The sequence below is a fragment of the Nostoc sp. JL34 genome (assembly GCF_017114945.1).
Lineage (GTDB): Bacteria > Cyanobacteriota > Cyanobacteriia > Cyanobacteriales > Nostocaceae > Nostoc.
Genome location: NZ_JABXKQ010000139.1, coordinates 1 through 57,671, shown reverse-complemented (window position 1 = coordinate 57,671; position 57,671 = coordinate 1). Strand labels below are relative to the sequence as shown.

At 42.6% G+C, this 57,671-nt stretch carries 48 protein-coding genes (1 of these 48 running past the window's edge); 24 read left to right on the top strand and 24 right to left on the bottom strand.

Annotated features, from left to right (window positions below; all coding sequences use genetic code 11):
* Both HWQ44_RS25560 and ribD read left to right on the top strand, forming a co-directional pair.
* Window positions 1–175 carry the 3' portion of an SDR family oxidoreductase gene (locus tag HWQ44_RS25560; RefSeq protein WP_292724550.1) on the top strand. The gene continues 599 nt to the left of window position 1, outside the view, so 175 of the gene's 774 nt are visible here — the last part of the coding sequence; its start codon lies beyond the left edge, outside the window; the stop codon is at window positions 173–175.
* Between the two features lie 219 nt (window positions 176–394).
* Window positions 395–1,621, top strand: a complete 1,227-nt coding sequence (ribD, locus tag HWQ44_RS25555; RefSeq protein WP_292724548.1) for a bifunctional diaminohydroxyphosphoribosylaminopyrimidine deaminase/5-amino-6-(5-phosphoribosylamino)uracil reductase RibD — start codon at window positions 395–397, stop codon at window positions 1,619–1,621.
* A gap of 27 nt (window positions 1,622–1,648) precedes the next feature.
* On the opposite strand, the gene HWQ44_RS25550 is transcribed toward ribD, so the two are convergent.
* Window positions 1,649–1,867 carry a hypothetical protein gene (locus HWQ44_RS25550; protein ID WP_109012126.1) on the bottom strand — a complete coding sequence of 73 codons (219 nt, stop codon included), beginning with the start codon at window positions 1,865–1,867 and terminating at the stop codon, window positions 1,649–1,651.
* 386 nt (window positions 1,868–2,253) lie between these two features.
* Window positions 2,254–4,068 (bottom strand): serine/threonine protein kinase, encoded by a 1,815-nt coding sequence (locus tag HWQ44_RS25545; RefSeq protein WP_292724544.1) that lies wholly within the window; start codon window positions 4,066–4,068, stop codon window positions 2,254–2,256.
* Between the two features lie 323 nt (window positions 4,069–4,391).
* Here HWQ44_RS25545 and HWQ44_RS25540 point away from each other — a divergent pair, with 323 nt between their 5' ends.
* A complete protein-coding gene (locus tag HWQ44_RS25540) occupies window positions 4,392–4,601 on the top strand; it encodes a hypothetical protein (RefSeq protein WP_292724542.1) in 210 nt (69 codons plus the stop codon).
* Window positions 4,602–4,610: 9 nt separating this feature from the next.
* On the opposite strand, the gene HWQ44_RS25535 is transcribed toward HWQ44_RS25540, so the two are convergent.
* Together HWQ44_RS25535 and HWQ44_RS25530 are read right to left on the bottom strand one after the other, a co-directional pair.
* Entirely contained in the window at window positions 4,611–5,663 is a 1,053-nt protein-coding gene (locus tag HWQ44_RS25535) for a hypothetical protein (RefSeq protein ID WP_292724541.1), read from the bottom strand.
* 470 nt (window positions 5,664–6,133) lie between these two features.
* Entirely contained in the window at window positions 6,134–6,325 is a 192-nt protein-coding gene (locus tag HWQ44_RS25530) for a hypothetical protein (RefSeq protein ID WP_292724539.1), read from the bottom strand.
* Between the two features lie 253 nt (window positions 6,326–6,578).
* On the opposite strand from HWQ44_RS25530, the gene HWQ44_RS25525 reads away from it, so the two are divergent.
* Entirely contained in the window at window positions 6,579–8,507 is a 1,929-nt protein-coding gene (locus HWQ44_RS25525) for an alpha-amylase family glycosyl hydrolase (RefSeq protein WP_292724537.1), read from the top strand.
* Window positions 8,508–8,995: 488 nt separating this feature from the next.
* Here HWQ44_RS25525 and HWQ44_RS25520 read toward each other — a convergent pair whose 3' ends face one another.
* Entirely contained in the window at window positions 8,996–9,400 is a 405-nt protein-coding gene (locus HWQ44_RS25520) for a hypothetical protein (protein ID WP_292724536.1), read from the bottom strand.
* 192 nt (window positions 9,401–9,592) lie between these two features.
* On the opposite strand from HWQ44_RS25520, the gene ppsA reads away from it, so the two are divergent.
* The 3 genes from ppsA to HWQ44_RS25505 all read left to right on the top strand — a co-directional run bounded on the left by ppsA (window position 9,593) and on the right by HWQ44_RS25505 (window position 14,410).
* Complete coding sequence (gene ppsA / locus HWQ44_RS25515; RefSeq protein WP_292724535.1) at window positions 9,593–12,094, top strand: phosphoenolpyruvate synthase; 2,502 nt, start codon at window positions 9,593–9,595, stop codon at window positions 12,092–12,094.
* A gap of 110 nt (window positions 12,095–12,204) precedes the next feature.
* Window positions 12,205–12,816, top strand: a complete 612-nt coding sequence (locus HWQ44_RS25510) for a GNAT family N-acetyltransferase (RefSeq protein WP_292724534.1) — start codon at window positions 12,205–12,207, stop codon at window positions 12,814–12,816.
* 34 nt (window positions 12,817–12,850) lie between these two features.
* The gene (locus HWQ44_RS25505) at window positions 12,851–14,410 is read left to right on the top strand and encodes a phospholipid carrier-dependent glycosyltransferase (RefSeq protein ID WP_292724532.1); all 1,560 of its coding nucleotides are present in this window, start codon (window positions 12,851–12,853) and stop codon (window positions 14,408–14,410) included.
* Window positions 14,411–14,727: 317 nt separating this feature from the next.
* On the opposite strand, the gene trmB is transcribed toward HWQ44_RS25505, so the two are convergent.
* Window positions 14,728–15,375, bottom strand: coding sequence for a tRNA (guanosine(46)-N7)-methyltransferase TrmB (gene trmB / locus HWQ44_RS25500; protein WP_292724531.1), 648 nt, complete (start codon window positions 15,373–15,375; stop codon window positions 14,728–14,730).
* A gap of 262 nt (window positions 15,376–15,637) precedes the next feature.
* Between trmB and HWQ44_RS25495 the strand changes: the two genes are divergently transcribed.
* Both HWQ44_RS25495 and HWQ44_RS25490 read left to right on the top strand, forming a co-directional pair.
* Window positions 15,638–16,366, top strand: a complete 729-nt coding sequence (locus HWQ44_RS25495) for a MotA/TolQ/ExbB proton channel family protein (RefSeq protein WP_292724530.1) — start codon at window positions 15,638–15,640, stop codon at window positions 16,364–16,366.
* A 42-nt stretch (window positions 16,367–16,408) separates the two neighbouring features.
* The gene (locus HWQ44_RS25490) at window positions 16,409–17,092 is read left to right on the top strand and encodes a biopolymer transporter ExbD (protein ID WP_292724529.1); all 684 of its coding nucleotides are present in this window, start codon (window positions 16,409–16,411) and stop codon (window positions 17,090–17,092) included.
* Here the strand turns inward: HWQ44_RS25490 and HWQ44_RS25485 are convergent.
* Window positions 17,082–17,351: a hypothetical protein gene (locus HWQ44_RS25485; RefSeq protein ID WP_292724528.1), complete on the bottom strand. Its 270-nt coding sequence runs from the start codon at window positions 17,349–17,351 to the stop codon at window positions 17,082–17,084. The two genes, HWQ44_RS25490 and HWQ44_RS25485, sit on opposite strands and share 11 nt — an antisense overlap.
* A 21-nt stretch (window positions 17,352–17,372) precedes the next feature.
* On the opposite strand from HWQ44_RS25485, the gene HWQ44_RS25480 reads away from it, so the two are divergent.
* Window positions 17,373–17,735: a phage holin family protein gene (locus tag HWQ44_RS25480; protein ID WP_292724526.1), complete on the top strand. Its 363-nt coding sequence runs from the start codon at window positions 17,373–17,375 to the stop codon at window positions 17,733–17,735.
* Between the two features lie 117 nt (window positions 17,736–17,852).
* Here the strand turns inward: HWQ44_RS25480 and psb29 are convergent, their stop codons facing one another.
* Window positions 17,853–18,560, bottom strand: a complete 708-nt coding sequence (gene psb29, locus HWQ44_RS25475; protein ID WP_292724524.1) for a photosystem II biogenesis protein Psp29 — start codon at window positions 18,558–18,560, stop codon at window positions 17,853–17,855.
* A gap of 209 nt (window positions 18,561–18,769) precedes the next feature.
* On the opposite strand from psb29, the gene HWQ44_RS25470 reads away from it, so the two are divergent.
* On the top strand, window positions 18,770–19,375 hold the full coding sequence (locus HWQ44_RS25470) for a chromophore lyase CpcT/CpeT (RefSeq protein ID WP_292724523.1): 606 nt from the start codon (window positions 18,770–18,772) through the stop codon (window positions 19,373–19,375).
* 48 nt (window positions 19,376–19,423) lie between these two features.
* On the opposite strand, the gene HWQ44_RS25465 is transcribed toward HWQ44_RS25470, so the two are convergent.
* Window positions 19,424–19,792: an STAS domain-containing protein gene (locus HWQ44_RS25465; RefSeq protein ID WP_292724521.1), complete on the bottom strand. Its 369-nt coding sequence runs from the start codon at window positions 19,790–19,792 to the stop codon at window positions 19,424–19,426.
* A gap of 261 nt (window positions 19,793–20,053) precedes the next feature.
* Entirely contained in the window at window positions 20,054–21,094 is a 1,041-nt protein-coding gene (gene hemF / locus HWQ44_RS25460; protein WP_292724518.1) for an oxygen-dependent coproporphyrinogen oxidase, read from the bottom strand.
* Window positions 21,095–21,543: 449 nt separating this feature from the next.
* Here hemF and HWQ44_RS25455 point away from each other — a divergent pair, with 449 nt between their 5' ends.
* From HWQ44_RS25455 to HWQ44_RS25415, 9 genes are all read left to right on the top strand, one after another.
* The gene (locus tag HWQ44_RS25455; RefSeq protein WP_292724516.1) at window positions 21,544–22,068 is read left to right on the top strand and encodes an SRPBCC family protein; all 525 of its coding nucleotides are present in this window, start codon (window positions 21,544–21,546) and stop codon (window positions 22,066–22,068) included.
* Window positions 22,069–22,280: 212 nt separating this feature from the next.
* Window positions 22,281–23,351, top strand: a complete 1,071-nt coding sequence (locus HWQ44_RS25450) for an Mrp/NBP35 family ATP-binding protein (RefSeq protein WP_292724514.1) — start codon at window positions 22,281–22,283, stop codon at window positions 23,349–23,351.
* A 170-nt stretch (window positions 23,352–23,521) separates the two neighbouring features.
* Window positions 23,522–24,835 (top strand): rod shape-determining protein RodA, encoded by a 1,314-nt coding sequence (gene rodA, locus HWQ44_RS25445; RefSeq protein ID WP_292724512.1) that lies wholly within the window; start codon window positions 23,522–23,524, stop codon window positions 24,833–24,835.
* A 101-nt stretch (window positions 24,836–24,936) separates the two neighbouring features.
* Window positions 24,937–25,134 carry an NAD(P)H dehydrogenase subunit NdhS gene (locus HWQ44_RS25440; protein ID WP_100898602.1) on the top strand — a complete coding sequence of 66 codons (198 nt, stop codon included), beginning with the start codon at window positions 24,937–24,939 and terminating at the stop codon, window positions 25,132–25,134.
* A 51-nt stretch (window positions 25,135–25,185) separates the two neighbouring features.
* A complete protein-coding gene (locus HWQ44_RS25435; protein ID WP_292724510.1) occupies window positions 25,186–25,341 on the top strand; it encodes a hypothetical protein in 156 nt (51 codons plus the stop codon).
* A 6-nt stretch (window positions 25,342–25,347) separates the two neighbouring features.
* On the top strand, window positions 25,348–26,004 hold the full coding sequence (locus HWQ44_RS25430; protein WP_179066959.1) for an HAS-barrel domain-containing protein: 657 nt from the start codon (window positions 25,348–25,350) through the stop codon (window positions 26,002–26,004).
* A 144-nt stretch (window positions 26,005–26,148) separates the two neighbouring features.
* Window positions 26,149–28,284 carry a cation:proton antiporter gene (locus HWQ44_RS25425; RefSeq protein WP_292724509.1) on the top strand — a complete coding sequence of 712 codons (2,136 nt, stop codon included), beginning with the start codon at window positions 26,149–26,151 and terminating at the stop codon, window positions 28,282–28,284.
* Window positions 28,285–28,841: 557 nt separating this feature from the next.
* The gene (locus HWQ44_RS25420; RefSeq protein WP_292724508.1) at window positions 28,842–29,792 is read left to right on the top strand and encodes a UDP-glucuronic acid decarboxylase family protein; all 951 of its coding nucleotides are present in this window, start codon (window positions 28,842–28,844) and stop codon (window positions 29,790–29,792) included.
* 148 nt (window positions 29,793–29,940) lie between these two features.
* Window positions 29,941–31,332, top strand: a complete 1,392-nt coding sequence (locus HWQ44_RS25415) for a UDP-glucose/GDP-mannose dehydrogenase family protein (RefSeq protein WP_292724507.1) — start codon at window positions 29,941–29,943, stop codon at window positions 31,330–31,332.
* A 369-nt stretch (window positions 31,333–31,701) separates the two neighbouring features.
* On the opposite strand, the gene HWQ44_RS25410 is transcribed toward HWQ44_RS25415, so the two are convergent.
* From HWQ44_RS25410 to HWQ44_RS25380, 7 genes are all read right to left on the bottom strand, one after another.
* Window positions 31,702–32,496, bottom strand: a complete 795-nt coding sequence (locus HWQ44_RS25410) for a DUF2993 domain-containing protein (RefSeq protein WP_292724505.1) — start codon at window positions 32,494–32,496, stop codon at window positions 31,702–31,704.
* A gap of 821 nt (window positions 32,497–33,317) precedes the next feature.
* Entirely contained in the window at window positions 33,318–34,568 is a 1,251-nt protein-coding gene (locus HWQ44_RS25405) for a competence/damage-inducible protein A (RefSeq protein WP_292724503.1), read from the bottom strand.
* A 116-nt stretch (window positions 34,569–34,684) separates the two neighbouring features.
* The gene (gene glyA, locus HWQ44_RS25400) at window positions 34,685–35,968 is read right to left on the bottom strand and encodes a serine hydroxymethyltransferase (RefSeq protein ID WP_292724502.1); all 1,284 of its coding nucleotides are present in this window, start codon (window positions 35,966–35,968) and stop codon (window positions 34,685–34,687) included.
* 443 nt (window positions 35,969–36,411) lie between these two features.
* Window positions 36,412–36,663, bottom strand: coding sequence for a hypothetical protein (locus HWQ44_RS25395; protein WP_292724501.1), 252 nt, complete (start codon window positions 36,661–36,663; stop codon window positions 36,412–36,414).
* Window positions 36,664–36,665: 2 nt separating this feature from the next.
* A complete protein-coding gene (locus HWQ44_RS25390) occupies window positions 36,666–37,517 on the bottom strand; it encodes a hypothetical protein (RefSeq protein WP_292724499.1) in 852 nt (283 codons plus the stop codon).
* A gap of 162 nt (window positions 37,518–37,679) precedes the next feature.
* The gene (locus tag HWQ44_RS25385) at window positions 37,680–38,456 is read right to left on the bottom strand and encodes an RNA polymerase sigma factor SigF (RefSeq protein ID WP_292724498.1); all 777 of its coding nucleotides are present in this window, start codon (window positions 38,454–38,456) and stop codon (window positions 37,680–37,682) included.
* Between the two features lie 859 nt (window positions 38,457–39,315).
* Entirely contained in the window at window positions 39,316–40,152 is an 837-nt protein-coding gene (locus HWQ44_RS25380) for a photosystem II manganese-stabilizing polypeptide (RefSeq protein ID WP_292724496.1), read from the bottom strand.
* Between the two features lie 865 nt (window positions 40,153–41,017).
* Between HWQ44_RS25380 and HWQ44_RS25375 the strand changes: the two genes are divergently transcribed.
* Window positions 41,018–41,365, top strand: coding sequence for a hypothetical protein (locus tag HWQ44_RS25375; RefSeq protein ID WP_292724494.1), 348 nt, complete (start codon window positions 41,018–41,020; stop codon window positions 41,363–41,365).
* Window positions 41,366–41,513: 148 nt separating this feature from the next.
* Here HWQ44_RS25375 and HWQ44_RS25370 read toward each other — a convergent pair whose 3' ends face one another.
* Window positions 41,514–46,562 carry a hypothetical protein gene (locus tag HWQ44_RS25370; RefSeq protein ID WP_292724492.1) on the bottom strand — a complete coding sequence of 1,683 codons (5,049 nt, stop codon included), beginning with the start codon at window positions 46,560–46,562 and terminating at the stop codon, window positions 41,514–41,516.
* A gap of 116 nt (window positions 46,563–46,678) precedes the next feature.
* Window positions 46,679–48,010: a P-loop NTPase fold protein gene (locus HWQ44_RS25365; RefSeq protein WP_292724491.1), complete on the bottom strand. Its 1,332-nt coding sequence runs from the start codon at window positions 48,008–48,010 to the stop codon at window positions 46,679–46,681.
* A 689-nt stretch (window positions 48,011–48,699) separates the two neighbouring features.
* Between HWQ44_RS25365 and HWQ44_RS25360 the strand changes: the two genes are divergently transcribed.
* From HWQ44_RS25360 to ftsZ, 3 genes are all read left to right on the top strand, one after another.
* Window positions 48,700–49,533: an FtsQ-type POTRA domain-containing protein gene (locus HWQ44_RS25360; protein ID WP_292724490.1), complete on the top strand. Its 834-nt coding sequence runs from the start codon at window positions 48,700–48,702 to the stop codon at window positions 49,531–49,533.
* A gap of 728 nt (window positions 49,534–50,261) precedes the next feature.
* Window positions 50,262–50,549, top strand: coding sequence for a hypothetical protein (locus HWQ44_RS25355; RefSeq protein WP_292724489.1), 288 nt, complete (start codon window positions 50,262–50,264; stop codon window positions 50,547–50,549).
* A 60-nt stretch (window positions 50,550–50,609) separates the two neighbouring features.
* The gene (gene ftsZ / locus HWQ44_RS25350) at window positions 50,610–51,926 is read left to right on the top strand and encodes a cell division protein FtsZ (protein WP_292724488.1); all 1,317 of its coding nucleotides are present in this window, start codon (window positions 50,610–50,612) and stop codon (window positions 51,924–51,926) included.
* Window positions 51,927–52,352: 426 nt separating this feature from the next.
* On the opposite strand, the gene gshB is transcribed toward ftsZ, so the two are convergent.
* From gshB to HWQ44_RS25325, 5 genes are all read right to left on the bottom strand, one after another.
* Complete coding sequence (gene gshB, locus HWQ44_RS25345) at window positions 52,353–53,327, bottom strand: glutathione synthase (protein ID WP_292724486.1); 975 nt, start codon at window positions 53,325–53,327, stop codon at window positions 52,353–52,355.
* Between the two features lie 244 nt (window positions 53,328–53,571).
* Window positions 53,572–53,844, bottom strand: a complete 273-nt coding sequence (gene grxC, locus HWQ44_RS25340; protein ID WP_190893995.1) for a glutaredoxin 3 — start codon at window positions 53,842–53,844, stop codon at window positions 53,572–53,574.
* A gap of 261 nt (window positions 53,845–54,105) precedes the next feature.
* Window positions 54,106–54,939, bottom strand: a complete 834-nt coding sequence (locus HWQ44_RS25335) for an XDD4 family exosortase-dependent surface protein (RefSeq protein ID WP_292724484.1) — start codon at window positions 54,937–54,939, stop codon at window positions 54,106–54,108.
* 456 nt (window positions 54,940–55,395) lie between these two features.
* Complete coding sequence (gene hflX, locus HWQ44_RS25330) at window positions 55,396–57,141, bottom strand: GTPase HflX (RefSeq protein ID WP_292724559.1); 1,746 nt, start codon at window positions 57,139–57,141, stop codon at window positions 55,396–55,398.
* A 232-nt stretch (window positions 57,142–57,373) separates the two neighbouring features.
* Window positions 57,374–57,628, bottom strand: coding sequence for a PemK-like protein (locus tag HWQ44_RS25325; protein ID WP_292724482.1), 255 nt, complete (start codon window positions 57,626–57,628; stop codon window positions 57,374–57,376).
* Between the last annotated feature and the right edge of the window lie 43 nt (window positions 57,629–57,671).

The following is a 57,671-nucleotide window of genomic DNA, read 5'->3' as shown; positions in this document are numbered from 1 at the left end:
CGGAGATACTGAACGCGCCAGTAAAGTCTACCAGGGAGTTACACCCCTAACAGCAGATGATGTGGCTGATGTGATATTTTTCTGCGTGACGCGATCGCCCCATGTCAATATTAATGAAGTTGTGCTGATGCCTGTTGACCAAGCCAGCGCTACCCTAGTTAATCGGCGAACATAAAATTAACCCATATATCGCGTAGCGTGTCGGAGACAAAAGTTTGTAGCAAGATCCCGCAGAGGGCGGCAGCTACCCGGCGATAGCGCAACGTTTCGTAGAGATATCTGCTCCGCTTTCCCGTACTCCTGCCATTACTGTTTACATTAGGATCAAAGCGCGATTCTCCTGTGGAAAGGCTGCGCGATCGCGTACAGAATATTTACAGTATTGCTAAAAATTATGGATAATTTCCCAGTGGTCGCTCAAGCAGATGCATCCTTACCAAATTACACTCAGGAAAATATACTTCTAGTGCAGTCAGCAGTTGGCTCGAATTCACCACCGCAGGAAAAGGTAGGAACTGACTTTGACTCTCGCATGATGCTGCGGTGTTTGGAACTTGCTCGCCGTGCTTTAGGGCGCACTTCGCCAAATCCGTTAGTGGGAGCGGTGATTGTCCAGGATGGTGAGATTGTCGGGGAAGGGTTTCATCCTCGTGCAGGTGAGCCTCATGCAGAAGTGTTTGCCTTAAAAGCAGCAGGCGATCGCTCTCGTGGTGCAACAATCTATGTCAGCCTCGAACCTTGCAATCACTACGGACGGACTCCCCCTTGTTCGGAAGGATTGATCCAAGCAGGGGTGGCAAAAGTGGTGGTGGGTATGGTTGATCCCAATCCACTGGTAGCTGGAGGTGGTATTGCCCGTTTACGTGCAGCGGGGATCGAAGTGTTGGTAGGAGTAGAAGAGTCAGCTTGCCGTCAGCTAAATGAAGCTTTTGTGCATCGCATTCTCTACAAGCGGCCTTTGGGAATTTTAAAATATGCCATGACTTTAGATGGCAAAATCGCTACTAGCTCTGGTCATAGCGCCTGGGTGACAAGCCAAGATGCCCGCAGTGAAGTACATCAGCTGCGAGCGGCTTGTGATGCCATAATTGTCGGTGGTAATACAGTCCGACAGGATAATCCTTACTTAACCAGCCATCAGGTGGGGGTACATAATCCCCTGCGGGTGGTGATGAGTCGCCATCTCAACTTACCGGAAAGTGCCCATCTCTGGCAAACTGCGGATGCTCCAACTTTGGTGTTGACAGAAGAGGGTGCTAACCCCGATTTCCAAGAACTGTTGCGAAAACTTGGGGTAGAGGTAGTGAAATTAACATCACTTACACCAGATAAGGCGATGGCGTACTTATATGAGCGGGGTTTTTGTAGCGTATTGTGGGAGTGTGGTGGTACTTTAGCTGCTAGTGCGATCGCTCAAGGAGCAGTGCAAAAAGTTCTGGCATTTATCGCCCCCAAAATTATTGGTGGTAGCATTGCTCCCACACCAGTGGGTGATTTAGGTTTTACTACCATGACTGAGGCATTGTCTCTAGAACGTGTTCGTTGGCGTGTAGTAGGCTCTGACTGCTTAGTAGAAGGTTATTTTCCCCAAAAGCCAATAGCCAATAGTAATAACACTTGACCATCAATCAATTCATCGTGATATCGCTCATGAACACTGGCGTTCATGAGCGATATCACGTATAAGGGCTAGCCGAGATTGAATATAGTGGCACAGATAATCAGTTTCGTTAGAATCTAACAACACTTGCGTTTCTGTTTGTTTCACTAACCACTGCACCAAGCTAGCATCATCCAGTTGTAAAAGGAGTTTGGCTTGAGCGGTTTCAACCACTGACCAAAGCTGACGCATAATTGTAGGAGTCATCAGACCTCAATTGAATAATTTAGCTTTGCTGTCTTCAGATTACACAATTTTGATCGCAATTTACGACATGAATGTAGAAGCTGAGACAAGTATTATTAAAAACTTAATAATGGGATTTATAACTTTATGAAGATTAAGAATTTGAAACTCAGTTTGAAAATGGGCATGGGGAATTGGGCATGGGAAAGACCGATTTTCATGGGTTTAGATTGTAAAACCTAGAAAACAAATGCACTGATTCTAAAAATTGAGTTTTTGTGCTTGGGAAGACTGAAATTGTCTTGATTGTAGCCCAACAAAGTCAGTTTCATAAGCACTATATTGAATACTGAATCTGTCTTGTATGATACAAAAATTTAAATTTTGAGAATGATGTTTCTCAGGGGTTAACACTGTTTGGCTGTAGATGGACTCACAAAATCATGTAAATCTACATCCCAGATGCTGATGTAGATAAAATCACATTCTTGGCGGATAATCTGACCTTTAACTGAGCCATTCTTAAAACTAAAATTATCAGATTGGCGCTGTTGTACTTGTTTGAGTCCCTGCTTAATTTCTTCAGTAGCTTGCCCACTTAACATTCCATTCAAGGTAGCCTCCATTACCTGCGGATCTACCGATTGAGCAAAAGATACCTCAGTTTGACGCAACACTTTAGAATTACGATCAAATAAATAGCCAAGGTCAATTTTGTTTGGCACTAGTTTGTAAACGACAGCACGAGTTTTGCCCCATGCGCCTCTTAAATCTTGATTTGGTTTGCCGAGGGTAGCTTCTACGGCGCTTCTTGATGTACCTGTAGGAAATGCGGGAACGCTTTGCCTGCTGGTTGTGGCAGCTAATTTACTGGGCGGCTGATCGTTGTTTTGTGGAGTGGGAACTGCACTCGTCTCATTCTTTGGTTCTGGCTGTGGTGTGGATAGTGCTACTGGTGCTGGAGTATCTGAAGTTAAAGGCTCTTGTTTTGGCCGTGGGATCAATACAACTGGGGGATTAGAGGTTGGTAAAGGATCGGGAATTACTGGCTGTCGTCTAGGAATAACTGGGACTGGAGAAGTTTGGGAAGAAACGGGCGGTTCGCTAGATGCAGGAGTTGGAAAAGATTCTGGCGATTGCGTGGGATTTGTAGCAATGGTTGTTTCTGGTTGTTGCTGACGAATGATGCTAGGAATTGCTACTGCCCCAATCAAGCCGCCTATGAGCAAACTACCAACAATCACAGCAGGTTTTTGCCAGTTTCCAGGAGGGGAATACCCAGGAATCGCAGAATTTTTTTGTGGGGAATATAATGGCTGGGTTTGTCGAGTCGATGTAGCAGTGGAAGAAAAAATGACTGTGGAAGTATTTGCAACTGACTCAGGAGGTATATTACTAGCAGACTGCAAGGCATGTAGCATTTTACTGGCAGTGCTGTAGCGATCGCCAGCATGAGGCTTAATTGCCTGATTAAGTACCCCTGCCAATTGGGAAGAGACGTGAGAGGCGTGATTTTGCCAAAGTATTTCCCCAGTTTTCAGATCAGTTACTAGTTCTTGCGGGTGTTTGCCAGTCAGCAGATAAATTGCTGTTAAACCTAAGCTGTAGATATCAGTGGCGTAAACTGGGCGGCCAACGGCTTGTTCGCTAGGCATATATCCAGGCGTACCAATGACGAGCGATCGCGTGGGGTATCCTGGAGAATTCACCACTGAACGGATTGTTTCTTTGACTGCACCAAAATCAATCAAAACTGGCTTGCTATCAACAGAACGCAAAATTATGTTATCTGGCTTGATATCGCGGTGAATAATGCCTTTACTGTGGACATAATCTAAGACTGAAAGCAGACTCAAGAGAATTTGCCGAACAGCAGTTTCACTCTCAAATCCTTTGGCTTCGACAATTTTTGTCAGGGTTTGGCCGTGAATCCATTCTTGGACGAGGTAAAACTGCCCGTTCTCAGAAAAGTAGGCGTAGAGTTTAGGAATTTGATGACTACTTTCACCCAAATACTCCAAGGTTGCAGCTTCCCGTTCAAACCTTTGTTGGATAAGTTGGTAGGTTTGCGGGTCATTATTGGTTATCGGTTTTAGTTGCTTAATCACACAGCGGCGGCGAGAAGGCATGTGGACATCTTCTGCTAGAAAGGTTTCGCCAAACCCACCAGCGCCGATTATCTGGATAATTTGATAGCGATTGTTCAGCAGGGTTATTGTCATGAAAAATTACAAGTGTAGAGACCCAGTGCGGAGCCGGAAATTTCCTGTCTTCTCCAGGCTTGTCGTCAGACATCGCCCTTTCCAAATGTACATCAGATAAGTTGATGAGTTATGGACATTGAATTGAGAATGCCATTCGTTCCCAATACCAATTAAGGAAAATTCAGGGTTTTAAACTCAAAGAGGTGGGTAAAGCTTTGTGTAAACGCGGTTTCTAACTGCCGATTTAACTTTGAGAAAGAATATTTTTCTATTTCGACCCTTTTTTGCGGTGACATTTGCGTAAAAGCGTAGCGTTTTTAGTACAAGTCAACGCATTAACGATGCAAGTCAACGCATTAACGATGCGAGTCAATGCATTAACGATGCAAGTCAACGCATTAACAATGCAAGTCAACGCATTAACAATGCAAGTCAATGCATTAACAATGCAAGTCAACGCATTAACGATGCAAGTCAACGCATTAACGATACAAGTCAATGTATTGGCATTGCAGAGTCTTGTCAAATTTAATATCGCTACGAGTGAATGAAATGCTGTACTAAGTGAACTCTATAGTCTCAACAAACTCTAAAATACTCTCCTTGATGTCTTCGGCTTCTTCTTCAACAGAATCGGGAGTTTCGCCGTTGATAAAGCTGTGCTGACTACTAACTATATACAAAAATTCACCACTGATAAAGGTAAGCAGCCCCCGATACGCATCTAATCTGATCGCAGTTCCATTATTTTCTTGCTTAGAAATCGTCGAACCTTTGGGCATATCGATTAACACGTAGTAAGCGCCTCGCAAAGTGTCTTTCAGATATTCGGTATACTCCACAGAAGCATCTGGTACATTGGCGAAAATCGCTTGGGGTACATACTTGTCTACTAAGATTGTTTGTAAATATTCTTCTTGTCCAACAGACTCCAGTTCTTCTAACTGTTCCAGGGGGAAAGGATAATAATCGATTCTCAGCAAAGTACCGATGTCATCAGAAAAGCCAACTACTCCTTCCTGGCTTTGAATTCTACCTCCCTGCTGGGGATCAACCGGAATCTGCACAGTAAAGTTACCTAAGGGAGATTGATATGTCTGTTGACTAAAATCTTCTATGACTACTGTTTCATCATCATCGTCGTCTGCATATTCTTCATCTTCTGCTTCTTTAAAGGCTGCAATTACCTCTTTGATGATTTCCTCTGCTTCTTCATCCTCAAGTTCCAAAGCCGCTTGTAGCTTTTTGAGGTAGGCTTGTTTTGATTTGGGGATGGCGAGTTCATCGTCTAAAAGCACTATTACCCCAGCAGCAAAACCATCCAGCACTAATTCATCTGAAAGAGATACTTTGGCGACATTAAACAGGGGCCCAATTCCCTCTTCTTCGGCAATGCCTATGAGTCTATCAACTATTTCTGCGATTTCATCTTCTGAGTATTCCTCGAAAACCTCGAATTCCCAGAGGATACCCGCTAAACTTTCTGCATCTATAACTTCAATCGATGAATCAGCGATCGCAGTGACAGTTGCGATCGCCGCCACCGCTTCCTCTGGACTTAGTGATTCCTCTGATGTCTTTGATGAGTTAAAAACCTTGTCATATTTTGTCATAATTGCTACCTAAATTAATTCTTTGATAGTAATAACAGATTGAAAGTGACAATGGTCAGTTTACCTTACTCAGTGTTGAATGCTGAGTCCAGAAAAAGTATTCAGCACAGATGCACTTGGTAAGAGCAAGGCTCCTTATGGGTGGTCTTTTAACTCTCAGCCAAGGCACTTTTAACTCAGCACTCTCGATCAATGGAGCGAATATTCTAGAGAAAAAGCGGGCTAAGACGTGGTTTACTCAGTATTGCTCAGGTGTAACAAAACCTTGTTGACAGCTAATTTCTAGCGCTAGTTAAGCCTTGCTGTCATCCAGCTGCACAAACTGCTGACTTCCTCTCTAATGATTTAAGACATACTCCGAAGCACTCAACGATATTTTTGTAAAAACTTGAATCTAATCAGTAACGTTGGTGTCTTTACTCTCCCCAGGATGCCTGATATTTCGTTTCAACATTGTCCAGGTTTTCATATTAATCCAAATGACCGCTAATCGAGTCTTTCAAATGGTAGTAATTGACAAGATGAACTCGATCGAGTTTGCATTCCATTGAGTTGTTAACCAGGTGTTGACTTTGTAGTACAAATTCTGATTTCACACCGAAAGAGTTAACGTGTTCTAAAATTCGTTCTCGAATATACACTGAAACACGAGCTAGGCTCAATATTTACCGCAGTCAACTTAACTAAAATATTGTAAATTTTTGTTGTCAAGTAAGAATCGTTAATAACTGCTGTATTCCTTTATTTTTATCCTCTAGCAAATGAATTATGTCTACCGATAGAATTATAAACTAGCTAGCGATAGATACCTACATCGTGCGCAGGATGTCAAAATACCGAAGCTTGTAACGATACACAATACTCGAAACGTTGTAGTCTACAAGTTATGAATTACATTAAATTTTGAGTTCTTTTATGGTACAAACCCCTCCATCTCAGTTTTCACCAGATCAATATAAAGTTGATTCTGCACAAGAAAAAGTAGACGCTATTATAGAAACACCACCATCAGAAACTGAGATTGACCTAGAGTTTCTTTACACCAGAGATATTGAATTTCGTCAGGAAACCATTTATTTTCTTGTGGTCGATCGCTTTTATGATGGCGATCTAGATAACAGCGAAGGTGCGAACTCAGAACTGTACGATCCAACTAGAAAAGATTGGGGTAAGTACTGGGGTGGCGACTTGCAAGGTGTCATCGATAAATTAGATTATCTCAAAAACATGGGAGTGACAGCCCTTTGGTTAACTCCACTCTTCGAGCAAGTTGAAGAGTTATTTGTTGGCAATGCAGCTTTACATGGCTATTGGACAAAAGACTTTAAGCGGATTAATCCTCGCTACATTGCTGATGGAGAGAACCCTTCTTTAAACGCTACTCAAGAAGAAAAAAATACCACCTTTGATCGGTTAATTACAGAACTGCACAAGCGGAATATGAAGCTGGTGCTAGATATTGTCTGCAACCATAGCAGTCCTGATACCAGCGGTAGCAAAGGCGAATTATATGACGATGGCGTCAAAATTGCTGATTTCAATGATGATGTCAATCATTGGTATCACCATTATGGGGAAGTGCAAAACTGGGAAGACGATTGGCAAGTACAGAACTGTGAACTATCTGGTCTAGCAACCTTTAATGAGAACAATACTGAATATCGTGAGTATATCAAGTCAGCAATTAAACAATGGCTAGACCGGGGTGTAGATGCACTGCGGGTGGATACTGTCAAGCACATGCCCATTTGGTTTTGGCAAGAATTCACTGGGGATATGAGCAATCACAAACCAGATGTCTTTATTTTTGGTGAATGGATTTACAGTAATCCTAGTGACGATCGCTCGGTGGAATTTGTTAACCACTCAGGCATGACACTTCTAGACTTTGGTTTGTGTGTGGCAATTCGAGCCGCACTGGGGCAAGGTTCAGAAATGGGATTCCAGACAATTCAATATATTTTTGACCAGGATTATCGCTACAACGGGGCAGCAGAACTAGTTACCTTCATCGATAACCATGATATGTGCCGCTTCCAATCGCTGAACCCCGATCCAGCAATGTTGAAGGTAGCGATCGCCTTAATTATGACATCTCGCGGTATCCCTTGCATTTACTACGGTACAGAACAGTATCTGCATGACGACACCGATGGCGGTAACGACCCATATAACCGCCCAATGATGGAAAATTGGGATACAGAGAGTGAGATTTATCGTTGCATCAGGCTGCTTTCAGGCTTACGGCGACTGAATCCAGCCGTGTCAATGGGTAGCCATTGGCAAAAATATCTCACCCCTGATATTTACTGTTATGTGCGTCGCTATCGTGACTCCCTGTGTTTTGTAGCTTTAAACCGGGGAGGAGAAGTCACCTTACCAGAAGTAGAAACAGAATTACCCGATGGGGAACATACCTGCGTAGTGACTCGCAATAAGTATGAAGTGAAAGACGGCAAGATTTATGACTTAGTACTAGAGGAACGGGGAGTAATTGTTTTCAGCCATGTTGGCGAACGAATCAAAGCACAGACAATTGTCCGCGTCCAACTCAATGGCGTAGATACCCAACCCGGTGAAATCATTGTGGTGACAGGAGATTGCCCTGAGTTGGGTAACTGGGATATCAGCAAAGCATATCCTTTAGAGTACATCAACTCGAATACCTGGTCTGCTGAGATTCCCTTTGATGAGAGTACTGGTAAGCTGATTGCTTATAAATATGCCATGTGGCGAGAAGGGCGATCGCCTCTGCGCGAAAATCTGGTAAATCGCCGTTGGGTGATTGCTAAAGAAGGTACTGTTAAATGGCGTGATACCTGGGCATCGGGAAGAGAATCTTAGAAATATAGAATGAGGTAGAGTGAAGGATTAAAGTTTTGCTTCTTCACTCTTCATTATTTCTGAATTTTAAGTAATAAAAGATACATAAATAAGGATATGTAACCGCACTATGCACCATAGTGTAGTAGTTAAATTATTTGTGGGCAACATTGGGCGAAAATATGATAAATGTCGCTGAAAGCAGAGGGGGTAACTGTTGATGAGTAAAGGAACAATAAGAAGCGACAGTTATTGCCAGTGAACTCTCTAGCGTGGGCTTTCAAGTTGAAACAATATCTGCTATAGAAGGATCATGTAGCATTCATTGTCCACAAACCAAGATTATAAATACCTGATCTCAAATCCAATATCTAATTTTTTTGCTATGGTGATCCCAAAGGAATTGTTAAATGCTAACGAGGGATAAATTAAGTGATTATTCAATAAAATCAGTATATTTTAATGCAAATATATCTAGATTGTTTATCTATAAAGTGCAATCTATTTTGTTACTTATTGGGTTGGGCAATACGCGTTTCAATATCTTCCAATGTTTGTAACAATAAACGAGTTGCCTGCAATTTCCAACCCCATTTTTGAATTCTGTAAGCTAATAGAGTCCCAACTACAGACGCTAACAAGCCGATTGGTTGATTTAAAGAAATTCCCAGTAACAAACCCAATCCAGCAATTCCCCAAAATGGTAAGGCTACTGCTTGTCTTTGTTCTTCCACAACTTGGGTAATTATATTAGATTTCATAGTAGCAAGTAATGCCTCTTTGACTTGCTGCTGTTCTGTTGCCGACACTGTTAAACCTATTTTACGGCGGAGTTTTTCCATTTTACGGGCATCAGTGCTGTATTCAGTTAGCTCATCTTCTGCCATTTTCAGGAGTCGTTCTAGTTGCACCATCGTGTATTACATTTGGTATTTTGATAAAGTCATTAAACCGAATAATTGTTAATTTTTATTGACTATAGTCTTGCATTTTATTGCCAAATCTCAAACCACTCGACAGAACCAAAAATCTCAAGTTGAATATGGGAAAAATATAGTAGCAATTATCCACTTACAAATTGAGTATAAACTTAAAAGGTAATATTTATGACCACAGTATCTAAAAGCACTTTATCTCTATCTGCCCAAGAGCGATCGCTCATTCTCTGGTTTGATGAAATTGGCATTGCTGATATCCCTGTAGTTGGTGGTAAAAATGCCTCACTGGGGGAAATGATTCAACAGCTAACGCCCAAAGGTATTAATGTTCCCACAGGATTTGCCACCACTGCTTACGCTTATCGTCATTTCATTGAATCGGCGGGGTTAGAAGCAAAGCTACGCAAACTCTTTGCTGACTTGGATGTTGAGGATGTCAAAAATTTACGAGAACGGGGAAAAAAAGCGCGATCGCTACTAATCCACACTCCATTTCCTGTAGAATTGCGGGAGGCGATCGCCACAGCATACCATAGTCTCTCTGAACGATATCATGCAGAGACAGATGTTGCAGTCCGTTCTAGCGCCACTGCTGAAGACTTACCCGATGCTAGTTTTGCTGGACAGCAGGAAACTTACCTCAATGTTGTCGGTGCTGAGGGAGTTTTAGCAGCTTGTCATAAATGCTTTGCTTCCCTATTTACTGATCGCGCCATTTCTTATCGTCATACCAAGGGATTTGACCACTTTAGCATTGCCCTTGCCGTTGGTGTGCAAAAAATGGTGCGCTCTGACTTAGCAACCTCTGGGGTGATGTTCTCCATTGATACAGAAACCGGCTTTAAGGATGCAGCACTAATTACAGCCGCCTACGGTTTAGGTGAAAATGTTGTCCAGGGGTCTGTAAATCCCGATGAATATTATGTTTTTAAACCAACTTTAAAAGCTGGTTTCCGCCCAATTATCGATAAAAAATTGGGCAGTAAAGAACTAAAAATGATCTATGATGACGGCTCAAAATTTACGAAAAATGTTTCGGTTTCAGCCAGCGAAAGAGGCAAATTTGCCCTGAGTGATGAAGAGATTTTACAACTAGCAAATTGGGCGTGTTTAATTGAAGACCATTATTCCCAAGTCCACGGCATATTCACTCCAATGGATATTGAGTGGGCAAAAGATGGCATTACTAACCAACTTTTTATTGTGCAAGCGCGTCCCGAAACCGTCCAGTCGCAGAAGACGGGAAATGTGCTGCGGAGTTATCGGTTGGTATTAGAGACTGGAGACTGGGGACTGGGGACTGGGGAAAAATCTTCCCAATCCCCACTCACCACTCCCGAATCCCTCATCCCTCTAGTTACGGGACGTGCGATTGGGGAAGCGATTAGTCAAGGAAAAGCACGCCTAATTTTAGATGTTCGCAAACTCGATCAGTTCCAAGCTGGGGAAGTTTTGGTGACAGAGAGAACTGACCCTGATTGGGAACCAATTATGAAACGCGCCAGTGCAATTGTCACTAATTCTGGAGGCCGCACCTGCCATGCAGCAATTATTGCGCGAGAATTGGGTGTAGCTGCGATCGTGGGATGCGGCAATGCTACAGAAATCTTAAAACCTGGTCAAGAGGTAACAATTTCTTGCGCTGAAGGGGAAGAGGGAAAAGTTTACGCAGGCTTATTACCTTTTGAAGTGAAAGAAGTTCCCTTAGAGAACTTACCCCGCACCCGGACTCAAATTTTAATGAATGTGGGTAATCCCCAAGAAGCATTAAGTTTATCAGCAATTCCCAACGATGGCGTCGGTTTAGCGCGGACAGAATTTATTATTGCTAACCAAATCCAAATTCATCCAATGGCGTTGATTCATTATGACTTGTTAAAAGATGAATTTGTAAAAGCTAAAATCGCGGAAATTACCTCACTTTACGACGATAAACCCCAGTATTTTGTAGATAAATTAGCCCAAGGTATAGGTAGAATTGCAGCGGCATTTTATCCCAAACCAGTGATTGTCCGAATGTCAGATTTCAAAAGTAATGAATATGCCAACTTATTAGGTGGGCGACAGTTTGAACCCCATGAAGAAAACCCAATGTTGGGTTGGCGAGGAGCGGCGCGTTACTATGATGAAGGCTACAGAGAAGCTTTTGCCTTAGAATGTCATGCTATCAAACGGGTAAGGGAAGAAATGGGTTTAACGAATGTTATTCCAATGATTCCTTTTTGTCGCACTCCCGATGAAGGGCGTTTAGTTTTGGCAGAGATGGCAAAAAATGGTTTAAAGCAAGGTGTTGATGACTTGCAGGTTTATGTGATGTGCGAGTTGCCCAACAATGTGATTATGGCTGAGGAGTTTGCTGAGGTATTTGATGGCTTCTCCATTGGTTCTAATGACCTAACTCAGTTGACATTGGGGTTAGATAGAGATTCGGCGTTGGTGGCCCGGTTATTTGATGAACGTAGCCAGGGTGTGAAGCGAATGGTGAAAATGGCCATAGAAGCGGCGAAAAAATGCGATCGCAAAATCGGCATTTGTGGGCAAGCACCCAGCGATTATCCAGAATTTGCCCAGTTTTTGGTGGAACAAGGAATTGACTCGATTAGTCTGAATCCAGATTCGGTTTTAAAGACGATGCTGGAAGTGGCAAAAGTCGAGAGTGCTGAGTCCTGATTGCAGAGGGTTTTGGTGTCTTAAAGGGGTGTTATAGCGCAGAAAATTGCTGTTGAAATAAGTATCTTAGGATCTTGATAGAATAGCGACTTAATTTAGCCAAAAGCAAGATGACAAATCTTTTGGAAAGCGAACGCTTAATTATTCGCAGTTGGATACCCGAACGCGATGCCGAGCAAGCCTTTGTAATGTATAGTGATCCTGAAGTAACGCACTTTCTCAGTAAAGCTTCTTACGTCACCAGCATTGAGTCACAGCGTCAGCGCTTGATTGAAAATATTGAGCGATGTCTACGACGCAACAATGGCACTGGATCTTGGGCAATTGTCGAAAAGGAAACTACAACAATTGTGGGAACTATCCTTCTTAAACAATTGCCCAACAAAGATGCTTTACCCACTCAAGATTATGAGGTAGGTTGGCACTTGCGGCGAGCTTCTTGGGGTAAAGGGTATGCAACAGAAGCAGGACAAGTTATGCTCAACTACGGATTTAATGTTTTGAACTTGCCAGTGATTTATGCCGTAGTAAAGCCAGAAAATCATGCTTCAATCCGTGTAACCGAACGATTGGGTATGAAACCAATAGGCTGGACAAACAAGTATTACGGTATTGAACTACTCCTGTTCCAGCTAGATGCACCTGTAAGAATAGAGGGGGAACCAGGAGTGGGGAGTGTGGGACACAAGGATAATAACTTACACCCAATGACTAATGACTAATGACTAATGACTAATGACTAATGACTAATGACTAATGACTAAAAAATGGTTCCGAATTGGGATGGTGAGTGTGTTTATTCTCTCACTTGCCTTACGATTTTGGGGATTGGAGCGATTCAACACTCTGGTATTTGATGAAGTTTATTTTGCCAAATTTGGTAATAATTATCTTACGCGTACGCCATTTTTTAATGCTCATCCGCCGCTGAGTCAATATATTATTGGTATTGGCATTTGGATTGGTAGTCACATTCCTTTTTGGCATGATACCGTCAATGGACTGACAGGTTCATTGCGATCGCCTTGGACTTATCGTTGGTTAAATGCCCTCACAGGCTCATTTATTCCTTTAGTTGTGGCTGCGATCGCTTATCAGTTAAGTTATCGTCGTACCTTTGCAATACTTGCGGGTTTGTTCACAGCTTGTGACGGCATTTTTCTAGTTGAATCTCGCTATGCTTTAAGTAATATTTATATCGTCATCTTTGGTTTATTAGGTCACTGGTTTTTCTTGTTGGCATTAGATAACCAAAATCGGCAACGTTCTTTTTGGTTAGTTTTTGCTGGCATTACTTTTGGTGCGTCAGTCGGTACTAAATGGAACGGTTTATGGTTCCTCTCAGGTGCTTATCTCATTTGGATAGCAGCTTGGGTAATTCATTTGATAAATTCTTTTCTTAACCGCAAACTCTTTTTTACATCCCCCTCTTTGAAGGAGGCAGCAGGCATAAGTCAAGATTCAGAAAACAGCAGTCAGCAGTCAGAAGTCAGGATTCAGGATTCAGGGGTTAGTACTTATTCCCCCTCATCTCCCTCATCTCAGACACCACTACAAAACTTGACTCAGCTAAATATTTTTCACATGCTGTTTTATCTAGGAATTATCCCAGCTTTTATCTACAGTATCATCTGGATTCCCCACCTTCAACTAGATAAAACTTATGGATTTATTGCAGTACATCAGCAAATTTTGAAGTTTCACTTACATTTAGGTGGCAACAGTCCTAACGTGCATCCTTACTGTGCTGCCTGGTACAAATGGCCTTTGATGACTCGGCCAATGGCATATTATTATCAAACGGCTGAAAGGATCACCGATCCTTTACCTGTAATGGGGCCACCTTTGCCTGCCGGTGCTGGACAAGTTATTTATGATGTCCATGCAATGGGCAATCCATTTTTGTGGTGGTTTGGTGTTGCTGCCATGTTGTTTTTAATAGGAATGCTGGTTTCAAAAATCGTAATTCCTTGGGTAAAGGAAAAGCGTTTTTCTCTTAAAGCAACTCTTAGTGTTGATACTTGGATTGCCTTGTATTTAGTTATCAATTATGCTGCTAACTTGTTACCTTGGGTGAAGGTGACGAGATGCGTTTTTATCTACCACTATATGTGTGCAGTAGTGTTTGTATTTTTAGCGATCGCTTGGTTTGTTGATCAGTGTCTTCGCAGTTATTATCAACAACTCCGGGCGCTAGGTATCACCATTACTTTTATCATTCTAGCTGCTTTTATTTTCTGGATGCCCATTTATTTGGGTTTACCCCTCTCCCCTGACGGTTATAAGCTCCGAATGTGGTTCAACTCTTGGATTTAGTTAAAGGGACATTGCCTAAACAGGGCATTATATCAAGTCCGGTTAATTACTTATGATTACCGCATCCGTGCAAAAATCAGGAAAACTTCTTTCTCCCTGCCTCCTGCACCCCTGCGGTCTAAATGATAAGTCTTTACCCGAACATGATATTAACTCCTAACCGGAGGCAAAGCGTCTGCGCTCCTAAATCCAAATTAGCGATCGCCAAAAAGTGTGTGGAAGATGTCCCGAAAATCTTTTTATAAGAAAAATTCCCAATTCGGCAGTCAGAATTATTCAATTCAATTCTGAACAAGTGGGTAATCCTTGCGGTGTATCTACTCTTTACTCTTCACTCTTTCAAACAAAACCCGATAAACAGGTTCACCTTTTTTTTGCGTGCTTACTTCCCGTTCTGTGGGCACTGGCATGGGGTTTTCAGCTAACCATTCTCCTGTACCAATTTTCTCAAAAGCTGGATTTTCAGCAAAGCGATCGCGCATTTCTACAGCGACAAATTCCATATCTGATTGCAGAAATACCAACCCTCCAACCGCAAGATAATTAGCTAAGTCTGCCACTAGTTCTGGTTGGACTACACGACGTTTAGCGTGGCGGGTTTTAAACCAAGGATCGGGGAATTGAATTGTAATGCGTTGTAAACTTCCTGGAGGAAGAGAAGATAAAAGTGAGTGCAGTGAGTTATTTACATTGCAAAATAAATAGTGCAGGTTTGTTAAACCTAACTTAGAACGTAACTTATTTGCCTCGACTACCAGCGGTTCCCGAATTTCCAAGCCGAGAAAATTCAAGTTGGGTTCTATCTTGGCCATATTCAACAAAAACAGTCCCTTAGCGCAGCCAATATCTAAATGTAGTGGTTGATTTGGCTTTACATAAATTTTTTCCAAGTCTTGGGGACTTGCTGGCGTTTGATACTTTTTACCAAGTGGATTAACATGCTGGCGAACTCGGACTGCTGCCAAAATTTGCTCTCCTTTACGCGAAAATATCTTGTGGTGAAACCCAGGTTACAAGGAAGTCTAGCAAAACTATGCCAGAAATTATCGGTCTATCATTCAATTGCTTACCCAGTATCCAGTTTGTATAGTAGTCGCAGTCAAATACGCCTGTTTTTTGAGGTTTTCGAGAAATTTATATTTTGGAAGTCCCTCATTTTGCATTAATCTCTAGAATTAAAATGCCTTAGCACATTTGCTTTAGTCATGGAGGGAGGAAGCTTAAACAGTGGATATTTTAGATTTGTTTTATAAAGGCGGGCCAGCGATGTGGCCAATGCTTGTTCTATCGATTCTGGCTGTGAGTGTGATTTTTGAGCGTTTGTGGTTCTGGTTGCGAATTTTGACTCAAGAAAAGCAAATAGTCGATCGCATCCTAAATGCTGCCCAAGATAATTGGGAAGTAGCTGCCGATATTGCCAGACAGGCAAGCCATCAGCCTGTTGGGCGTTTTCTCTACGCCCCTCTACGCTTAACAAAAAGTGATACGGAAACCTTTAGACTAGCATTGGAGGCTACGGCAGAAGACGAATTAGCTGGGATGCGGCGGGGCGAAAAACTTTTAGAAGCCGTGATTGCCTTGGCGCCACTGCTGGGATTATTGGGTACAGTTTTGGGTTTGATCCACTCTCTGCGCTCAATTCGGATTGGCGATTTGGGAACTGAATCTACCGCTGGGGTGACTACTGGTATTGGTGAATCCTTAATTAGTACGGCAACTGGGCTAATAGTTGCCATCATTAGTTTGGTATTTTACCGCTTATTTCAAAGTTTTGTAGTCAACCAAGTCAAAGTTTTTCGGAAGGCAGGAAATGAGATGGAATTGCTCTATCGCCAGTCCCCACCTGATTTTAGCAATCGGACATCAGCAATTGTACGGGAAAATTTCACTCCACCCCGTAAGCCAGGAAAGACTAGGCTTCCTGAACCTCCTGAACCCCCGAATACGGCTAACTAATAGTCAAAAATTCAACCCCCAAACCAGATTTTAGAGTAAGACATGAAAGTTAATCTACATACTCCAATTGAAGAAGTCCAAATTCAAATCATTCCTTTAATTGATGTTGTTTTTTGTATCCTGACGTTTTTTTTATTAGCGGCATTACAATTTACACGGCAACAGGCAATAAATGTTGATTTGCCCAAAGCCAGCCCCAGTACTGTATCTGGCATAACGTCACAGAGTGGAAGTCTGATTGTAACTATCGATGCCGTTGGCAATACTTACATAGAAAAACAGCTTGTAAAACGGGAGGATTTGGGAGTGAGATTAAAACAGTATCTCCAAGCAAATCCCAGTGCTATTGTGGTGCTAAATGCTTCGCGCACAGCAACTTACAATGATGTGATTGAGACATTGGACTTGCTGCGGCAAGTAGGGGGCGATCGCGTTTCTTTGGGAATTATTCCTGGTCCATCTCAAATACCCACAAACTCATTTAACCAGTTAGGTGTCCCCTCTTTCCCAATAAATCCTGGTGTAGCACCAGTTCCAGGCGTCAATCCTGAAGGGAATATTGCCCCTAAATTTCCCTTAGCACCTAATTCCGTACCTTTGCCCACAGTAACTGCTCAACCTCCAACTGGACGAGGCATCAATCCTATTAATCCTGGCATTTCTAGCCCACCAGCATCCCAAGCACCTGTAGCACCCAGACAAACTCAACCTCCTCTTAAAAAATGAGATAGGGGCGTGGGGCATGGGAAAGAGGCAGAGGAGCAGGGTGCGGGGGGCGGAGGGGAAAATTCTTCTCCCTACTCCTCTGCTCTCTGCTCCCTTGCTTCTTCCCCATGCCCCATGCCCCTTCAATGTCTTTGCCAAACCTAAAGATATCTAAAATAAAATTCGTTAGAGAAAAATTTCCTGCTAATTTATAGATAATTGGTTGAGCTTTAAAGATTTTTCCACCGATAAAGTGAAGTAATTTATCACCAATTGCCATTCACGTTTCAGGGGTTGTGGCATGAATATCGTGACGCTTTTAATTGTTTGGATAGTAACAGCTATCAGCCTGTTGATAATTAGTAAATTGCCTCTAGGAGTTGAAATTGACACTCCTAGTAAAGCCTTCTTTTCTGCCGCAGTGCTTGGGATCGTGACGGCAATAGTCAGACCAATTTTAAGCCTCGTTTTTGCAGTACCAAATTTACTTACTTTAGATTTATTATCCGGCATTTTCACATTTATGATTGCCGTGGTTTGTTTTAGTATTGCTGCTTGGTTAGTAGAGGGCTTTCGCTTGCGTTATGGCATTTGGAGTGCTGTTATTGGGGCATTTACACTGACTATAATTAACAGCTTAATCTACAAACTATTGGGTGTATAAAATTAAGAGTTAAGAGTAATCAGTTATTAGGAACTTTAAACTCTGGCAATTTTAGATTTTGGATTTTGGATTGAAATAAAATCTAAAATCTAAAATCTAAAATTGAATAACTCTTAACTATTCGTTGGAACTTGGGGGAGCAACTGGGGTAGTTGATTGTTGTTTCCGTTGCTCGCGTTTTTTGCGATCGGCTGAGAGCATATCTGCCATCACTATCAGTGCTTGTGCCATCTTGTCTAGGTTAGAACGGTATAACTCCAAATCTTTGTTGAGTTTGTCATTGGAGAGATGCAGACCGGCTGCGATCGCTTTTAAGGCCTCCGTGAGTTGCTTTTCGTCTTTAACCAATTCCGGATCTGACTGTTCTAATAACGAAAATACACCAATTGCAAACAAACGGTTGTATTTAAAGTTAGGATTGTTGGCGATCGCTTGCAGTTGTGCTTGTAAGTCAGCATCTCTATCTAAGTAAGTAGTTTGGCCTAGCCAACCAATTAAATCTTTAACTGGCAAACCTTTAGCTACAGCTTGCAATCTCTGGGCATCCTGTCTATAGTGTTGCGGATCTTTTTCTATAGCCCGACATAGGGCGTTAAAAATTGATTCTTGATCTCGTTCTGGTTGATAGCCTTCCATGAAGCGGTCAAAAGTAGTGACGACACCCAAGGCATAAATTGGATTGTAGCTAAAATCGATATTTACTGACAGTAGATGCATTTCCACCATCAATTCTTCTACTACCCGACGATAAATAGTGTTGATCGGACGGGTGTGAAGATTGTAGAAAGTTCGCTTTGTATCAGAGACTGTACGGACGTTATTCACAAAGAAAAAAGAAATGTTAAGGGCGACGTATCTTTATTTTCTCGCTTAAAGGCTACTTTGCCAAGTTGAGCTTTTAGCGAGTGACGGTTTCATTTACAATATAGACACATCAGAAGTATTTTATAAACTGGTAGCCACAGGAGATAAGACCTTTTCTCCGAAAAAACTAGCCACAAATTATTATCCTTAATGATTTATTTATTGTATTTATGAACTTCTCGCCACAGTTAATTGCTTTAGGTGAGTACCTAGCTGGGGAATTTGATAATCGGGAACAAGCCATAGCAGAACCAGTTTGGTATGTCCATCTGTGCCTGTGGCAAAGACCAGTTAATCTGTTCACAGAAGATAGCATCACCTTATTTGCTGAACAGGCTAACGTTATTACCCTAGATCAACCTTACCGCCAGCGAATTATCCGCTTGCGTCAGGGGAGCAACTCTGACGCAACCGTGCAAGTGCAATATTATATGCCTCAAGATCCAGGTGTATTAAGAGGCGCAGGTGATAATCCGGCTCTACTGAACACACTGACACCTGAACAATTAGATTTACTACCAGGTTGTATCCTAACAGTTACTCAGGAAAACCTAGCTGGCGATCGCTATAAGTTTACCGCTACCCCACCACCAGAGACTAGTTGTAGCTTTACTTATCTTGGCAATAGCATCCATGTTTCTTTAGGTTTTGCAGCTACAGCGACAGAATTTCACAGCTACGACAAAGGAATTGACCCAGCAACTGGAAAAGCAACTTGGGGAGCGATTATGGGGCCTTATCGCTACACCAAGCGAACTCAGTATTCAAGAATATAAAGTTATGAGTCATGAATTTTAAATTAACTCCTAACTCCTAACTCTTTTTTAGCTGGCAATGCTACGAGGTACACCTTCTAAAGCTTCCTCTTCTGTTTCAAAAATTTCAAAAACAGTATCCATCATCGTCACTTCAAACACGAGTTTGGCTTCTGGATGGACATTGCAGATGCGGAAACTGCCCTTGACTTTATCAGCATCACGCATTCCAGCTACCAAAGACGTAAGACCAGAACTATCAATAAAATTTACCTGAGCCAGATTTACAACTACATGGCGACTGAGTTTGGAAATACACTCCTGTAATTTCAGGCGAAATTGCCAAGCAGTGGTGATATCCAGACGGCCTGCTGGTGTCAGGATAATAACGGTGTTTCCGTCTTGGGTTGTATAAGTTTTTTGGTCTATATGAATCACTAAAGCCCTCCCCGTGGCATTTCTCTTAAGATTAACTAGTTGCAGAATTTTCTCATGCTGTCACTTGAGATTAACAAGCTATAGCTAAAATTGTCACCTTTTTCTGCTAAGTGCTTAACTTTAGTAGTTTAACTCACCAAAATAGTGGTGAGTAGTAATTTGAAATGGGCAAGATGAGGAAGAGGAAGGAGGAGGGGAAAATCAGGATAATTATCATAACTCCTGACTCCTAACTCCTAACTCAGCACTCACCACTCAGCACTATTTAGGTGTCCAGTTGATCCAATCTTGAGGCTTAAGAAAAGTTTCATACAACTCAGCTTCGGGGGAATTGGGTTCCGGTTGATAGCCGTATTCCCAGCGTACTAAGGGTGGTAGGGACATGAGAATTGATTCAGTGCGTCCGTTGGTTTGCAAGCCAAAAATAGTGCCTCGGTCATAAACCAAGTTAAATTCTACATACCGTCCCCGGCGGTAGAGTTGAAAATTCCGTTGGCGATCGCCATACTCTATCCCATGTCGCCGTTCTACAATTGGTACGTAGGCTGGTAAAAATGCTCTGCCACAGCCTTGTACAAAGCTAAACAAATCTTCCCAATTGCGGGTTGCTGGTGTTCCCACTTGGTTGCTATAAATAGCCGCTTCCCCATTGGGATTTGGCCCGCGATATAAAGCACCCTGGCCATCTTGGTAATCAAAAAACAGACCACCTACACCCCTTGTCTCGTCACGATGCTTGAGGTAGAAATATTCATCACACCACTTCTTAAACACCGGGTAATACTCTGGGTGGTGTTGGTCACAAGCCTGCTTTAATGTTTTGTGTAAATGTGCCGCATCTTCAGCAAAGGGGTAATAAGGTGTCAAGTCAAGACCGCCACCAAACCACCACACTGGCCCCGCTTCAAAGTAGCGATAATTTAGATGAACTGTGGGCACATAAGGATTGTGAGGATGTAATACCATTGAAGTGCCTGTGGCATAAAAGCCATGTCCTGCTGCTTCCGGGCGTTGGGCTAAAATTGAGGCTGGCAAATGGTCACCCCAAACTTCAGAAAAGTTTACACCTGCTTGTTCAAATATTGCACCATCTCGCAGTACGCGCGATCGCCCTCCACCCCCTTCGGGGCGTTCCCAACTATCTTCATTAAACTTAGCCACACCATCTAGTTTTGCCAATGATTCGGTAATTTCGTCTTGCAGTTGTTTCATAAACTGACTGACCCTAATCTGGGCCTCAGCTGCTGGCAAAGACTTGGATGATACTGGTTCTACAGTTTGTGTTTGCGAGTTGGTCAACATAGATTCCCGAACCTAAATTACAATTTCCAGAAAGCCACAAATTTTTCATTTTAAAATTTGGGGGAAACACGCGCCAACAATCTAGCTCTATTTGCCCAACCCGCTTTTTTCTTACTGGTTAAGCATTTATCCGATTGATGGGCATCACTAGAGTTATTTTCCCTCAAATGCGTATAGGGTTGTATATTGAATTAGTTTTGTTTGAAATTCTTAATTGGAATATTTTGGTAAAAAAACTAGATTTTAGTCTTAAGCTTGAGGTATCAAGGGTTTGACTGTCCTACTCAGAACTTTTGTGCCATATTGCTGATGTTGGCTGTTAGGGTCTGTACCGAATCGAGGCTTGCTATTTTTAGGGCATTTTTGAGAAAGTTTTAATTTAGGGGTTGAGCGTAGTTGCACACCATACCAGAGTTACCAGAAAGTGTCTAGGGAAGAGGATTAGGAAAATGCAAGGTTGGTTATCCAAATTCATCCACCGCAAACGTCGTCGATTTTGCGCTTCTCTAGTATGGACTTATCGAGAGATTAGTTCTGCTTCTGTAGATGAACTGTGGCAAAAAGTGGTTGACTTAACAGATGTTTCCTGGCATCCACAACTTAAGAGTACTAATGTTCCTCACGGATTAGTACCCAAACCAGGATTAATTTTTCAAGCTGTAACACGCTTTTCGCCTATTCCCATCAGAATTTTTGTGGAACGTGTCAATCCTAGAGAGATGCTGAGTATTCGAGTCCTGGCGATTCCTGGAATAGAGGAACGGGTTACTTATCAAGTAGAGTCAACAGTTTGTGGTACTTGTTTGTCTTATTCTGTAACACTACGGGGTTGGTTATCGCCCCTGATTTGGTCTTTATCCCGTCCTTATGCAGACCGCGTTGCACGGTCTTTAGTCGAGGCAGTAGAAAAGACGGCATTACCAGGGGTATCTGGGAAGAAAAAATCCCTTAATAACAGTTGTTTTGATTTTTAGATACTGGGGACTGAGGACTGAGGACTGGGGATTGAGGGAATAACCAATGCCCAAAGAAAGTTAAGATTCTATTAGGTAATAATGCAATTTACTAAGTTTTATTACGGCAGTGACAGTGATAACACTAAGCTGACCTTACTTAAGAAAGCATCCAGTTAATAGCTAAGATGTTCGCCACAAGTGTATTTATTCATTTTGAATTTTGAATTTTTATGTACGATGTCCTCGATTCCCGCTCTGTTCTAGAAGTTTTGCGACCAGTGGAAGACCCAGAACTCCGTAAAAGTCTGGTAGAACTAAATATGATCCGTAACGTCACAATTGACGGTGGCAAGGTTAGTTTCACTTTAGTATTAACTACTCCTGCCTGTCCTTTACGTGAATTTATTGTTGAAGACTGTCAGAAAGCTGTCAAAAAACTCCCAGGTGTTACAGATGTCAGTATAGAAGTGACGGCAGAAACACCACAACAAAAAAGTTTACCTGACCGCACTGGCATTTCTGGGGTGAAAAATATCATTGCTGTTTCCAGCGGTAAAGGTGGCGTTGGTAAAAGTACGGTGGCAGTAAATGTAGCTGTGGCTCTAGCTCAAACTGGGGCGAAAGTCGGCTTGTTAGATGCTGATATCTACGGCCCCAATGACCCCACCATGCTGGGTCTAGCTGATGCCCAAATTGTCGTGCGTTCCACTGAAACAGGTGATATCCTGGAACCTGCTTTTAATCACGGCGTCAAATTAGTTTCAATGGGCTTTTTGATTGACCGAGATCAACCAGTAATTTGGCGGGGGCCTATGCTCAATGGTGTAATTCGTCAGTTTCTCTATCAAGTCCAATGGGGAGAACTGGATTATTTGATTGTAGATATGCCACCGGGAACCGGAGATGCTCAGTTAACTTTAACTCAAGCAGTACCAATGGCAGGAGCAGTAATTGTCACTACGCCGCAAAACGTAGCCCTGTTAGATTCTCGAAAAGGATTGCGGATGTTCCAGCAAATGAATGTCCCGGTATTGGGGATTGTGGAAAATATGAGCTATTTTATCCCCCCCGATCAACCGGATAAGCAATATGACATCTTTGGTTCTGGTGGTGGCTCCAAAACAGCAGCCGAATTGGGAGTACCACTGTTGGGGTGCGTACCACTAGAGATTTCCACACGAGTTGGTGGTGACAGTGGTGTGCCGATAGTCGTTGGCGATCCAGATTCGGCTTCGGCAAAAGCGTTAACAGCGATCGCTCTTACCATTGCTGGTAAAGTATCAGTTGCTGCTTTGACATAATTAATTTTAATTTCCATCTATTTCCTAGGCTATAGCTTGGGAATACTAGGGATTGGGTATGGGGCATGGGAGATGAGGGAGCAGGGGAAGAAGAATTATTGATTATTAACCAATGCCCAACGCCCAATGCTCAACTCCCAATAATTAAAGCTAAAGTCTAAACTGACACAATGTTGTTAAAACGATCGCTCCCCAAAATTCGCTGGAAGTCTTGGGTTAAGCCCTGGCAGTCTGTAGATTGGCTACTATTTTGTTTGCCTATAGCTATCAGTATCTTTGGCGGCACTATGATTCTCAGTACGGAACTGAAGCAGCCAGTAACTGACTGGTGGTGGCACTGGTTGGTAGCGGGTATCGGTGTGCTTATAGCCCTGTTGTTATCTCGCATCCGTTACGAACTCTTGATGCAGTGGCACTGGGTGACATACGGACTAACGAACTTCAGTTTAATCGCCGTGATGATTGCTGGTACTAGCGCCAAAGGGGCGCAGCGCTGGATTAGTCTCGCTGGCTTTAACGTGCAACCCTCAGAATTTGCCAAAGTCGGGATGATCATCACCTTAGCAGCTTTGCTACACAGGCGCACTGCTTCTAGCTTAGAAAGTGTTTTCCGCGTTCTGGCAATCACTGCTATACCTTGGGGATTGGTATTTTTACAGCCAGATTTAGCAACATCAATGGTATTTGGTGCGATCGTCTTAGGAATGCTTTATTGGGCAAATGCTAACCCAGGCTGGTTAATTCTGATGATTTCTCCAGTGGTTGCCGCCATTTTGTTTAGTATATCTTGGCCATTAGCAGAGCCGATAGTTTTATTCAAAGAACTATCTTTTGGCCCATTAGGGCTAATTTGGTCAGTTGCGATGGCTATTGTGGGCTGGCAAACTCTTCCCTGGCGTCGATTTGGTTTCGGCGCTATCAGTGCGTGGACTCTTAATATACTGGGTGGTGAATTAGGAGTTTTCGCTTGGAACCATATTTTGAAACCGTATCAAAAAAATCGGTTAACTGTATTCATGGACCCGGATCACGATCCTCTCGGTGCTGGATATCACCTAATTCAATCTCGTATTGCTATTGGTGCTGGTGAAGTTTGGGGATGGGGTCTGTTCAAGGGGCCAATGACGCAACTAAATTTCGTGCCTGAACAGCATACAGACTTTATTTTCTCCGCAGTGGGCGAAGAATTCGGTTTTATTGGTTGTTTGGTAGTGTTATTTGTTTTCTGTTTAATTTGCTGGCGTCTACTGCATGTTGCCCAAACTGCTAAAGACAACTTTGGTTCCTTGTTGGCTATTGGCGTTTTGTCAATGATCATGTTTCAGGTGATTGTGAACGTTGGCATGACTGTAGGTTTAGCGCCTGTGGCAGGAATTCCCCTACCTTGGATGAGTTATGGGCGTTCTGCTATGCTGACAAACTTCATTTCTTTGGGAATAGTAGAATCGGTAGCAAATTTTCGACAAAGGCAGAAGTATTATTAATTCGTCATTTGTCATTGATCATCAGTCATTTGTAAGAACTAACAACTAATGACTAATGACAAGTATTAAGCTATTAAAAGGAAACAAGCGAGGCTAAAAACATGATTCTGCCTGGAGCAACTGTTCGCGTCAAGAATCCCGCAGATACCTATTATCGCTACGAAGGACTCGTACAACGACTGACAGATGGCAAAGTAGCCGTATTATTTGAAGGTGGTAACTGGGATAAATTAGTTACCTTTCGCCTGAGCGAATTGGAACTCGTAGAAACCACCGCCGGACGTAAAAAAGCCAAATAATATTAGTCATTAGTCATTTGTCCGTTGTCATTTGGCAAAAACTAATGACTAATGACCCTTACGGGTGATGCCTCCGGCACGCCTGGGGCGAACGCCAGTCACTCATGGGGAAAACCCCCATCGCCCTTGGTGTCTCCCATTCTCCAAAAGGGAGAGGCTAGCGCCAAGGGAGAAGACCGCGCTGGCTCACCAATGACTAATGACTAAATTACTATGCGCCTCCCCCTACCACAGTTTGCCACTGGAGATCGCCATCCCAACCACATTGCCGAGGTGATCGAAACTACTAGTACTGAATTTTTGGCTCAGTGTTTGGAACCGGAAGATTTGAGCTTTCCCTCCATGCCACCCTTCGGTAGTTGGGTCTGTTCTGTAGATGAAGAATCTGGTAATCAAATTTATGCTGTAGTGTATTATGCCACCACTATGCCCATAGATTCCGTACACAGAGCTAGAGCCTTGGGGTTATCCTTGCAAGACTTAAGGGAGGAACAACCCCAAATTTTTGCCATGCTTCGTACAGAGTTCCGGGCTGCGATCGTAGGATTTGAGCTATCTTCGCAAAATCAAAGTTATAACCAAAGAGTATATCAGTATCTTCCACCCCGTCCCCCGCAAATTCATCAAGCTGTTTATCGATGTGAACCAGAAGCTATCATTAAATTTACTGAAGAACTAGATTTTTTACGAACACTCCTTTGTATTAATGGTGCACCAATAGAGTCTTTGACCGCAGCGGCCATTCGAGATGTATACCAGTTACGCAAAGCTGACCGAGAATGGCTAATTAAAGCTGGACGTAGCTTGAGTGTCCTACTTAAAGATGACTACGATCGCTTGCGGTTTATTTTGAGTCAAATCCACCCGTAGGTAGTTAGTTCTGAGACAATTGCCTAGTTAGTGTAGGTTAAGATTTTTGATTTTTCGTCAGGTGGCTTCTCGATTTATTTATATCAATCAGGCGATGACCCCAAGGTAATCGCAGTTTTACCATAGCCCCTTCAATTCCTACCTATGGAACTCATATCACAAGTTCTTGTTCTGGAACCAACTTCGCAAGTTCTTGGCAAGGAACCCATTGTTCCCTTTGCTATTTTGCTAGTGGTGATCTTAGTTATACCGATCATGTTTGAGCGGCTAAGATTACCAGGATTAGTGGGTTTGGTTTTCTCAGGGCTAGTACTTGGGCCCTCAGGCTGGAATCTATTTCAGTCAGACTCGCCGATGATTAACCTACTATCAGACATTGGGTTAATTTATTTGCTCTTTGTCGCAGGGCTAGAAGTTAATCTAGAACAGTTCCGCCGCCGAAAAAGTCGTGCCTTTGGGTTTGCTAGCTTGACTTTTAGTGTGCCCCTGGTGATGGGAACTTTAGTAGGGCTGATTTTAGGCTATGGGTGGAATACTTCAATTTTAATTGGCTCTCTATTCGCTTCCTATACCCTTTTGGCATATCCCATAATCAGTCGTTTGGGAGTGGTAAACAATGAAGCTGTTACTGTCACCATTGGAGCTACGATTTTTACAGATATTGGCGCAGTACTGATATTAGCTGTTTGTGTAGCTGTTGCTCATACTGAAGTATTCAGTTTTGCTAAACTACTCACCTTGTCGGGTTGGTTAACTATTTACTCTGTTGCCGTTGTCACAGGCTTTGATTGGGCAGGCAAAGAATTCTTCAAGCGGTCTGGAGACGACGAAGGAAACAAGTTTTTGTTTGTCTTGCTTTCTGTGTTTCTGGCGGCTGTGGGCGCTCAATTGATTGGGGTAGAAAAAATTGTTGGTGCTTTTTTAGCGGGTTTGGCGGTGAATGAAGCTGTGGGTGAAGGCCCAGTCAAAGAAAAAGTTGTATTTATTGGCAGTGTACTGTTCATTCCCCTTTTCTTTGTTGATCTTGGCTTACTGATCAATCTACCCGCCTTTGTGAACAATCTCAACACCCTCAAGTTAACGCTGTTAATGATCGTTGGTTTAATCGTCAGTAAATTAATCGCAGCTTGGTTGACTAAACTTGTTTACCGCTATAACTGGCAAGAAATGCTAACAATGTGGTCGCTATCGCTTCCCCAGGTAGCTACAACCTTAGCCGCAACATTAGTGGGATATCGGGCTGGGTTACTGCCACTAGCAGTATTACACAGTGTGATAGTCTTAATGCTTGTCACATCAACCTTGGGGCCGTTGATAACCAGTCGAATAGCTGTTGGTTTGACTTCCTCACCAGCCGAAGATCCAGCACCACCTCTACCTGACCTAAATACACCAGAGACAGACAGTGCTTTCGCTATAGTCGTGCCTGTGTATAATCCTCATACCCAGCAGTATTTGATTGAAATGGCGGCATTGTTAGCGCGTCAGTCTCAGGGCAAAATTATCCCCTTGGCGATCGCTAATGCTGCTGCTCACATGGATGCACCGCAGTTAGAAGCATCTCTACAACGGAGTGAGCGGTTATTGATTAAAGCCACGGCACAAAGTCTAGTATTTGGCGTGGCCACAGAACCAATGTTGCGAATTGATGATGCCTTTGCTCAAGGAATTAGCAGAGCTGCTCGCGAACAAAAGGCTAATTTAATTGTTATGGGTTGGGGTAAACGGACTGGATTGCGAGCGCGTTTATTTGGGAATGTGATTGATGGCGTGCTTTGGGCATCCCATTGTCCAGTAGCGGTGACACGTCTAGTAGAATCACCGAAAAAAATTCAGCGCATCTTAGTACCAGTAGAAAATTTAACAGCACCAACATTACAGCCTGTACAATTTGCTCAGATGCTGGCTGAGGCTAATCAGAGCCACATTACTGTGCTGAATGTGTGCGATCGCCGCACTAGTTCTAGTAAAATTGCTTGGAGGCGATCGCATCTCTCCCTCTTAGTATCTCAATTAGCTTTGGCTAATGCCCCAGAAATTCAAATTATCGCTCATGAAAATGTTGCCCAAGCAATTTTGCAGGCAGCACGATTATATGATTTAGTCGTTTTACCTTGTATACGTAATCGTACCAGTCCTGGAGGTTTAGCCATTAGCGATGTCACAACTCAGTTAGCCAGACAACTCACCTGTTCCATTGTCATGCTTGGAGAACCGCAACGCACCCAAACTAATGTAATTACCTCTAAGGCGGTTACTAGCATTACATCTGCTGTATAATATTAGCCAAAGTTCAAGTCTACTTGAGTGAACTTGGGCTATGATAGCATTGAAAAAAATCTTTGCAACAAATGAATCTGCTGTAGAGATGTATAGTTGTACGTCCCTGCAAATACATATATTTGTAGCATGAGTTTCGTGGAATAGTATGGGTCTCTGCACTCAAGTGCAGGGCGGATGTTAGCAAATGCTATACAGCTTAACTATGCTAATGGTAAGACCTTAAAATTGGACGAGTTTCAACCTACTCCCCGCTACTTTGTATCCCATTGAGAACAGTAGTAATCGTAAAAACACTTTATCTTGTTGAAGATTTGATGAACTTTCGGTAGGAGACTGACAATCTTGAGGCTAAGTTTGTTATTTTGCTAATTAAATTCTTAAGCAAAAAGGTAAAAATATCACAAAACTACAACCGTAGAAAAATAAGATAAGTTCAACAATACTTTTGATTGAGCCTTGTTCTTTTTTTTCGTTTTGTATTTTTGTGCCCAAGCTGGGTAATCTAAAAGTAAGTGCAATAGCTACTGAAAATATTTGTAAGTAACTGGGAAACTATGAGAATTTTGGTGACGGGCGGTGCTGGGTTTATTGGTTCCCATCTCATCGACCGACTAATGACTGCTGGGCATGAATTAATATGCTTGGATAATTTTTACACTGGTCACAAACGCAACATTTTTAAATGGTTAGGTCATCCGTACTTTGAACTAATCCGCCACGATATTACCGAACCAATTCGGTTAGAAGTGGATCAAATTTATCATTTAGCGTGTCCTGCTTCACCAGTACATTACCAGTACAACCCAGTTAAAACTGTTAAAACTAATGTGATGGGAACATTGAACATGTTGGGGCTGGCTAAACGTGTGAAAGCTAGGTTTTTCTTGGCTTCAACTAGTGAAGTATACGGAGATCCAGAAGTTCATCCCCAAACTGAAGAGTATCGGGGTAGCGTCAATCCCATTGGAATACGTTCGTGCTACGACGAAGGTAAAAGAATTGCTGAAACTCTAGCATTTGATTACTACAGGCAAAATAAAGTTGATATTCGAGTTGTGCGGATCTTCAACACCTACGGGCCGAGAATGTTAGAAAATGATGGTCGGGTGGTGAGCAACTTTATAGTTCAAGCCTTGCGGGGTAATCCTTTAACCGTGTACGGTGATGGTTCGCAAACTCGTAGTTTCTGCTACGTTTCCGATTTGGTAGAAGGATTCATCCGCCTAATGAATAGCGACTACATTGGCCCAGTAAACCTGGGCAATCCTGGTGAATACACTATTTTACAATTGGCACAAACTGTGCAAAATATGATCAATCCGGACGCGCAGATCAAGTTCGAGGCACTACCTTCGGACGATCCCCGGCGTCGCCAGCCCGATATCACAAAGGCAAAAACTTGGTTAAATTGGGAACCTACCATTCCTCTGCAAGAGGGGCTAAAACTGACAATAGAAGATTTTCGCGATCGCATTCAAAGCGATGTTAATAATTCAATCACCTGAGTGACGCCTAGTGTCGCTCTGAATTTTCATGCAGGCTCGCCTTCGATAACTAAATATGCTTAGTGGCTGAGTTTCCTGGCAGTGTATAAGTGTCATATTGAGAACTTCTTTTTGAAGACTACACCCAAAAAAGTGAGGGAGTTAAAGAATGCGTGTTTGCGTTATCGGTACTGGTTACGTTGGTTTAGTTACAGGTGCTTGCTTGGCTCATATTGGGCATGATGTAATTTGCGTAGACAACAACGAAGAAAAAGTTAAGTTAATGAAGTCTGGACAGTCCCCAATTTTTGAGCCGGGACTCTCAGAAATTATGCAGTCTGCCATTCAAACAGAGAAGATTCATTTTACTAGTGATCTTGCTGCTGGAGTTTCTCACGGAGAAATTCTGTTTATTGCTGTGGGAACACCACCTTTACCCACTGGTGAAAGTGATACTCGTTACGTCGAAGCTGTAGCCCGTGGGATTGGGGAAAATCTCAACGGTGGTTATAAAGTCATAGTGAATAAATCTACAGTACCCATTGGCTCCGGTGACTGGGTGCGAATGCTTGTTTTAGATGGGATTGCAGAGCGGCAAAAAACACTGATACCCGCAGGTGGAGTGCCAAGTGATGAGAAATTACCTGAGTTTGCAGCCGAGTTTGATGTAGTGAGCAATCCAGAATTTTTGCGCGAAGGTTCAGCAGTTCACGACACCTTCAATCCCGATCGCATCGTACTAGGAGGTAACAGTCAAAGAGCAGTAGCCTTAATGCAACAACTGTATGCCCCAATCGTGGAACGCAAGTACGCTGAGGATCAATCTTTACCCCCTGTGCCAATTCTGGCAACAGACCTGAGTTCGGCAGAGATGATCAAATACGCCGCTAATGCCTTTTTAGCCACTAAGATTAGTTTTATTAACGAAGTTGCTAATATTTGCGATCGCGTCGGTGCTGATGTTACCCAAGTAGCCAAAGGTATCGGTCTAGACTCCCGCATTGGTAACAAGTTTTTACAAGCTGGTATTGGTTGGGGTGGTTCTTGCTTTCCCAAAGATGTCTCCGCTTTGATTCACACTGCTGATGACTATGGTTATGAAGCCCAGCTACTGAAATCTGCTGTCAGTGTCAACGAACGCCAGCGATTGATTGCTTTGGAGAAACTCCAACAAGTTTTGAAAATTCTCAAAGGCAAAACAGTCGGACTACTCGGACTGACCTTCAAGCCAGATACCGACGACCTCAGGGACGCCCCAGCGCTGATCTTAATTGAGCAGCTAAACCGACTGGGAGCCAAAGTTAAAGCTTACGACCCAATTATTTCCCAAACAGGTATGCGTCATGGGCTTTCTGGCGTGCTAGTAGAAACCGATGCCGAAAGACTCGCCGACGGCTGCGATGCTTTAGTACTTGTCACTGAATGGCAGCAGTTCAGCACTCTCGACTATGTGAAGATGGCAAAATTGATGGCCCACCCCGTTATCATCGATGGTCGTAACTTCCTCGACCCCGAAACACTCATAAGGGCAGGATTCCAATATGTAGGTGTGGGAAGATAGATAGTTAAGAGTGATGAGCGATTAATGATGGCTCAGAATTGCTTACAATCTATAATCCATAATTCCTAACTCCAACTCTCTTAAAAACCCAAAGATTTACAATACCGCCTAAAACAATTTAGGCGGTATTTAATTTTGTTTTAGAGTCGTGCAAAGACGGTAAAACAAAATGAATTAGACGGCTTATATAGTGTCCGTCTAATTAGCTTAGGGTTGATGCAGAGCCGAACTTGATACAAGAAATTTTACTACGTAAAACCGCCCTTCTCCGACTCGGAGAGAAACTTGAATTAAATTTCAAGCAGGGAGAGTTCGTCGAACTCACGCTGAAAAAACTTTACTTACCTTGTTTACGTGAGAATATCATAATTAAGCACTATTTGGAATACGCTGAATTTCAGCATATCCACGGAAAATAAGCTTTTTACCTTCTGTTTCTAATCGGTTGAGCCGCATTTTCACCCCATCAAGGTCAAAGCGATCCAAATCGACCATATTATCTAAAATTTCTACCAGCGCTACGCTCAAAGTTTGTGAGATTTCCCGTTGTGCTTCTGGTACTTGGTCAAGTTCAATTTTCGGATCTTTGAAAGAAACCCGCCGCCACCTTTCAATGCCTATGGTTAAGGTCATACTTAGGGGCACAATTTCGCCATTGTTTAAATCTGCTTTTGCTACAAGCTGTAAGCGATTTTTAGGTAATAGCTGTACCTGAAGTTCCGTAAAGGAAACTGGTTGACCGCCAGAGAATGCTGTCAGTGATGGTATTGAGAGGTTAAGCAGGCGCTTTTTCACCAGTTCTGCATTAAAGGCTTGGTTGATACCTGCTTCTGATAGGATCACTTGAGCGATCGCTTGAGTTGGTTGCTTAAGACTGAGTTTGCCACTTAAAACCGAGCCGAAATCAATGGCAACCGCATCGGTTTCAAAAGACATCTCCTCTACCGCAAAATCTTTCCGAATCACTAAGCCACGACCGCTCATTTTGAAGCTATCAATGCTGCCTTGTAACAGTTTGCTGGAGGGATAACAGCGCACAAAGACTTCTACTGACTCGCTTTGGGTAAACAGGTGGCGAATCGTTTGGCTGGCAACTGTGTTGAGCATTTGCTCTCCCCAATCTGTGCCTTTAGGATCTTGTAAACCAGTAAGTCCGCCGAACATGTGGTTTTGGGTCTCTAGAAGTTCTTTGTACTTTTGTAACAAATTGTAAACAATACAGCAAGCGATCCCGTGATTAATTGTGCTTATGGGTAGTCATAAGATGGCTGATGCTTAACGAGTAAATGTATTAAATATTACTATTTGCAAAGCTACGAAGGACGTGAATACTGCGTAGGTTTTGCCTAAAAAAGCACTCCGGGGTAGGTTGGGTTGAGGAACGAAACCCAACATTTTGTGGGGTTGTTGGGTAACGCATTGCCTCAACCAAACCTACGAATATTCTTAACCGAGCAGTATTGCGAAGGACGTAAACACAGATAAAACACGTTCGTTTAGGAATGTAAACGGGAAATGCAGCAAAAGTATGGCATTTCAAACGATGAAAAATGAGTCAGATGTTGACATTAATATAGAATTTCTGCAAGGAAAGTTATGAATATTAGGCACGAGGAGCTACCCATTTTTCTTTAGGAAACATACAAGCAGCATTAAAAGATTGTCATAAAGCTGTTGAAATATATAAATCTCAACGTTAAATAATTAAGTTACAGAGCGTAATGAGAATGAGTTTGATGAAATAAGCGATATCTAAAGTTTGGTCTTCTCTATGTATGAAATGAGGCGATCGCAACCTCTATGCAAAAGCGCGATCGCATTCATTAAATTGAATATTCTTGGAACCAGAAAGAACTTTCTCTAGCAATTTACGCTTTTTCGACATTTTTACACCCTATGTTCGCCAAACTAGAAGTGTGTAGACACAAAGCAGCTTGTCGTCAGATATCGCAACCTCTCACGCAAAAGTGTGATCGCACCCTTACCTACCTTGTCAACAACTTCCGCCGCAAATTATCCAACGCTGCATTCGCACTCACATAACGAATTAAAGCTCGACCTCGAACTGCACCAAACTGATACTCAAAACTTGCTACTTCATCCTTTGGGCCAGCTAAACCAACGTAAACTAAGCCCACCGACTTAGTATCTGTCCCTCCAGTTGGGCCAGCAATTCCAGTGATACTCAATCCCCAAGTTGTTGCAAGGCGGGTTTTAACTCCAATTGCCATTTGCTCTGCAACGGTAGCACTTACCGCCCCAAATTTCTCTAAATCTTCCTGGTTAACTCCCAGCAATCCAACCTTCACCGAATTGTCATAAGAAATTACTCCACCCCAAAAGTAATCAGAACTCCCAGAAATATCGGTCAACATTTGCCCCAGTCCGCCACCAGTGCAAGATTCTGCTACTGAAAGCGTTTCTTTTGATGCACGCAACAACTGACCGACAACGGAAGCAAGGGTATTATCATTAACACCGTAAAAATCCAGTCCGGCGATTTCTTGAATTTGCTTCTCAATGGGCGCAATTAAGGCTTCTGCTGCTGCTTCTGAAGTTGCTTTAGCAGAAACTCGCAATCTTACTTCCCCCTTACCTGCATAAGGCGCTACTGTGGGATTCGGCAAGTTCAAATAGGAAGCAACCTTTTCCGCTAAAACAGATTCACCAATACCCCAAAACTTTAAACTCCGGCTGTAAATAATTTCTTTACCCCAACCTTGATTTTTGAGAAATGGTACAGCTGTTTCTTCCCACATCGGATGCATTTCACTAGGAACACCGGGAAAGGTAAAAATCGTAATTTCAGGACGGGGTTGCCAAATGATACCGGGTGCTGTTCCAGTGGGATTGGGTAGAATTTCTGCACCTTGGGGAATCAAAGCCTGCTTGCGGTTACTTGGTGACATAACCCGACCACGTTGGGCGAATTTCTGGTTTATGTCTTCGATAATGTCAGAACGTTCTACCAAGGGGACTTTAAAAAAATCAGCGATGGTTTCGCAGGTAAGGTCATCTGGTGTTGGGCCGAGTCCACCAGTGAAAATGAGAATTTGCGCTCTGGAAATAGCAATTTCTATAACTTGTTTCAACCGTTCTGGATTATCCCCAACCACTGTTTGATAGTAGTGGGGGATACCTAGCTGCGCTAATTGTTGCGCTAAAAATTGAGCATTGCCATTGAGAATATCTCCTAGCAACAGTTCAGTACCAACACAAATAATTTCTGCACTCATTAGATTCGGAAAAGAGATTAAGGAATGAGGAGTAGGGAGTGGGGAGTGGGGAGAGAGCAGGGGAAGAAAACTATTGACCAATGCCCAATGCCCCATGCCCCATGCCCCATGCCCAATTATGCTAGAGCTGGTACAGGAATTTCCAGGTGAGGATATAAGGGGAAGCGATCGCACAATGCTGCTACCCGTTGCCGACAATCTTGAGTTACTACGTCAGAATCTGGAGAAAGTAAGCGATCGCTAATAATATTTGCAATCTCGGTAAATTCTGCTACTCCTAAGCCTCGTGTGGTCATTGCTGGTGAACCTAATCTCAGACCACTGGTAACAAATGGCGATTGCGGATCAAAGGGAATAGTATTCTTGTTAGCAGTAATATTCACAGTACTGACTAGCTGATCTGCCTGCTTACCAGTTAGACTTACAGAGCGTAAATCTACCAATATTAAATGATTGTCAGTGCCATTAGACACTAACTTTAAACCCCGGTTTTGCAGTTGTTCGGCCAAAGCACGAGCATTTTCAATCACTTGGGCAGAATAGGTTTTAAACTCAGGCTTGAGGGCTTCTCCAAAAGCTACTGCCTTACCAGCAATGACGTGTTCCAATGGCCCGCCTTGGCTGCCAGGAAAAACAGATTTATCTAGCTTTTTACCTAGTTCTGCGTCGCTGGTCAAGATTAAACCACCTCTAGGGCCGCGTAGAGTTTTATGGGTAGTTGTTGTTACTACATGACAGTGAGGAATGGGATCGGGATGAAGACCACTAGCAACTAAACCAGCGATATGAGCAATATCGGCAAGCAAGTAAGCGCCAATTTCATCAGCAATACTACGGAATTTTTCAAAATCAATTATACGGGGATAAGCCGAATAACCACAAATCAGCAGCTTAGGACGCTCCCTCAGCGCCAGCTCCCGAATTTGGTCATAGTCAAGTTGTTCTGTTTGTTGACTTACACCGTAGTGGCTAACTTGGAACCATTTACCTGAGAAATTTACAGGGGAACCGTGGGTAAGATGTCCCCCATGAGACAAATCCATCCCCATAATTTTGTCCCCTGGTTCGAGTAGCGACAGGAACACGGCAAAATTGGCTTGTGCGCCAGAATGGGGTTGCACATTTGCATGAGCCGCACCAAATATCTGTTTAGCACGATTGATCGCTAGTTGCTCGATTTTGTCGATAAACTCACAACCGCCATAGTAGCGTTTACCAGGTAATCCCTCGGCATATTTATTTGTCAGTACCGAACCTTGAGCCGCCAGTACGGCGGCGGAAGTAAAGTTTTCGCTAGCAATCAACTCCAAGTGGTCTCGTTGACGCTGTAGTTCATCGTTGATTAACTCCGCGATCGCCGGATCACTGGAGGAAAGAAAGTCTGAATTAGTCCTAGTCACTTCAATTATCCTTATGGAAATTTGTACAACGGCTGATTTTGGTTGGACACAGTACCTAAATAACAGTCAAGAGCAATGGTTTTGACTGCTGTACAGAGGCGATTAATCGTCTCCGTACTCTGGAGGTTTATTTGTGCCAACTTATTTATTATTAGACCCAAGCTCGATTAGTGCATTAATTATCATAACGTTGCTTTTTGAAATCCTCACCTTGCTGCATGTTATGAGGTCGTTCGACAGTATTCTTTATGAACCTGTGTTAAATAAGATCAAGATCGCTGCTCTGTAGAAAAAAGAGCAGCAGAAAAGCGATCGCAGCAGGGGTAAACTGTGGAGGAAATTCAGAGTCAGGAGTTTGGAACTATATTTGTGAACAATAAGATCCCCGACAACTTTTACGAAGTCGGGGATCTTGCGGGTTGCAATTCTCACAAATGAAAAAATCAAATAGGATTCATATAGCGATTTTGATAGTAAGCCAAAATCTGGTTAACTCGTTGCCGACTTTCTGAACCAGAGTTTGCTGTCCACGAGAAGCTCAAGCCACTAATTTGACTTTGATTGTAATCAAACTCTTGGGATGACTGGGGAATTAAATCCACTTCCACCCCTTCGACTTGACGTAAATGCGCTGCTATTTCTCTATAGACAGCTAAAGGCAAACCAGCGAATTCAATTTTTTCCTTAGTCTCCATCTTTATGAAGCTCCCACATTAAAAGAATTTTGGGGCGGTGTTGTCACTGAAATAGGATTGCCGGTAGGAGATGCAGCTGACGGCGTTGACTTGACAGCCCCTTCCCCTACCATTTTGGCAACTTCAATACCATATTGTTCAAAAATTACGATGGGGTTGTAGCCCTGATTCATTTCAATACGTTTAATCAGTACACCATTTGCCAATCGCTGTCCCGCCTGTACATAGCGACTCGTCGGCTCATCTGGTACTTTGATAATTGCCTGTGGTTCCTTACTAATTAGAACTACACCAGTCACAACTACTGCCTTTGCTAAATCAGGTTGTGCTGGCGGTGGCAATACAGAAACTAAAGTGGGGTTGGGGACAACTTGAGGCAAAACCCTAGGCAAGACTGAAGTCAAAGTAGGATTGACTTTTTTTGGTACATAAGAAACGTTACTTTTCTTGGGATTTAAAGCTATGGTGCGCCTTGGAAGCTTTCGTTCTGCTAGTGATGCAGTAGGTAGCTTAGGCAACACGGGAACTGGTCTTCCAGATATTTTAGACATTCCGGGAACCGTCTGCCCGAAAAGTTGTGCAAACGGGTCACTTCGATCTTTTGATAACATAAGTTCCCGTGCCCGCTCTGTAGCATTTGTGGATTGAATCAAGTTAACAGATGCAGGATTAACTTGTGAAACCTGTTTGGCAGGTATAACTGGATTCTTAAAGGATTGAGCCACTGGTGGCGACTTTTTTGCTATTTTGGGAATTGGCACAGGATTGATGGCTTGTTGTGTATCTTCAGAAGCACATCCAGCGATCGCCAAAGTTAGAATAGCTGCAATTGTAATTTTTGAAGTTCTGCCCATGAGCCTTTCTCAAAAGCCATTGGAAAATTGAAAAATGAAAATCAACATGCCTGAAATTTGTATCAAAGGCAAAGTATGTTCCCTTTATAACCTAATTTTTTACATTGCAAGGGTTATTTTTAGCACTGCCTACCTAGCATAACTGCGGCTTGGTGTTTGTAGTCAATCTTCTGCCACACCCATAAGCTGTTTCATCAAATCCAGTCCTTTCTTGACTCTACGGGAAACCGTTACTACACTGATGCCCAGATGTTCTGCAACTTGTTTTTGTGTCAAATCTTGCAAAAACACACATTCCAACACATCGCGGGTGCGTTTTTCTAGCTGAACTAATGCTTGTTGTAGGCGAAGTTGATCTTCTTGTGCCAGTTGAAAGCTGCGATAGTGAGGATCTGGAACCAATTCTCCCAAGCAGGTAGCACCTTCTTCTCCATCTTGAATTGGCACATCGAGACTCAAGGGAGCGCGATTGATCCATGCTAATTTAATTTCTTGCCATTCGTTTGGAGAAATTTCCAGTGCTGCTGCTAATTCCGAGTCAGTTGGTTGACGATTGTGTTTTGCACGCCAAGAACGTGATACTCCTATAGCTTGCTGTTGGAGCGCTAACCATCTCCGAGGAATTCGTACGGTGACACCTTTATCTCGGAGATAGTGTTGAATTTCACCGCGAATATAGGGAAGAGCATAGGAACTGAAGGCATGTCCCTTAGAAAGTTCAAATCTTTCAATAGCCCTGATTAAACCCAAACATCCAACCTGGAGCAAATCATCGTAGGTTTCATGACATTGATTTGTCCAGTAGTGAGCTTCTTTTCTCACAAGTCCAAAATTGAGTTTTACCAGTTGATTGCGGATATTTTCTGACGGAGATTGCTGATATTCTCGCAACAACTGCCAAATTTCGTGCTTTAGTTCATTGGTGACTGTGGTAGGCATAGCACCGGGCTTATTGAGCAAATAAAGAATCAAATATTCGCTTTTAAATTAAGCTGCGATCGCACGATATTAAAGACAATATCGCGTTATATTTCCTAGCAAATACTATGGTATATAACAAAGTTTTTCTAGAAAAATTCCATAGGTTGCTTGAGAATTGAGCAAAATTAAAATGGGCGAAATCGGTATTTAGTTTGTTATTTATCTTTGGTATTATCTGTAGATTTTTTAGAACTACATAGGAATAAAATATAAAATTAATTACTAAATATCAAACCGAGATTGTACTTAATTTGGATTAATTAATGGTGAAGTTAATTTATAGAAACAAAACAACAGTAATCGGGTTTTTGTTAGATAAGCAAAAGTGGCATTTACAGTAAAATTACCTGTTTATTCGACTGAAATTTATCCAATAATTAAAAATTACTAATAATATTTCAACAAATCTATGTATATTTACGCAAGCTAATAAAAAAAAGGGCATATTACCCTTTTTTGTACTTAAGTCTATAGTGTTTTAATGAAAGGGAAAAGGTTAAAGGGATGAATCAAGTCAGTAAGACTGAGTTACCCCATAGGTAAATCTAGGAGATTGAAGTGGGGAGATTAGTCGGTCTAATTTTACTTGTGACTCAGCATTGTTTCGGTCACCCACAAGTCCGAGGTATTAAACTTTTCCCAATTGCAAGGGTTATTTCGCCCACAATTTTGCTCGGCTTTAACTTTTCCCCATCTTTGTAAAAAACTTATCTACCCTCCTGAAAAAAGAGGGTAAATAAGTTAACTTTTGCGATCAAGTCTGATACTTACAGAATTGTCGTTCTGAGTATCAGTCAGTTGCGTTATTTCAGAGGATTTAGCCACGAGTCGGTTCAACCCGCCCATAAAATAAACCGCGAATCTTAACTTCTTTAGGTTCGCCAGCACCTAAATCTGTATCAGATGGCTGTTCGCTCTCGAAAGTACCAGCAATTTCACCACTAGAACTGTCTATTTTAGCGATTTGCAGAGAAATCTTGCCATTGAGATTTTCAGCACGCTTGACGTTAGTGCGGGTAAGTTCTTCATCATCTGCTTGGGCGGGGAGAGCTACGGCATTATCGTAGCCACTGACGACACCACGACCTTTGGGATCTAGGAAGGCAGCACCACGATAGGAAGGAACTTTGAAGGTGCCTTCAAAGTCCGTAGAGGTGTTAATACTGGTCAAGCTGGGTTGGGTTTGAGCAACCAAGTTTTTAATGGTGAAGAGGAAAGGTACTCGCTCACCACCAGGAAGTTGCACAGTGATGGCTTGGAAGTCAAGACCATCAGTTTCCGCAAAGGTCAGGCTATTATCTGAGTTGATTTTTAGATTACCTTGCACCTGGTCAATAGTGGAAGTGTATCTGGTCAACAATTTGCCAGCAACAAATTCTGCTTCTTGGCGTTTATTAGCAGGTTCTTCTTTGATGAAGAAGCTAGTTGGTTCCAAGCAAAGTTCTTTGATGGCATAAGACTGGCTAGAATCAATGGGAATAGAACCACGACTTGTTTCTGCTAGTTGGGGGCATTTGTTAGCCAAGCCAGTGCCGCGAATTTGATCGTATGTGAGTACATCTCTACCACTACTACTAGCAGGAGCATCACTACAAGCAGTTATTAGCCCTAGGCACAAAGCCAAGAATGCAACAATTAAAGCGCGATACCTCATGGTCAACCTCAATCTCAAAAATTAATATCTAAGTTGTAAAACTGCATCGAAGCTTTGATCTCTGATGAGAAGCCGCTACTCTGCGAAAAGCTACCTTTGGTCGGACACAGCTTTGCTCTGATTAAGAGAGTTGAAGCAAGTGTTCGGGCGTCTAGGTTGTCAGCCGCTGCTCAAACTTTTCTCTGCTAAACGTAGTTAAACGTGTCGCTCTCTTGAGCTTGGGGTGTAAACCCCAGACTAAGTAGCACACTGCATCCATTTTGGATGTGTGTTACTAGGGGAGCAAAAAACCAGCAGTTTTACTGTTGGTGGCATTTGTTCGAGTTGGGCGGGTGGATGAGTAAGCCCCACACAGAGCAGCATAAATGCTTGCCTCGAAGAGCGCGAAGAAGGGTGTTTGCTTCGCACTTTGCTCTTGCCTATGGCAAAAGCGGCGTCGCCCAAGTCTTTTTGTATCATGTATGTGACGCCACTACATACAGCCCATTGTTTGATGGGTAAATCAGCCAGATCATACGATTTTTTTTAACTCAAAATCAAAGTACTCAAAATCCAAGAAAGTCTCACCTTGATCGCATCTAGCTGCTGTGGAGGCTACGCTAAAGGTTACTACGCTCTTTTAGGAACGATCGCAATTGCTTTTGATAAAGATACAAATCTAGTTATATTCACCCCTGAGTAGGGCAAGTGAGGGGACAAGGGGACAAGGAGAGTTCAGAAATAAAACTATCTAAAAGCTTATAGAAGCTATATCTAATTTTCTGCTTGGCTAGAGTGACAGCTAATGAATCTAGGCTGGCAAACTAGGGAAAATTAAAAATCTCCGGTAAATTTGAGTTGGCCTCATTTATACGGAAAGGGTGGCATGAACAATAACAAAAATATTGAATCGGAGAAGTTGTCTTGTAAAGTGCAAGCGATCGCAACTGTGGTGTATGATGCAGTTCAGGATTGTCAAGGCGATACTGTAGCTCTTTTGGCAATGCTTAGGCAATTGGAGCAGTTACACCGAGAGATCCGGGATGGAGTTTTTCAAGAGAGTTTGCCTGTTAACCGTCGCCAACTCTACTCACTGCTGAAAGATATTGAGTCTGAGGGAGGTTGGCCTTACATTGAGCGGATGAGACTACAAGCATTTTTGGCGAATTTGCCCCAAGAGGCTCCCGAAGAGAATAGCCACGAAGTTTTGGAGAGCGATCGCTCATGCGGCTGATTTAGTTGGAAATAAGTTTCTGGCTCGGAATTAACAACTCTCATCGCCTCATCAACCGCTAAACCAAGAGCGGTTGCTCATTGAGGCTGCAACGTAATTCGTAATGACGCTCGATGACTCGCTAACGCTACGCTAACATAATTCGTAATTAAAAAGAGTTTGTACGGGTTATGCCATCACAAAGAAGGCGATCGCGTTTCTCAAGATTGCGGTTGTGCTTGAGGTAATTACTCACCCAGTTGCAACCACGAACAAGCAGATCATCAAGATGTAAATTCCACAAAATTATCGTGTTGTCATCACTAGCTGATGCTAGTGTTTGACCATCTGGGCTAAAACTGACACTTAATACTGGAGCCCGATGCCCATTAAGACTTTTAATTAATTTGCCATCACGGCTCCAAAGTTTCACTGTACTGTCCCAACTGGCGGCGGCGAGCAATTTGCCATTGGGGCTGAAAGTCACGGCATTGACGCTATCGCTGTACCCCTTTAATAAGGTTTTTAACAACGTGCCATCCCGTCGCCATAGTTTCACAGTATTATCCCAGCTAGCAGAAGCCAGCAATTGATCAGTGGGACTAAAGCTGACACCTAACACCCAGCTGTCATGGGGCGAGAAAGTTTTGAGCAAAGTACCATCCCGGCGCCACAGTTTCACAGTTTGGTCATCACTAGCAGAGGCTAAAACCTGACTATCAGGGCTGAAATTGACACTATTTACCCAACCATGATGTCCCACTAAGGTTTTGAGCAACTTGCCTTCACGGTTCCAAAGTTTTACTGTCTTATCTTTGCTAGCTGATGCCAAAAACTGACCATCAGGGCTAAAATTCACGCTCATCACACTATCAGTATGCCCGTAGAGAGTCATGATTAAAGTACCGTCAAGCCGCCAAAGTTTCACTGTTTTGTCATAACTCGCTGAAGCCAGCATTTTACCTTTTGGGTCAAAACTAACACTAGGAACTTTATTTGTGTGCCCTACCAAAGTTTTGTAAAGTCGGGTTTTGACCTCGCCACTACTGGTGTATCGTTGCCAAAGTTTGACAGTGCGATCGCTACTACCAGAAGCTAGCATCTGACCGTCGGGACTCCAAGTAACGCTCAAAACTCGATCCTGATGCCCTTGAAGAATAGACAGTGTTGGAGCATCTAAACTCCATAGTTTCACGCTTTTGTCGAAACTTCCTGAAGCCAGCAATTTGTTATTTGGACTGAAAGCGATGCTAACAACAGCATCGCTGTGTCCTTTGAAGGTTTTGAGTAAGCTACCAGTGGTACTCCAGAGGTTTATGGTATTGTCTTCACCTGCGGAAGCTAACTTTTTACTATTGGCACTAAAGCTCAAACTCCACACTGTACTGCTATGCTGCCGTAAAGTTTTGTAAGGACGAAATTCAAAACCGTCTTTAGTGCGGTTACTTTCCCTGAGCCAAAGTTTCACTGTTTTATCTCGACCTGTTGATGCCAAAAATTTACCATCAGGGCTGAAAACAGCTACAATCACACCCTGCTGATGTCCCTGCAAAGTTGTAACGAGGCTACCATCCCGTCGCCAGATTTTCACTGTTTTGTCGTCGCTGGCCGAGGCAATGAACTGACCATTGGGACTGAAGTTTACCCAGTTAACCCAGCCCTGATGTCCCCTCAGTATTTTTACTAAGCTACCGTCTTTGCGCCAAAGTTTTACAGTTTTATCCTTACTACCAGTAGCTAATAACTCGCCATCAGGACTGAAATTAACGCTATAAACCCAATCTCCGTGTCCTTTCAGGGTTTTATATGGCTTAGGGTCAAATTTACTTGTAACCGGGTTTTTGTGCCAGATTTGCACTGTTTTGTCGAGGCTGGCGGAGGCTAGGGTTTGACCATCAGGGCTAAAACTTACACAGGTGATAGCATCAGTGTGACCTTTGAGGGTTTGGAGTAAGGTTCCGTCAGGACGCCAAAGTTTCACCGTTTGATCTCGGCTACCTGATGCTAGCAACTGACCATCTGGGCTGAAAGTTACTCCCCAGACAATATCAGTGTGCCCTTCTAGGCGGTTAACCTCCGTTACCCCATAAACTGCCTGTTGCAGGGCTGTCACCACCCGCATTCGGGTATCTGCCTGCACTCCATCAGCCTGTTTAAGTCCTCTCCAAGCCCGCAAACTTTCTAACAGGGCATCAAATTCTTTATTAGAGGCGAACAGAGCTTCGCTAGCAGCAGTGATCGCACTAATTTTTAAGTTGGTTTCACTGCGTTCAGCGCGTAGAGTTTGGCGGACTGCTGCTCTTTTCTGTAAGTCAGCTTGCCACCATAATGCTGCTATTGTTCCCCCCATGATTGCCAGGATTGCACCTGCTATCCGTGCTTCCCGCAGTCTTCGTTGCAACACTAAATTTAAGTGCTTTTGACTAAGCTTTTGGGCTACTTCAGCTCTAGTTTTTTCAAGTTTGATTTTTTCTAATTCGGCGAGCATACCATAGTTGTTCTTTTGGCGAATTGGTTCAACTAAATAATCGTGAACTAACTGGTAGCGATCGCCTAACTCTTCTCTAACTCGCAATACTAACCCTGAACCCACCAATATCTCTAAAATCAGTTCCCCAACTTTGTCAAAGCTTGATATTGTATCAATATCATGATTATTAACTAATGCTACCGCTAAATCAGCTTTAGTTTTTAACGGTCGCGTCCCCTTTTCATCAGTTAACTCAAATAATAATTTCCAACTTAACTCTTCGTTCTCCTGACCGCAGTCTTTGATAACTTCTCCAAGCCAGCGTTCTACCAATTTTGCTGAGCCACCGCAAAGCTTATATTCTGCCAATGTGGTGATATTTTCTATTTGTAGTTGAGCACCGACTATTTGTAATTCAATTGGATGTACTTCGTCTAGTTCTCCTGTCAAATCCTTCACTAATCGGTTAATTAAGTCCTCACTCAGTTCATAATGGGAACGTTGAGTAAGACTGTGAATTATAGCTTTGGCATCTTGGCTAGAGAATTTTCCTAAATAGTAGCGAATGTCCTTATCAAGAATATTTTTATTGATTACGCCTAGATCATATAATCCAGTACTATTTTTTTGGCTCAAACGTTCAAATTCTAACAAGTGATGTAAATAATCTTCTCGTAATGAAAGAATAACTTTTACAAATGAAATATTTAAAGATTCACTCAAGAATTTATAAAATTCTATTCTTTGTGTGGGAGGATTATTAACAAAGAAAAATTCTTCAAACTGGTCTAATATAATAACTATTGTATAATTGCGTTCAGATACTAACCGAATTTTTTCTAGTAGTATAGTGGGTGTAGAGTCAAGATTAACCGATATTCCTGTGTATGTAAGTGCTTGGTTTATACTGCCGATCAAGATTGTCATCCAATCAGTATAAACAGACAAAACAATAGGTATAGGAATGCGTTCACCGATAACTTTTCCCTTTAGTGCTGGGACTAAACCAGCTTTGAGAATAGAACTTTTACCTACACCCGATGGCCCATAAATTACTGTGAGTTTGTAGTCAGCGCGAGTAATTCTTTCAATTAAACGATTGACATCTTGTTGCCGTCCAGAAGCAGATATTTCTTGGGCAATTTCTTCAGGAATAAATGGTACTTTGTGAGGTTGCAGTACTGGGTTAATTCTGGGGCGTTGTGGCTGCAATTGACTTGCCCCGATGAAGGCACGAAAGCCATACTGATGTTCTATTTGAATTTTTTCTTGCTTCAGCTTAAAAGCTTCTGTATAGTCATGACGCTCAAAAAAGTAAAGCGATCGCAGTTCCTCTAAAATCTCTAAGTAAAGTGATGGCTGATGTTGTAGCTCACAAACTACCCTTGCCCATTCCAGGTTATTGATAGCCTCCTCCGACTCACCCAGATGCCTTTGTGTACGTGCTAGCAAGAGAAGATACCAACTTTCTTGGCGGCGGGTTCGCAAAGCATCTCGCAGATAAATTTCTGTTGCTTCTTCGGAGATAGAAAGTGCTGTATTCGCTAATTCATGAGCAAGTATCCAATTCGACTCAGAAGCCGCCACATTTGCCAAAAAGCCATAATTTTGAGCAATTTGTGCGGGAGTTCCATAAGCTTTATGCAGATTTAATGACTTTTGAGCTAATTCTTTTAAGTCATCCCAGGCTTGTAGGCGTTGCAGCATTTCACAAGCAGGCAAAATAAATTTAGCAACTAAGTCTTCTCTTTGTACCTCCTCCAATAGCTCCAAGCATTGTTTGAACCACAACAGAGCATGTTCGCAATAGCTACTAGTATTCTGGTATAAGTCTGCCATTCGGTGGTAGCACAGCCCCAGGTGGAATAGTACTATTGCTTGCTTAAGTGAAGACGAGGGAGGGGTAGGGTGAGGACATGAGAGGGGAAAAGAAGAATTACTCTCCCACTGCGCTACTCTTCTTGCTTCCTGCTGCCATAATGCTAGGCTTCTTTGATAATTGGCTAAAGCACCATTAATTTGATCGTTAGCGTATTTATCTCGCCCCAACACAAATTCTAAACTAGCTTCTAATCCTGGTGTTAATTGAACGCCGTATAGGCGCAGCAAATCATTACGGGCTGATTCTATTTCGTGGCGGTGTTGTGACTTAGGATCTAAATCCAGCAAGGCATTAGATAAAAATGTTTCAGCACCTGCTTCTAAAACTTTGACAAATAGAGATTCTGCCTCTTGATGGATCAAAGCAATTAAATCTGCTTTGGCCATTTCAAATTTAATAGTGGTTGCAGCCCAGCTTTTGAAATCAGGCGCTAATCTTGAAAGCAATGATGCCACTTCATCTTGTAGCCACAACACCACTGGAAATGGAAAAGTTGCGGCATAGATATCTCGTGCTTGGTTGATGCCTGTAAGTAAGTTTTCCAGGTCGATAATTGACTCAATACCAAAAACCATCACAGCAGATGGTAAAGAGTCTGTAACGACGGCAGGATTATCGAGAAATAGTTCTGAGACTATTGTGCTGTGCAAGGAAGTCGTTGATGGATTGAGAATGATTTCTCTGATATTTATATCTTTGGTAAGCGAGCGAATATTCTCTAACATTTGCTCACGTAATTGCTCATAGTTACATCTAACTAAAATTAGGGCAAATTGACCTTCGGAAAGCGCCATCGCTCTAATCAGTCTTTGCAAAGTATGCTGATTTTCTTTGGTGTAGACGCGTAGCGGCTTGTCATTAGTCATTGGTTATTGGGCATTGAGGATGGGGCATGGGGCATTGGTGATTAGTCATTAGTTATTAGTCCAATGACAAATGACAAAGGACAATTGACTAATGACAATTGACTTACCCAGCACTATTACTTGTTTTGTTGCCAAGCCAAAACTTTTTCTGTTTCTGCCAAGGCTGGACTGATGCCAAACCAGCGCCCTAGAGGATCGCGATATTCAAACAGATACATACTTCTTAGTAAGCTCTGATAGTCAGACTCACCTTTAACTCTCTGCTGCTGGACTACTTCAAACAATAATTCCCACTGAGATTCATCAATAGCTAATAGCAGATCGTCGCGGTAGTCCTTAATCACGGCTTCTAAACAGTCCCTAGAAAAAGGTGGATCTTGTCGTTGCAGACAGCTATAAAGTAAACCCAATAAGTTACGAATGTGACCACCACTAACGCGACATAAACGATCCAAAGTTTGGGAGTGATCGAATAATTCTGTAATTAATAAAAGCCTGCTATTCAAAGGAACTTCTGGAAAAGCTCTTGCTAGAACTAACTGGCGCACTAGTGACATCCCTGGTTCGTAGTCACTGCCATCTCTTTGGCGCACTAATACCATCGGTAGTACTTTTGGCGCAATCCCTCCCCCCAGACGATTTTTCAGTGTCTCGTACTCATTGGAGAAAATTAAGGTTAGGGGAATTGTGTAAACTAGGTGGCATTTGAGTCGGCGTAACTGTTCGCCTCGGTCGATGAAGAGATATTCTGGTTGCGATCGCCCCGATGCTAAGGGACGCATATCCACTCGATCTAAGTTATCTACAATCACTACCAGTCCTTTTTGACCCCGTAGCTTTAGCTGTTCAACAGCCTTTTCTAAAATTTCTTCGTTAATTGCCTGCAAAATACTATTGGTACGTGGTTCCAGATATTGCCTCAGTTGATTCCGCATCTGGGTGCTATCTTTGGTTTTCGCAGTAATTTTGGCAATACCCAAGGACAACTCTGCTTGTCCAGAAAGCTCTATGGGGGTTTGCAAAAAATCGCCTACTTCTTTAAACAAATTGGTAAAGTAACCAGGTTTCAGTTTGATGCTAATCCCTTCTAAACTGGCACTGACTTGACGGGCTACACTCAGCAAAATATCGCTGATATCAATATCCGCCATGTCTAAGTCTTGACTGGACTCAAAATAAACCACATGAAATCCCGCCAATTCTAGTTCTGTCTTGAGGCGCTGCAATTCCGTTGACTTACCGCAGCCAATGTGACCCGTAAATAACTGACAGGTTGGCTCATCAGGAGAAATCCGAACGATAGTCCGTTGCAATTCTTCGACAATCTTGCAACCACGGACATCAGCAAAATCTATGTAATACTGACGATCTAGCCCGTTACTTATATTTAGCGTGTAGCTTGGGTTACATGCTTTATAAAAACGTGACAAATTTAATGTCGTTTTCATGTATGTAGAGGTGTATGTAGACGTGTGTGTAGATGCAGTTAATTCGTATTTTTTATACAAGTAATCTCTACCCTGAATATAGACATACGATTAACTTGCAAGTTGGTAGTGTCTTGCAAGAGACAGTATTTGGTGCAGGATTACTGTCAGTAGTATGGTAGAGATTTAATTGACCCTAATAACCTTAAGCATATCTGTCCTTTTTACACCTGCTATTGAGGTTTTGACAATCTCTAGCTTTTATTTGACCTGCCACAAACCTTTCAGGTTGAGTGGATCAGTAAAAAAAGCTACTAGATTGCATAGTTCTCAGTTTGTATAACTGATGAGGAGGACTGGTATGAATTATAGCAAGGTACATAGAGATTCAGGAATATTTTTCTATCATTTCACATTCTATTTGTCAAGAAAACAAAATCCGAAACATCTAAACTAATCTTTTGTAATCTTTAAAAGAAAAATCTTCAAAAATAACTTGTCAAAAAGACTACAGTCAGTTAAAAATGGACACCGGAAACTTTAATCGGAATAATGATTAGCGCCATAATCCTTGTGTAGTTACTGTAAAGTGTTACTAAAAATAAAAAAGTTTTGAGGAGAGCGACTAACAAATGCCAACAATGTTTACTGAAATTAATGATGATAAGAGCGCGTCAAGGAATTTAGATTGCAACCAGAAAGGGGTTTGAATGGCTGGCATAATATCAGTTTCCCGCACGGATCTAGCCCAGCGCCGTCAGAAATTACGTCGGCAGCGGCAGTTGAAAATTATTCAGGCTATTTGGCGAACCTTTGCCATTACTGGTTTGGCGGGTGGATTGCTGTGGGTAGCAGTCCAGCCAGTGTGGATGCTAAAAGCTCCCAAGCAAATAGTGATGAAATCAGGCAATAAATTACTGTCGGATGAAACAACTCAGTCACTGTTAGTGCTATCTTATCCCCAGTCTTTGTGGCGGATTGAACCGTCAGCGATCGCTAACTCTCTGAAGAAACAACCAACTATTGCCCAAGCGATCGTGAGACGCCGCCTGTTTCCTCCTGGATTAATCATCGAAATTCAAGAACGAGTCCCTGTAGCGGTGACTCAAACACGTGGCAACAAAAAAGTAATAATCGGCTTACTAGATGCAAGTGGGGCCTGGATGCCCTTAGAAAAATACACATCACTAAATCCCACTAGCAAATTACCCAATCTCAGAGTAATCGGCTCACCAAAACAATACTGTCTCTACTGGACTCAACTCCATGAAGCTGTCAGCCAAAGTTCCGTGAAAGTGATCGAAATTGATTGCCAAAATCCAACAAATTTAATTTTGAAAACAGAACTAGGAAATGTGCATCTCGGCGTTCCAGGCCCCCAGTTGTCTGAACAAATTAAGGTACTCGCCCAAATGCGACCTTTAGCAGCAAAATTTAATTCCGGTCAAATAGAGTATATTGATCTGAAAAATCCCGAAATTCCATTAGTACAAATGAACCAAGAAAACCAAAAATTAACTCCCAAAATCCCTAAAAACATCTAGCGTGTTTCATGTATTGATAGCTCCTATTAAATTAAGAAGCTTTATGCTGATAAATATATTTATTATTTTCAGTTTTTTGGCAAACCGCACGAAAATCGGCATTAACTTCTAATTAAAATGAGAAGATCAATCATAAAATCTCCATTGCGAGTAAAAGACCCTCAACTATGACCCTAACATCTAATAGTAGGGTGCAAGATGTCGGACAATCTAATAATGGTTAATAGCCTGCAAAACCCCGTTTGCCCATATATTCTTCGACTAAACCCAGTGCAGAAAAGAGAAAAATACTTGAGTTTTTCATTAAGATCGGACTTGCGAACAGAGCGCACTGATGAGAAAGTTCTAGGCCGCCACCCAAGTGCAGAGCTAAAAAACCTCTGGCTTTGTTCTGTTGAGGACACTTCCAAAGACAGTTTACCGAAGTTCAACCAGTAACAGAAAATGCCGCCCAAAATTGCGTAAGCATGGCTTCTGGGCAATAAGTTTGGACTACTCTGTGCTGTAATTCTTATTGGGTGACGAAACCTCTTAGGAAATCTTGATTTGTTGACTGCACTAGTGAGGGTTCTAGTAGGATAGACTATTGCTCCAACAAAGTGTCCATTAAGACCCCCCAAACAACAAATTAATCAGGTATAGTCTGACAAGTAAATTCTTGCTTACTTTAATCTTAAGCATAAGTAAGTATAAGCTAAACTTTGTGTCTAAAGTTGCAATCATCCCCAATGGTGAAACTTATTAACAATATTATTATTGAGGCAGAGAAGAGGCGCTGTACTGTGTCTTTAGAAGTTATGCCGTGCGCTGAGAATAATGAAGAGATTAATGTCTGGTTGAAGTTATACAGGTCACTTTTAGATAAATATAGGTATACTTCTCTAGAATTGGCTGTGCGATCGGCTGCGTTAAAAGCTTATCCCATAGCAAATTTTCGCCCTACCAATTCTGTTAGGCTTGGCAGTAGTGAAAATAATAAAGAACAGTGCCATAGTATTGTGGCAGTGTCAAACTAAAGTTGACTCTTAGGTGAATAACACCTGAAAAAGTCGTTTATCTACCCTTTCACAAATCCAATGACACTTGATAATAACCAAGGACTTAACTATAAAAATTCCCAATCTACGGGACAGCCGGGGTTCTCTCTGGCAGTTAACTCGACTAATCCCTTTAATAACTCTGGGCTGAACTTCGGACAAAATCACGATAATAAGAAGATTTCTGCGGAAAATAGCCGAATTGGCGAGATTGTTCCTGGTAGGGTCGCCAACATCAAAGTGATTGGTGTCGGTGGTGGTGGTGGCAATGCTGTTAACCGCATGATCGAGTCTGATGTCTCTGGGGTAGAGTTTTGGTCAATTAACACTGATGCCCAAGCTCTTACCTTAGCTGGCGCTCCAAGTCGATTGCAAATTGGACAGAAGCTAACGCGGGGTTTAGGAGCAGGTGGTAATCCTGCCATTGGTCAAAAGGCAGCTGAGGAATCACGGGACGAAATTGCTACGGCTTTGGAGGGTGCAGACTTAGTATTTATCACTGCTGGTATGGGGGGTGGTACTGGCACGGGTGCAGCACCAATCGTGGCAGAAGTGGCCAAAGAAATGGGCGCTCTCACTGTTGGTGTAGTTACACGTCCATTTGTTTTTGAAGGACGCCGCCGCACTAGCCAGGCGGAAGAAGGTATTCAAGGACTAAAAAGTAGAGTAGATACACTAATCATTATTCCCAACAACAAACTGCTGGAAGTGATCCCCGAACAAACGCCTGTGCAAGAAGCTTTTCGCTATGCAGATGATGTGTTGCGTCAAGGGGTGCAAGGTATTTCCGATATCATCACGATCCCCGGTTTAGTAAATGTTGACTTTGCTGATGTCCGAGCTGTGATGGCAGATGCGGGATCGGCATTGATGGGAATTGGCGTTAGCTCTGGAAAATCTAGAGCTAGAGAAGCTGCGATCGCAGCTATTTCTTCACCGTTACTAGAATGTTCTATTGAAGGTGCTAGGGGGGTTGTCTTTAATATTACTGGTGGTACTGACCTCACTTTGCATGAAGTGAATGCAGCCGCAGAAGCAATCTATGAAGTAGTTGATCCCAACGCCAATATTATTTTTGGAGCCGTAATTGATGACAGACTCCAAGGTGAGGTAAGAATTACTGTAATTGCCACCGGGTTTACAGGTGAAGTGCAAGCTGTTGTACAACAAAGTGTAGCTAACGTTCGAGTAGCACCCAATACCTCGAAGCGACCAACAACTCAACAACCTACAGTTAATCCTCCAACCTCAACTCCAACTGCAACTCCAACTCCAACTCCAATTCCAGAACCAAAGGAAAAACCTGGATTAGATATACCTGATTTTCTCAGAAACCGACGTACACCAAGGAATTAAAAGATTTTGGATTTGAGATTTGAGATTAACTTAGCAGTCTCAGGTCAGGCTGAACACTGTATAAAATCTGCTAGTTCTACCAGGGTTTTACCAAGGGCAGGGGTAAGCAAGATGTTGCCATCCCCGATTTTGCTAATTGGTAAAATAAATTGTCAACGCTATATAGAATGAACTTGGGCAGGAGTCTGCTGGCTAGCATGTCCAGTTATGCTTTTGTCATAAAAAAACAGGAAGACCTGCCCAACTGCGTAGGCATAACCCGTCATAGACATCCCTACATCTACCCCTCGTGATCCATTAAAGTTACTATTCGGTACAAACAAGTATATTTACTTAAAGCAAGTTGGGTAGGGAACTCGCCCACACCAGTGTCCGAAGAAGTCTGTTTTTTGGGGAATAAGACACAAAACAAAAAATAATTTCCATTTATTTTTTGATTTTTAGTGTCTGTTCAATCCATTGAATAACCTGATGACCAAGGCGAGTACCATCTAATCGATCAATTTCACGAATTCCGGTAGGACTGGTGACATTAACTTCAGTCAGATAACCACCGATAACGTCAATACCCACAAAAATTAAGCCGTCTTGGCGTAAGCGTTCGGCTACTTGAGTACAGATTTCATCCTCTCTTGGGGTAATTTTGGTTTGAGCAACTGTGCCACCAGTTGCCATATTATTGCGAAAATCAGTTCCGCTAGAGAGGCGATTGAGCGCACCAATTGGTTCGCCATTGAGTAAGATAATGCGTTTATCTCCTTCTTTTGCCTCTGGTAAATAGGTTTGCACCATTACAGGCACTCGACCTTGGAGGGTACTCAGTTCGACAATGGAGTTAAAATTGCGATCGCCTGATTGCAAAAATAAAATTCCTTCCCCAGCTTTGTTACCCAGTGGTTTGAGAACTGCTGCCCCCTTTGCTTCTACAAATTGCCGAATAAATTGCTTATCAGCACTGACAATGGTTTCTGGAATCGCTTTGGTAAACTGGAGGGCATACATTTTCTCATTTGCCCCTCGAATGCCGCTAGGACTGTTAATCACCAGGGTTTTATTTTGGTCAATATAATCCAGAATGTAGGTGGCATAGAGGTAGGAATCATTGACAGGTGGATCTGTCCGCATAAATACGGCGTCCATTGTCTCTAAAGAAGTCAAGGAGGAATCATTCAACTTATACCAAGGATTCGCGGCTACCCAGCGTCCCTCCACCAACACTACTGGTACAACTTCAACTCGCTGTAGAACAGCCCAAGCTTTGCTCTCCACTACACTCAGCAGATTTGCCTGAGTCACCCAAACTTCGTGTCCCAGGATTTGGGCTGCTTCAATTAGGGCAACACTGGTATCATGACACGGGTCAAGCAAATGGATGGGATCAATGATAAAAGCCAGTTTCACCCTTTATACCTCAATCACCAAGAAATTAAATGGTTATTCAACTATTATCTCTTGATGCTCTCACCAATTGACGTATATGTGTACTGCTGAGTAGAACCTGGAGAGTAAAATCTTGTGGACATATTCGCTTTTGTGAGAAAAAAGCCCGTAAATAAGGCAGCGCGTTGCTCTTTCTTCCAAAGTTGTAGCGACTGCCGTGTGATTTGCAGCGGCTTGTCGCTAGCGATCGCAAAACCTTTTGAACCTACACGCTATTACTAGAAGTTAGTAGCTCATCCAGCTTGCCTTGACTGTCTAAAGCGTGGATATCATCACAACCACCAATATGATCATCATTGATAAAAATTTGCGGTAGAGAGCGCCGTCCATTTGCTCTTTGAGCCATTTTATTTCTGGCTGCCTCATCTCCATCAATACTGTATTCGATAAATTCAACTCCCTTGTTCTTCAGCAAACTTTTAGCACGGATGCAAAACGGGCAAGTCCTCCAAGTGTAAATTTCTACTTTTGCAGCCATAACATCCTCAAATTGATTTAATACTTCTTAATTTTAGAACTTTGCCACTGACTCTAGACAGCTTATTCTGGTTTGTTTTCATCCTCAGAAGCCGCTAACTAGATTTATATCAAAAAAAGTTAGCCAAGAGATAAAGTCTGGACTCTTGACTAAAATATTATTGTCTATACCAATTTTCTTAAAAAACTTGGTGGCTTTTATCTCATTGTGAAAATTGCTTATAAGGCGTAACTCAGTTTTCAGTTATTACTCAAGTTCTCTCTAAGCTGAGACTAAAGGCTTTTTCTTAGCAACCTTCAGCCCACCTACAGCAAATAAAGCAAGAGTAACTGTTGCACTAGGCTCAGGTACTTTTTTCGGTGGAGGTGGCGGAGCAATATAATAAGTACTAGGCTCATTTAAAGCAGTACCATACTGAAAACGAAGATTCTGAATCTTTGTTAAATCAAAGCCAATAGGTAGCCCTGAGAAAACGAATGTGGCAGAGTTCTTCACAAAAGTCCCCCCACTTACGGCTGGATTTGAACTATCGTAACCAGTAATAATACCGTAATTGAATTGCTGTCCACCCGAAAGACCGAAACCAGGTGATATACCAAAACCTGCTGTACCAATACCGTAGTGCTGAGTTACTGGGTTAGCTACGCCACTAGCACCACCAAGTCCAGTGCTAGCGGTAGTCTTAGCAAAACCCCATTCAACTTTATTTCCTGCAACTTTGGTAAGATCGACATTAGTTCCGGTAGTTACATTATTCGTGATTACGGTTGGAGCTTTGGCTGAAGACAACGTTAAGTTTGTTAAGGGAGATCCAGCATAATCCCAGAAGATTCCTGTTAGAACATCAGAAGGGGCTGATGCACCTGGACCTGTATTAGTAAGGGTCAGTGTCAACTTACCTGAAATTGAATTATCAAAGACAGCTGTCGCCGCAAGGGCTGTACTGTTTCCACCTGATACTGGGTTAGTACCTGTGGCTGAAAAACTCAGAGAGGCTGCATCCGCTCTAGGCATCTGCAAAACTGTCACTACAGCTAATGCTGATATACAGTAGGCTGCATAACCTACTATCTTCTTGGAATATAGTTGAGACACTTGATTGAAACTCCTTTGCTTTCTCTTAAAAACATTTAAAATGTCTCAAAAGAACTTTTTTATGAAAATCACTAATGTATAAAATGGCATAAAAAACTATTAATTGCCTACGTTATATCTTCAGATTAACTAAAACTTTAAATTGGGATAAGCAATATATTTTTCCATGAATTAATTGAATATTTTCAGCATTTACACTTAGGATTTAATTTAATCTTAAATTATGCAGAATCAGCTAGCTTAAGTAAGCTTCTATTTTTCGATAATTTTCTTTAATCAATCAATTTGTATGAAAGATTGGTAATTCACTTCAGGATAAAAGCTAATCGTTTTCCACACATACCACGAGATATTATGAAGATGAAATAAAGAAGGGAAAGCAATTTTGCCTTCCCCAAAGTTTTTAATTTAGAACACTAATATTAAAGTGCTGACACTGAATTCACAACTCAAGTTTTAACCACAGTCAACCGCATATTCAATTAGCTGGGCAAGACGCTGACGTAGGGTTTCTAATCCCAAGCGCTGACTCGCAGAAATAAACACCGCTAGGGGAAATTCTTCTCTAGCTAGAGCTAGTGTCTCACTATCGGCTTCATCAATCTTGTTAAAAATAACTAGCGCGGGGCCAGGAGTTATTGGCATTTGTGCTAAGATTTCTCTGACTGAGCGAATATGACGTAACCAAGCGGGATGAGACAAATCCACCAAATGTAGGAGGGCATCGGCTTCTGTGACTTCCTCCAAGGTGGCGCGGAAGGCATCCATTAACGATGCAGGCAGTTCGTGTATAAACCCTACCGTATCTGTAATCAGAATTTCCTGATGTTCATTTGTTTCGCCATAAGGAATCACTAAGCGGCGCGTGGTGGGATCGAGAGTGGCAAATAACTGGTCGGCTGTATAAACTTCTGCATTCGTGAGAGCATTCAGCAAAGTGGACTTACCAGCGTTGGTATATCCAACCAAAGCCACTGAAGGAACTTCCCGATGCTGCCGTCGCTGCCGTAACCGCGAACGATGGGCTTGCAATTGAGTTACTTCTTTTTGTAGTCGAGAAATTCGTTGCCCAATGGCACGGCGTTCAGTTTCCAGTTTGGTTTCACCAGGGCCACGAGTCCCAATACCACCACCTAATCGGGACATGGTGCGACCTCTACCAGCCAGTCGCGGCTGCATGTATTCTAACTGTGCTAGTTCTACTTGCAACTTACCGGCACGAGATTGAGCGCGTTGGGCAAAAATATCCAAAATTACTTCGGTGCGGTCAACCACCCGAATGCCAATTTGCATTTCTAAGTTGCGGACTTGGGAGGGTGAGAGGTCGCGGTCGAAGACAACCAGATTGACTCCTAGTGTTTGGGCAGTTAAGGCAATTTCTTGGACTTTACCTTCGCCAACTACGGTTTGGGGATGAATGCGCGATCGCTTTTGTTGTATTGTCTGTAATACATCTCCCCCAGCAGTATCAACTAAACGGGCCAATTCCAATAGGTTGTCCTGGAATTGTAGGGGAGTCATCTCACTGGTCATCACCCCCACAATCAGCACGCGATCGTGGTCAGCATCTACTTCCTGGGCGATAAATTCCCGCTGGAATTCCGCTTCCAGATTTTCTACCAAGTCTACTAAATCCTGGTCTGCCAGATCGTCCAAGTCTAGAGGTGGCGATATATTCCAACTTGGGGTTTGGATTTGGCTTTCCCCTACCTTGGGAACAGCAGGACTAGTAATCAGGGTGCGAGACTCTTGGGGTATCAGATGAGCTAGATAAGCTTCTTTGACATACCCAGTTGCACCGCCTCCCCGCCGTGTAAATCCCGTTCCGGTAATATTTAGGACAACTAAGGCATCTAGGCGTTGCAGTGCCATCGCCGTGAGCGCCGCTTCATTGGGCGGTTCTGGCTTGAGATGGGTGGCAATACAACGAATACCACTGAGTCGTTCTGCACCGTAACGGGGCAATTCCATCGGTGGTATTTGCGTTTGACGCGGTGTGCCTACCCCGACGCGAATCACTTGTCCGCGACGGTTGATGTAGGCGCACACAGGCTGATTGACTTCTGTGCTAATTGCTGCCAGACGCTGGGAAAAATCAGGCGTGGTGATGCGATCGCCTGGTATGCGCTGGTGGTACAACCGCTGTAGTTGCTTCAGCTGGCTGGACTTCAGACCTTGGAGATTTCCAAAAATAGTTTCTATAGGCGTTTTTGACCAGTTAAATGGCCCCCCGAATCCTTATATGTCTATTTTACAACAGGGTTTAGGCTCCTATCTCTCTCTTTTGAGGGATGCGTTAGTAATTAGTTCACGGTGGGTATTTATTTGAAGCGATTTTGGTGGTAGTGCTATGTACCCCGTCGAGCAATGGTTTCTATTCACACTGTCTCCGAATAAAGATAAATTTGTAGCGATCGCTTTTAATTTCAATTGCTTAAAATTGAGGCTTGATATACAAATCCCATACTTCTTTTAAATGCTTTGCATCTAATTCAGAAATTTGCCCTATTTTAGCCAGCAACAAAAACTGTTCTAGGCAATTTAATCGAGACAGACGCACGGTTGAAGCAACACGCAAGCCACTTGCAGCCCAATCATTTAGAGGTACATCAGTTTGTGTGCGTGGTTTTGCAGATGTGACTACTGCTACTACAACATCATTTCCATCTATCCACAATATAGAACCCATTTGACATCTAAGAAGGTGCAGCAAGCCTCTTAACCATCAACCG

What these genes read in the sequence shown, in the direction of transcription:
- HWQ44_RS25435 (WP_292724510.1), top strand. Translation starts at nt 25,186, where the DNA reads ATGACCCTTACGGGTGATGCCTCCGGCACGCCTGGGGCGAACGCCAGT.
- HWQ44_RS25415 (WP_292724507.1), top strand. Translation starts at nt 29,941, where the DNA reads ATGCGTGTTTGCGTTATCGGTACTGGTTACGTTGGTTTAGTTACAGGT.
- HWQ44_RS25505 (WP_292724532.1), top strand. Translation starts at nt 12,851, where the DNA reads ATGACTAAAAAATGGTTCCGAATTGGGATGGTGAGTGTGTTTATTCTC.
- HWQ44_RS25440 (WP_100898602.1), top strand. Translation starts at nt 24,937, where the DNA reads ATGATTCTGCCTGGAGCAACTGTTCGCGTCAAGAATCCCGCAGATACC.
- HWQ44_RS25550 (WP_109012126.1), bottom strand. Translation starts at nt 1,867, where the DNA reads ATGACTCCTACAATTATGCGTCAGCTTTGGTCAGTGGTTGAAACCGCT.
- HWQ44_RS25545 (WP_292724544.1), bottom strand. Translation starts at nt 4,068, where the DNA reads ATGACAATAACCCTGCTGAACAATCGCTATCAAATTATCCAGATAATC.
- ftsZ (WP_292724488.1), top strand. Translation starts at nt 50,610, where the DNA reads ATGACACTTGATAATAACCAAGGACTTAACTATAAAAATTCCCAATCT.
- HWQ44_RS25470 (WP_292724523.1), top strand. Translation starts at nt 18,770, where the DNA reads ATGAACTTCTCGCCACAGTTAATTGCTTTAGGTGAGTACCTAGCTGGG.
- HWQ44_RS25520 (WP_292724536.1), bottom strand. Translation starts at nt 9,400, where the DNA reads ATGGTGCAACTAGAACGACTCCTGAAAATGGCAGAAGATGAGCTAACT.
- HWQ44_RS25325 (WP_292724482.1), bottom strand. Translation starts at nt 57,628, where the DNA reads ATGGGTTCTATATTGTGGATAGATGGAAATGATGTTGTAGTAGCAGTA.
- HWQ44_RS25370 (WP_292724492.1), bottom strand. Translation starts at nt 46,562, where the DNA reads ATGACTAATGACAAGCCGCTACGCGTCTACACCAAAGAAAATCAGCAT.
- HWQ44_RS25480 (WP_292724526.1), top strand. Translation starts at nt 17,373, where the DNA reads ATGAATATCGTGACGCTTTTAATTGTTTGGATAGTAACAGCTATCAGC.
- HWQ44_RS25490 (WP_292724529.1), top strand. Translation starts at nt 16,409, where the DNA reads ATGAAAGTTAATCTACATACTCCAATTGAAGAAGTCCAAATTCAAATC.
- HWQ44_RS25525 (WP_292724537.1), top strand. Translation starts at nt 6,579, where the DNA reads ATGGTACAAACCCCTCCATCTCAGTTTTCACCAGATCAATATAAAGTT.
- HWQ44_RS25420 (WP_292724508.1), top strand. Translation starts at nt 28,842, where the DNA reads ATGAGAATTTTGGTGACGGGCGGTGCTGGGTTTATTGGTTCCCATCTC.
- HWQ44_RS25385 (WP_292724498.1), bottom strand. Translation starts at nt 38,456, where the DNA reads ATGCCTACCACAGTCACCAATGAACTAAAGCACGAAATTTGGCAGTTG.
- HWQ44_RS25390 (WP_292724499.1), bottom strand. Translation starts at nt 37,517, where the DNA reads ATGGGCAGAACTTCAAAAATTACAATTGCAGCTATTCTAACTTTGGCG.
- HWQ44_RS25375 (WP_292724494.1), top strand. Translation starts at nt 41,018, where the DNA reads ATGAACAATAACAAAAATATTGAATCGGAGAAGTTGTCTTGTAAAGTG.
- rodA (WP_292724512.1), top strand. Translation starts at nt 23,522, where the DNA reads ATGTTGTTAAAACGATCGCTCCCCAAAATTCGCTGGAAGTCTTGGGTT.
- HWQ44_RS25405 (WP_292724503.1), bottom strand. Translation starts at nt 34,568, where the DNA reads ATGAGTGCAGAAATTATTTGTGTTGGTACTGAACTGTTGCTAGGAGAT.
- HWQ44_RS25410 (WP_292724505.1), bottom strand. Translation starts at nt 32,496, where the DNA reads ATGTTCGGCGGACTTACTGGTTTACAAGATCCTAAAGGCACAGATTGG.
- HWQ44_RS25450 (WP_292724514.1), top strand. Translation starts at nt 22,281, where the DNA reads ATGTACGATGTCCTCGATTCCCGCTCTGTTCTAGAAGTTTTGCGACCA.
- HWQ44_RS25455 (WP_292724516.1), top strand. Translation starts at nt 21,544, where the DNA reads ATGCAAGGTTGGTTATCCAAATTCATCCACCGCAAACGTCGTCGATTT.
- HWQ44_RS25540 (WP_292724542.1), top strand. Translation starts at nt 4,392, where the DNA reads ATGCAAGTCAACGCATTAACGATGCGAGTCAATGCATTAACGATGCAA.
- HWQ44_RS25395 (WP_292724501.1), bottom strand. Translation starts at nt 36,663, where the DNA reads ATGGAGACTAAGGAAAAAATTGAATTCGCTGGTTTGCCTTTAGCTGTC.
- HWQ44_RS25365 (WP_292724491.1), bottom strand. Translation starts at nt 48,010, where the DNA reads ATGAAAACGACATTAAATTTGTCACGTTTTTATAAAGCATGTAACCCA.
- HWQ44_RS25535 (WP_292724541.1), bottom strand. Translation starts at nt 5,663, where the DNA reads ATGACAAAATATGACAAGGTTTTTAACTCATCAAAGACATCAGAGGAA.
- HWQ44_RS25425 (WP_292724509.1), top strand. Translation starts at nt 26,149, where the DNA reads ATGGAACTCATATCACAAGTTCTTGTTCTGGAACCAACTTCGCAAGTT.
- HWQ44_RS25430 (WP_179066959.1), top strand. Translation starts at nt 25,348, where the DNA reads ATGCGCCTCCCCCTACCACAGTTTGCCACTGGAGATCGCCATCCCAAC.
- HWQ44_RS25355 (WP_292724489.1), top strand. Translation starts at nt 50,262, where the DNA reads ATGGTGAAACTTATTAACAATATTATTATTGAGGCAGAGAAGAGGCGC.
- HWQ44_RS25485 (WP_292724528.1), bottom strand. Translation starts at nt 17,351, where the DNA reads ATGGCAATTGGTGATAAATTACTTCACTTTATCGGTGGAAAAATCTTT.
- HWQ44_RS25510 (WP_292724534.1), top strand. Translation starts at nt 12,205, where the DNA reads ATGACAAATCTTTTGGAAAGCGAACGCTTAATTATTCGCAGTTGGATA.
- ribD (WP_292724548.1), top strand. Translation starts at nt 395, where the DNA reads ATGGATAATTTCCCAGTGGTCGCTCAAGCAGATGCATCCTTACCAAAT.
- grxC (WP_190893995.1), bottom strand. Translation starts at nt 53,844, where the DNA reads ATGGCTGCAAAAGTAGAAATTTACACTTGGAGGACTTGCCCGTTTTGC.
- ppsA (WP_292724535.1), top strand. Translation starts at nt 9,593, where the DNA reads ATGACCACAGTATCTAAAAGCACTTTATCTCTATCTGCCCAAGAGCGA.
- hemF (WP_292724518.1), bottom strand. Translation starts at nt 21,094, where the DNA reads ATGTTGACCAACTCGCAAACACAAACTGTAGAACCAGTATCATCCAAG.
- HWQ44_RS25360 (WP_292724490.1), top strand. Translation starts at nt 48,700, where the DNA reads ATGGCTGGCATAATATCAGTTTCCCGCACGGATCTAGCCCAGCGCCGT.
- HWQ44_RS25380 (WP_292724496.1), bottom strand. Translation starts at nt 40,152, where the DNA reads ATGAGGTATCGCGCTTTAATTGTTGCATTCTTGGCTTTGTGCCTAGGG.